At 47.3% G+C, this 54648-nt stretch carries 52 protein-coding genes; 39 read left to right on the plus strand and 13 right to left on the minus strand.

Annotated features, from left to right (window positions below):
* Window positions 1–206 precede the first annotated feature (206 nt).
* The 5 genes from HMPREF3090_RS05165 to HMPREF3090_RS05185 all read left to right on the plus strand — a co-directional run bounded on the left by HMPREF3090_RS05165 (window position 207) and on the right by HMPREF3090_RS05185 (window position 5002).
* Window positions 207–1052: a MetQ/NlpA family ABC transporter substrate-binding protein gene (locus HMPREF3090_RS05165; RefSeq protein ID WP_067972911.1), complete on the plus strand. Its 846-nt coding sequence runs from the start codon at window positions 207–209 to the stop codon at window positions 1050–1052.
* A 439-nt stretch (window positions 1053–1491) separates the two neighbouring features.
* Complete coding sequence (locus tag HMPREF3090_RS05170; protein ID WP_067972908.1) at window positions 1492–2328, plus strand: MetQ/NlpA family ABC transporter substrate-binding protein; 837 nt, start codon at window positions 1492–1494, stop codon at window positions 2326–2328.
* A 27-nt stretch (window positions 2329–2355) separates the two neighbouring features.
* Complete coding sequence (locus HMPREF3090_RS05175; RefSeq protein ID WP_067972905.1) at window positions 2356–3192, plus strand: MetQ/NlpA family ABC transporter substrate-binding protein; 837 nt, start codon at window positions 2356–2358, stop codon at window positions 3190–3192.
* A gap of 16 nt (window positions 3193–3208) precedes the next feature.
* Entirely contained in the window at window positions 3209–4417 is a 1209-nt protein-coding gene (locus tag HMPREF3090_RS05180) for a M20 family metallopeptidase (RefSeq protein ID WP_067972903.1), read from the plus strand.
* A gap of 12 nt (window positions 4418–4429) precedes the next feature.
* Window positions 4430–5002, plus strand: a complete 573-nt coding sequence (locus HMPREF3090_RS05185; protein WP_067972900.1) for a glycosyltransferase — start codon at window positions 4430–4432, stop codon at window positions 5000–5002.
* A 57-nt stretch (window positions 5003–5059) separates the two neighbouring features.
* Here HMPREF3090_RS05185 and HMPREF3090_RS05190 read toward each other — a convergent pair whose 3' ends face one another.
* Both HMPREF3090_RS05190 and nth read right to left on the minus strand, forming a co-directional pair.
* Window positions 5060–6208, minus strand: a complete 1149-nt coding sequence (locus HMPREF3090_RS05190) for a M20 family metallopeptidase (RefSeq protein WP_067972897.1) — start codon at window positions 6206–6208, stop codon at window positions 5060–5062.
* 14 nt (window positions 6209–6222) lie between these two features.
* Window positions 6223–6861 (minus strand): endonuclease III, encoded by a 639-nt coding sequence (gene nth / locus HMPREF3090_RS05195; protein WP_067972892.1) that lies wholly within the window; start codon window positions 6859–6861, stop codon window positions 6223–6225.
* A gap of 115 nt (window positions 6862–6976) precedes the next feature.
* On the opposite strand from nth, the gene HMPREF3090_RS05200 reads away from it, so the two are divergent.
* Window positions 6977–7918, plus strand: coding sequence for a CPBP family intramembrane glutamic endopeptidase (locus tag HMPREF3090_RS05200; RefSeq protein ID WP_067972889.1), 942 nt, complete (start codon window positions 6977–6979; stop codon window positions 7916–7918).
* 9 nt (window positions 7919–7927) lie between these two features.
* Complete coding sequence (locus HMPREF3090_RS05205; RefSeq protein WP_067972885.1) at window positions 7928–8884, plus strand: nucleoside hydrolase; 957 nt, start codon at window positions 7928–7930, stop codon at window positions 8882–8884.
* A gap of 348 nt (window positions 8885–9232) precedes the next feature.
* Here the strand turns inward: HMPREF3090_RS05205 and HMPREF3090_RS05210 are convergent, their stop codons facing one another.
* Window positions 9233–9763 (minus strand): QueT transporter family protein, encoded by a 531-nt coding sequence (locus HMPREF3090_RS05210; RefSeq protein ID WP_070486095.1) that lies wholly within the window; start codon window positions 9761–9763, stop codon window positions 9233–9235.
* Window positions 9764–10043: 280 nt separating this feature from the next.
* Between HMPREF3090_RS05210 and HMPREF3090_RS05215 the strand changes: the two genes are divergently transcribed.
* Both HMPREF3090_RS05215 and gdhA read left to right on the plus strand, forming a co-directional pair.
* Window positions 10044–10652 (plus strand): nitroreductase family protein, encoded by a 609-nt coding sequence (locus HMPREF3090_RS05215; protein WP_067972880.1) that lies wholly within the window; start codon window positions 10044–10046, stop codon window positions 10650–10652.
* Between the two features lie 434 nt (window positions 10653–11086).
* Window positions 11087–12436 carry an NADP-specific glutamate dehydrogenase gene (gdhA, locus tag HMPREF3090_RS05220; protein WP_067972877.1) on the plus strand — a complete coding sequence of 450 codons (1350 nt, stop codon included), beginning with the start codon at window positions 11087–11089 and terminating at the stop codon, window positions 12434–12436.
* Window positions 12437–12543: 107 nt separating this feature from the next.
* Here gdhA and HMPREF3090_RS05225 read toward each other — a convergent pair whose 3' ends face one another.
* On the minus strand, window positions 12544–13266 hold the full coding sequence (locus tag HMPREF3090_RS05225) for an RluA family pseudouridine synthase (RefSeq protein ID WP_067972874.1): 723 nt from the start codon (window positions 13264–13266) through the stop codon (window positions 12544–12546).
* Window positions 13267–13387: 121 nt separating this feature from the next.
* On the opposite strand from HMPREF3090_RS05225, the gene galE reads away from it, so the two are divergent.
* The 9 genes from galE (at window position 13388) to HMPREF3090_RS05265 (ending at window position 20204) form a co-directional block, all read left to right on the plus strand.
* Window positions 13388–14404: a UDP-glucose 4-epimerase GalE gene (galE, locus tag HMPREF3090_RS05230; RefSeq protein WP_070486097.1), complete on the plus strand. Its 1017-nt coding sequence runs from the start codon at window positions 13388–13390 to the stop codon at window positions 14402–14404.
* 33 nt (window positions 14405–14437) lie between these two features.
* Window positions 14438–14806, plus strand: coding sequence for a hypothetical protein (locus tag HMPREF3090_RS05235; protein WP_067972869.1), 369 nt, complete (start codon window positions 14438–14440; stop codon window positions 14804–14806).
* 124 nt (window positions 14807–14930) lie between these two features.
* Window positions 14931–15098, plus strand: coding sequence for a hypothetical protein (locus tag HMPREF3090_RS09840; protein WP_158444732.1), 168 nt, complete (start codon window positions 14931–14933; stop codon window positions 15096–15098).
* 3 nt (window positions 15099–15101) lie between these two features.
* Complete coding sequence (locus HMPREF3090_RS05240) at window positions 15102–15599, plus strand: GNAT family N-acetyltransferase (RefSeq protein ID WP_067972865.1); 498 nt, start codon at window positions 15102–15104, stop codon at window positions 15597–15599.
* Between the two features lie 177 nt (window positions 15600–15776).
* Window positions 15777–16715 (plus strand): metal ABC transporter solute-binding protein, Zn/Mn family, encoded by a 939-nt coding sequence (locus HMPREF3090_RS05245; protein WP_067972861.1) that lies wholly within the window; start codon window positions 15777–15779, stop codon window positions 16713–16715.
* An 87-nt stretch (window positions 16716–16802) separates the two neighbouring features.
* Entirely contained in the window at window positions 16803–17543 is a 741-nt protein-coding gene (locus HMPREF3090_RS05250; protein WP_067972858.1) for a metal ABC transporter ATP-binding protein, read from the plus strand.
* Window positions 17536–18414: a metal ABC transporter permease gene (locus tag HMPREF3090_RS05255; RefSeq protein ID WP_067972855.1), complete on the plus strand. Its 879-nt coding sequence runs from the start codon at window positions 17536–17538 to the stop codon at window positions 18412–18414. Before HMPREF3090_RS05250 ends, HMPREF3090_RS05255 begins: the two co-directional genes overlap by 8 nt.
* Window positions 18414–19505 carry a metal ABC transporter permease gene (locus HMPREF3090_RS05260; protein ID WP_067972851.1) on the plus strand — a complete coding sequence of 364 codons (1092 nt, stop codon included), beginning with the start codon at window positions 18414–18416 and terminating at the stop codon, window positions 19503–19505. Before HMPREF3090_RS05255 ends, HMPREF3090_RS05260 begins: the two co-directional genes overlap by 1 nt.
* Before the next feature lie 102 nt (window positions 19506–19607).
* The gene (locus HMPREF3090_RS05265) at window positions 19608–20204 is read left to right on the plus strand and encodes a DUF4230 domain-containing protein (protein WP_067972848.1); all 597 of its coding nucleotides are present in this window, start codon (window positions 19608–19610) and stop codon (window positions 20202–20204) included.
* A 72-nt stretch (window positions 20205–20276) separates the two neighbouring features.
* Here the strand turns inward: HMPREF3090_RS05265 and gcvPB are convergent, their stop codons facing one another.
* From gcvPB to HMPREF3090_RS05295, 6 genes are all read right to left on the minus strand, one after another.
* Entirely contained in the window at window positions 20277–21767 is a 1491-nt protein-coding gene (gcvPB, locus tag HMPREF3090_RS05270) for an aminomethyl-transferring glycine dehydrogenase subunit GcvPB (protein ID WP_067972845.1), read from the minus strand.
* Window positions 21767–23131, minus strand: a complete 1365-nt coding sequence (gene gcvPA / locus HMPREF3090_RS05275) for an aminomethyl-transferring glycine dehydrogenase subunit GcvPA (protein WP_083272388.1) — start codon at window positions 23129–23131, stop codon at window positions 21767–21769. The genes gcvPB and gcvPA overlap by 1 nt, the downstream gene beginning before the upstream one ends.
* Window positions 23132–23219: 88 nt before the next feature.
* On the minus strand, window positions 23220–23585 hold the full coding sequence (gcvH, locus tag HMPREF3090_RS05280) for a glycine cleavage system protein GcvH (protein WP_067972842.1): 366 nt from the start codon (window positions 23583–23585) through the stop codon (window positions 23220–23222).
* Window positions 23586–23678: 93 nt separating this feature from the next.
* The gene (gcvT, locus tag HMPREF3090_RS05285) at window positions 23679–24791 is read right to left on the minus strand and encodes a glycine cleavage system aminomethyltransferase GcvT (RefSeq protein WP_067972839.1); all 1113 of its coding nucleotides are present in this window, start codon (window positions 24789–24791) and stop codon (window positions 23679–23681) included.
* 248 nt (window positions 24792–25039) lie between these two features.
* Window positions 25040–26332 (minus strand): putative glycoside hydrolase, encoded by a 1293-nt coding sequence (locus HMPREF3090_RS05290; protein ID WP_083272389.1) that lies wholly within the window; start codon window positions 26330–26332, stop codon window positions 25040–25042.
* Entirely contained in the window at window positions 26322–26939 is a 618-nt protein-coding gene (locus HMPREF3090_RS05295) for a YkyA family protein (protein ID WP_067972836.1), read from the minus strand. Before HMPREF3090_RS05295 ends, HMPREF3090_RS05290 begins: the two co-directional genes overlap by 11 nt.
* Before the next feature lie 195 nt (window positions 26940–27134).
* Between HMPREF3090_RS05295 and HMPREF3090_RS05300 the strand changes: the two genes are divergently transcribed.
* From HMPREF3090_RS05300 to HMPREF3090_RS05310, 3 genes are all read left to right on the plus strand, one after another.
* Complete coding sequence (locus HMPREF3090_RS05300; RefSeq protein WP_067972833.1) at window positions 27135–28064, plus strand: alpha/beta hydrolase family protein; 930 nt, start codon at window positions 27135–27137, stop codon at window positions 28062–28064.
* Between the two features lie 63 nt (window positions 28065–28127).
* The gene (locus HMPREF3090_RS05305) at window positions 28128–28823 is read left to right on the plus strand and encodes a zinc metallopeptidase (RefSeq protein WP_067972831.1); all 696 of its coding nucleotides are present in this window, start codon (window positions 28128–28130) and stop codon (window positions 28821–28823) included.
* An 85-nt stretch (window positions 28824–28908) separates the two neighbouring features.
* Window positions 28909–29625, plus strand: a complete 717-nt coding sequence (locus HMPREF3090_RS05310) for a DUF975 family protein (RefSeq protein ID WP_067972828.1) — start codon at window positions 28909–28911, stop codon at window positions 29623–29625.
* Window positions 29626–29714: 89 nt separating this feature from the next.
* On the opposite strand, the gene HMPREF3090_RS05315 is transcribed toward HMPREF3090_RS05310, so the two are convergent.
* Window positions 29715–31058, minus strand: coding sequence for a glutamine synthetase family protein (locus HMPREF3090_RS05315; RefSeq protein ID WP_305781704.1), 1344 nt, complete (start codon window positions 31056–31058; stop codon window positions 29715–29717).
* Between the two features lie 265 nt (window positions 31059–31323).
* On the opposite strand from HMPREF3090_RS05315, the gene HMPREF3090_RS05320 reads away from it, so the two are divergent.
* Entirely contained in the window at window positions 31324–31935 is a 612-nt protein-coding gene (locus HMPREF3090_RS05320) for a cyclodeaminase/cyclohydrolase family protein (RefSeq protein ID WP_067972822.1), read from the plus strand.
* 92 nt (window positions 31936–32027) lie between these two features.
* On the opposite strand, the gene glnA is transcribed toward HMPREF3090_RS05320, so the two are convergent.
* Window positions 32028–33368, minus strand: coding sequence for a type I glutamate--ammonia ligase (gene glnA / locus HMPREF3090_RS05325; protein ID WP_067972819.1), 1341 nt, complete (start codon window positions 33366–33368; stop codon window positions 32028–32030).
* Between the two features lie 228 nt (window positions 33369–33596).
* The gene (locus tag HMPREF3090_RS05330; protein WP_070486099.1) at window positions 33597–34763 is read right to left on the minus strand and encodes a pyridoxal phosphate-dependent aminotransferase; all 1167 of its coding nucleotides are present in this window, start codon (window positions 34761–34763) and stop codon (window positions 33597–33599) included.
* A gap of 423 nt (window positions 34764–35186) precedes the next feature.
* Between HMPREF3090_RS05330 and tyrS the strand changes: the two genes are divergently transcribed.
* From tyrS to secA, 17 genes are all read left to right on the plus strand, one after another.
* Window positions 35187–36449, plus strand: coding sequence for a tyrosine--tRNA ligase (gene tyrS, locus HMPREF3090_RS05335; protein ID WP_067972812.1), 1263 nt, complete (start codon window positions 35187–35189; stop codon window positions 36447–36449).
* Window positions 36450–36619: 170 nt separating this feature from the next.
* Window positions 36620–37159: a C40 family peptidase gene (locus HMPREF3090_RS05340; protein ID WP_067972810.1), complete on the plus strand. Its 540-nt coding sequence runs from the start codon at window positions 36620–36622 to the stop codon at window positions 37157–37159.
* A 230-nt stretch (window positions 37160–37389) separates the two neighbouring features.
* On the plus strand, window positions 37390–39393 hold the full coding sequence (gene metG, locus HMPREF3090_RS05345) for a methionine--tRNA ligase (RefSeq protein WP_067972805.1): 2004 nt from the start codon (window positions 37390–37392) through the stop codon (window positions 39391–39393).
* A 119-nt stretch (window positions 39394–39512) separates the two neighbouring features.
* A complete protein-coding gene (locus HMPREF3090_RS05350; RefSeq protein ID WP_067972803.1) occupies window positions 39513–40322 on the plus strand; it encodes a TatD family hydrolase in 810 nt (269 codons plus the stop codon).
* Window positions 40315–40899: a ribonuclease M5 gene (rnmV, locus tag HMPREF3090_RS05355; RefSeq protein WP_067972800.1), complete on the plus strand. Its 585-nt coding sequence runs from the start codon at window positions 40315–40317 to the stop codon at window positions 40897–40899. The genes HMPREF3090_RS05350 and rnmV overlap by 8 nt, the downstream gene beginning before the upstream one ends.
* Window positions 40896–41780 (plus strand): 16S rRNA (adenine(1518)-N(6)/adenine(1519)-N(6))-dimethyltransferase RsmA, encoded by an 885-nt coding sequence (gene rsmA / locus HMPREF3090_RS05360; protein WP_067972796.1) that lies wholly within the window; start codon window positions 40896–40898, stop codon window positions 41778–41780. The genes rnmV and rsmA overlap by 4 nt, the downstream gene beginning before the upstream one ends.
* Before the next feature lie 100 nt (window positions 41781–41880).
* Entirely contained in the window at window positions 41881–43800 is a 1920-nt protein-coding gene (asnB, locus tag HMPREF3090_RS05365; protein WP_067972793.1) for an asparagine synthase (glutamine-hydrolyzing), read from the plus strand.
* A 13-nt stretch (window positions 43801–43813) separates the two neighbouring features.
* Window positions 43814–45031, plus strand: a complete 1218-nt coding sequence (locus HMPREF3090_RS05370) for a carboxylate--amine ligase (protein ID WP_067972790.1) — start codon at window positions 43814–43816, stop codon at window positions 45029–45031.
* Window positions 45032–45054: 23 nt separating this feature from the next.
* Complete coding sequence (locus HMPREF3090_RS05375) at window positions 45055–45768, plus strand: aspartate/glutamate racemase family protein (protein ID WP_067972788.1); 714 nt, start codon at window positions 45055–45057, stop codon at window positions 45766–45768.
* Window positions 45769–45878: 110 nt separating this feature from the next.
* The gene (locus HMPREF3090_RS05380) at window positions 45879–46115 is read left to right on the plus strand and encodes a Veg family protein (protein ID WP_067972785.1); all 237 of its coding nucleotides are present in this window, start codon (window positions 45879–45881) and stop codon (window positions 46113–46115) included.
* 144 nt (window positions 46116–46259) lie between these two features.
* Window positions 46260–47129: a 4-(cytidine 5'-diphospho)-2-C-methyl-D-erythritol kinase gene (ispE, locus tag HMPREF3090_RS05385; RefSeq protein WP_067972783.1), complete on the plus strand. Its 870-nt coding sequence runs from the start codon at window positions 46260–46262 to the stop codon at window positions 47127–47129.
* Between the two features lie 124 nt (window positions 47130–47253).
* Window positions 47254–48246 carry a metal ABC transporter solute-binding protein, Zn/Mn family gene (locus tag HMPREF3090_RS05390; protein WP_067972781.1) on the plus strand — a complete coding sequence of 331 codons (993 nt, stop codon included), beginning with the start codon at window positions 47254–47256 and terminating at the stop codon, window positions 48244–48246.
* A gap of 11 nt (window positions 48247–48257) precedes the next feature.
* Window positions 48258–48953 carry a metal ABC transporter ATP-binding protein gene (locus HMPREF3090_RS05395; protein WP_067972778.1) on the plus strand — a complete coding sequence of 232 codons (696 nt, stop codon included), beginning with the start codon at window positions 48258–48260 and terminating at the stop codon, window positions 48951–48953.
* Window positions 48911–49708: a metal ABC transporter permease gene (locus tag HMPREF3090_RS05400; RefSeq protein ID WP_067972775.1), complete on the plus strand. Its 798-nt coding sequence runs from the start codon at window positions 48911–48913 to the stop codon at window positions 49706–49708. The genes HMPREF3090_RS05395 and HMPREF3090_RS05400 overlap by 43 nt, the downstream gene beginning before the upstream one ends.
* Before the next feature lie 176 nt (window positions 49709–49884).
* Complete coding sequence (locus HMPREF3090_RS05405) at window positions 49885–50925, plus strand: YeiH family protein (protein ID WP_067972774.1); 1041 nt, start codon at window positions 49885–49887, stop codon at window positions 50923–50925.
* 732 nt (window positions 50926–51657) lie between these two features.
* Window positions 51658–51939, plus strand: coding sequence for a type II toxin-antitoxin system HicB family antitoxin (locus HMPREF3090_RS05410; RefSeq protein ID WP_067972771.1), 282 nt, complete (start codon window positions 51658–51660; stop codon window positions 51937–51939).
* 289 nt (window positions 51940–52228) lie between these two features.
* Entirely contained in the window at window positions 52229–54610 is a 2382-nt protein-coding gene (secA, locus tag HMPREF3090_RS05415; RefSeq protein WP_067972768.1) for a preprotein translocase subunit SecA, read from the plus strand.
* The last annotated feature ends 38 nt before the right edge of the window (window positions 54611–54648 follow it).

A 54648-nucleotide genomic window follows, 5' to 3' on the forward strand; every position in this document is an offset into this window, starting at 1 on the left:
CTAAGGGCCAACTTCAACGCTCCACTCCTGCTCAAAAAATAAATAGTTATTAAGAATTGTATAAGTATTCTTCACTAGTCATGAAGTTAGAGGAATAGTGGGGGTAGGCTATCTTGTTCCCAGGGCCTGGTCGTGCTAAGATATTCCTAGCAAAATGCGCTGTCTAGCCTAAAGAAGGGGCTGGGGAGTTAATGAGGAGGAAGACAATGAAGGGGTATAAAGCACTCTTGATGCTGTTTCTGCTTGCTTTAATCACTTTGACCGGCTGTAGAAGTCTGAACCTGGAAAGCGGGGAGCAGTCGTCCAGCTCTGCTGAGGATGACCAGACAAGGATTCGCCTAGGGATCATGGGGGATGATACCCGCTTGTGGGAGCCCGTCCAAAAGCGTCTCAAGGCGGAAGGGATTGAGCTCGACCTGGTTAAGATAATGACCTATGACCAAGCCAACAAGGACCTATTAGCTGGCCGTATCGATGCGAATGCTAGTCAAACGCTAGCCTATCTGGAAGACTTTAATGGGAACCGCAAGTCCAAACTGGTTCCTATTGCCCATACGATGATCAGCCCCCTTGGCCTCTATTCCCACGAGGTCGACAACTTGGATGATCTCAGGGACAAGGCGCGGATTGTTATTCCCAAGGACCCGACCAATGCCGGGAGGGCTCTGAACTTGTTGGAAGCTGCTGGTTTAATTACCCTCAAGGAGACCGTAGAAACTTATCCTACTTTAAAAGACATCCAGGACAACCCTAAGGCATTCAAGATTGAACAAGTAGAAGCTTCGAAGACACCGCCTAAATTGACCGATGCCGATGCGGTAGTCATTAATACTAACTTCGCCTTGGATGCCAAGATGGACCCAGTTAAAGAGGCCTTGGTCCGTGAAGACCTCGACGAAGAAGAGGCGGCAGCCTATGTCCAGGTCCTCGCCGTCAAGGAGGAAGATGCCGACGATCCAATCTATCAAAAGCTGGTGGACGCCTTCCAAGCCCCTGATATGAAAGCCTTGATTAAAGAGACCAGCAAGGGAGCAAGCCAAGCCGCCTGGTAAATGGACTTAAGACGGGGTGTCCGATCTAGGGGATTACTAACAGCCTGATATCGGAATAAGCGATCACTGCTGATGATATTTTAGTATCGTGGCCGGTCTTGTCCCGACTTAAAAGCTTATGTTAGACTAAGGCTATCATCAATAAAAAGATCTCGTTGATAAGGAGAGTAGATCTTTCGAACTTTGTAGAGAGGCCTTGGGGGTGGAAGGGGCTAAGTGGCGAAAGATTGAAGATGGCCTTGGAGAGAGGAAGTGCAATCGGAGTTCTTCCCGGCTTGGCTCAGTCGTTACTTGGAGCACCATTCACTGATTCGAGTGGCTGGGTTAAGGGAGCTAAGGCTCTGAATTAAAGGTGGTAACACGATACGTCGTCCTTTGTCTGGTGAGAACCGGGCAGGGGACTTTTTTTATTATAAAGACAAGAGAAGGAGCGATTCGCATGAAGAAATGGACAAAAGCACTGGTGATTGGGGCAACTGCCCTCCTCGGACTGACCGCTTGCGGCAACGAAAGCCAAAGCGCGCAGAAGGAAACAGAGACGGTCAAATTAGGCCTGGTCGGCGACGATACCAGAGAGTGGGATGTTGCCAAGGACAAGTTGGCTGACCAAGGGATTAAGCTGGAGTACGTGAAATTCTCAGACTATAACCAACCCAACCAGGCTCTGGCCCAGGGGGAAGTGGACCTCAACGCCTTCCAGACCAAGGTTTACTTGAATAACTTCAATGAGCAATATGGGGCTGACCTAGTTGGAATCGGGAATACGGTGGTCACCCCACTGGCTATCTATTCCGACAAGTATGACAAGGTTGAGGACCTCCCGGATGGGGCCAAGGTGTCGATCCCTAACGATGTGACCATGGGCGGTCGGTCACTCATCCTCCTCGAATCAGCGGGTCTGATCGAAGTGGATGATGCAGCCGGGATTACGCCAACCCTCAGTGACATCACCAAGAATGACAAAAACCTTCAGATCGAAGAGATGGATGCCTCACAGACCCCACGCTCTTTAGGGGATGTGGATATTGCCCTGATTAATTCCAACTATGCCGTCGAAGCAGGGCTCAATCCTAAGATCGACGGGATTTTCACGGAGCCGATCAATGATAAGTCAGAGCCCTATGTCAATGTGGTCGCAGCTCGCAAGGAAGACGCGGATAACACAACCTATGCCAAGGTCGTGGACGCCTACCAAACCGATGAAGTCGCCAAAGTCATCGATGAAATTGGGAAGGGCGTTAATATTGCGGCCTGGAAAGAATTCGGTAGAAAATAAAGGATGAAGAAAAAGGAGTGTTTCGCTATGAAAAAATGGACAAAAACTATCGTTCTGGGCCTAGTTGCCCTCTTAGGCCTGACTGCTTGTGGCAATAACAGCCAAGAGGCAGAGAAGGAGACGCAAACCGTCAAATTAGGAGTGATTGGTGACGATACCAGAGACTGGGACAGTGTGCGCGACCGACTAGAGAATGAAGGCATTAAGTTGGAATACGTCAAGTTCTCCGACTATAACCAACCTAACCAGGCTCTAGCTCAAGGTGAGATTGACCTCAATGCCTTCCAGCACCAAGTCTTCCTCGATAAATTCAATGAACAATTTGGGACCGACCTCGTTTCTATCGGGAATACAGTGGTAGCCCCTCTCGCTATCTATTCCGATAAGATCGATAAGCTAGAGGACTTGCCAGATGGGGCCAAGGTGGCCATCCCTAATGACGTGACTAATGGCGGCCGGGCAATTATTCTCCTCGAATCCGCTGGCTTGATTGAAGTGGATGATGCAGCCGGCATTACCCCAACTCCTAAAGATATCACTAAGAATGACAAGAACTTACAGATCGAAGAAATGGATGCTTCACAGACAGCCCGTGCCCTGGGTGATGTAGACATTGCCCTAGTCAATTCAGGCTTTGCGGTGGACGCTGGTTTAGATCCAAAAACGGATGCGCTTTTCACAGAGCCTGTTGATGAACGGTCCAAACCCTACGTCAATATTGTAGCGGCTCGCAAGGAAGACGAAGATAATCCAGTCTATGCCAAGGTTGTCGATGCCTATCAAACAGATGAAACCAAGCGAATTATTGATGAGAAGAGTAAGGGTGCCAACCAGCCAGCTTGGGAACAATTCGGCAAGAAATAAGAAAGGAGCCTAGCAGATGTCAGTCGAAACATTGAAAGAAGAAATTGTAAATTTTGTTGACCAGAACTTAAGTACTTACCAGGAGAATGCCCTGCGTATCCATAGCCAGCCGGAGACTTCTAACCACGAATACTTTGCCCAGGATGTCTTGACTAAGCAGCTAGAAGCAGAAGGCTTTACGGTGAAGCGGGATGTGGCCGGCCATCCCACCGGTTTCGATGCCCGCTACAAGGCAGACAAGGAAGGCCCCGTTTTGGCTTTCCTTGCCGAATTCGATGCCTTAGAGGGCTTGGGACACGGTTGTGGGCACAATCTTTTTGGCAACTATTCCAGCCTAGCCGCTGCTGCTCTTAAGTCGGTCATTGACCAAGTCGGCGGTGAGATCCGCGTCTATGGGACCCCAGGGGAAGAAGGCGGTGAGAATGGGTCCGCCAAGGAAAGCTTTGTTCGCGAAGGCTTCTTTGACGATGTGGATGCAGCTCTCTGCGCCCACCCAGGATCGGGCAAGCATATCCCTACCAGCCATCTCTTAGCCAACGACCCGGTGGATATTGAGTTCTTCGGCAAGTCTTCCCACGCGACCGCTGCACCGGAAGAGGGGATCTCTGCCCTGACGCCCTTGATCCAGACCTTTGTCGGTATTGATGCCCTCCGCTTCCACCTGCCCAAGGATGTCAGTATCCACGGGGTGATCCTAGATGGTGGCCAGGCGGCTAATGTGGTGCCGGACTATAGCCGGGGTCGCTTTTACATCCGGGCTAAGAACCGGAAGACCCTGGATGAAGTCCGTGAGAAGGTGAAACGGATTGCGGAAGGCGCTGCCCATGGTACAGGAGCCGAGCTCAAGTTCGGCCTCTTCCAGAACAAGGTGGACGATATGATCATCACGGAGAGCTTCGACCAGCTCTTCTTCAAGCAGATTGACTGGGCTGGACTGACAGCAGACGAGATCGGAGAAGCCGACAGCCAGGCTCATGGTTCGTCTGACGTGGGCAATGTCAGCTATGCCGTCCCAACCATCCAACCCTTCCTTGCTATCTCCAAAGAAAACATTCCTGGACATTCCCAAGCTCTGGTGGATGCTGCAGGATCGGAAGAAGGCCTGGACTCCATCCGTATTGCGGCCATCCTCCTCGCCTGCACTGCCCTCGATTTAATCCTTGAACCAGATACCCTAGCCCAAATCCAAGCCGACCACCAGGAAAGCTTGGCACGGGGCAATTAAGACCTGTCATTAGTGGATCAATATGTCGTCCAGGAAATGTGGGACCATCCGATTGATTTAGACCTAGATCGTCCAGACTTTATTCGCCAATTTCATTTTGCAGGCGATGTGAATAAGTTTAGTTTTGCTAAGAATTGGCAAAGTGATCTTCCATTACGGGTCTACTCGAGAGAAGCTGAGACTGCTTTACCAGATCAAGTGATTCCTTGTGGTTTTATGCGAGATACAGAATTAATCGTTAACCTCGCTAAGGGAGGTTTCGGATTAGTTTGGGCAGATGGGGACCAGATTAATGACTATTTCAAATTATGTATTACGCATAAATTGGGGACCTACCTTGCAGCTGGGATTCCTGTAGTGGTCCCTAAACACCTCTCCAATCATAATATTATTGAAGCTAATCACTTAGGCTTTGTGGCAGACTCCCTTGAAGAAGCTCAAGACTATGTCGCAAACATTTCAGCAGAGGACTATGAAGACTTGGTCGATCACGTCGCCCGCTACCGTCCTTTAATTACCCAAGGCTTTTACACCAAACGTGTTCTTACAGAAGCAATTTTCAAGTGTTTGGATGTGAGGAGCTAGTTATATTAGCAAAAAAGCGTTAGCTCCTACAGCTCGTAGGAAAGCTAACGCTTATTTTTATTTGAGATAGCTCCCGATCACCTCCTCAAAGAAGGCGATGGTCTGGTAAAAGTCATCCAGGGCTAGGTGTTCGTCAACCTGGTGCTGGGTCTTGCCGGGGCCAAAGATGACCACTTCTAGGCCGGGATTCTGGCTAGCGATGTCGACACAGTCTGTGCCCCCGAAGAAGGGAGAGAGTTCAGCAGCTTGGCCGAAAGTTTTCTGGTAGGCAGCCTGGCAGGCTTGGATGATTGGGGCTGATTTTGAGGTCTGGAGGGCTGCCATATTGGCAGTGACAGTGAATTGGGCTTTGAATTGGGGGTCTTTGCTGTGGAAGTGCTCGATCATGGTTTGGTAGCTGTTGAGAATGTGTTCATTGTTTTCCTGGGGCAGGGTCCGCCGGTCGACGGTCATCCAAGCGTAGTCAGGGACGAGGTTGGCTTTTTCCCCGGCGTGGAGGCAGGAGATCTGAAGTGAGGGCTGGCCCAGGATGGGATGGGCCAGGTCAGCTGCCTCTGCTTGGAAGTCTTGGCGGATGGCCTGGGCGAGGTCTAACATTTGGTTGAGGGCATTTTGGCTGGGTTGGGCGGTGGCGGCATGTCCAGCTTGGCCGAAGCTTTCGAACTTGAGGGAGAGGCCGCCGCGGTGGCCGGTGCAGACTTTGAGATCGGTGGGCTCGGCGCAGATGAGGGCGTCAAGTTTTGGGATAAGACCAGCCTGGGCCAGGGCTTCGGCTCCCTTGCCGCCCGACTCTTCATCGGCTGTAATGATGAAGTAGAGGCTGCCAGAGGAGAGCGTTTGGGCTTGGATGAGCCGGCTAGCGGCGGCGATGAGGGCAACGAGGCCACCCTTCATGTCGGAGGCGCCCCGCCCATAAATCTGGCCGTCAACGACTTGCCCTTCAAAGGGAGGATAGGTCCAAGTGTCTTCTTGGCCAGTAGGGACCACATCCAAGTGGCCCGTGAGTCCGAGTTGGGGGCCCGACTTGCCTGAGGACCAGGAGGCGATTAATTGGTCGCGACCGGGCGCATAGGAAGTGGTCTGGCAGTCGAAGCCTAGGCCTTCAAGGTAGGGAATAAGAAGCTCTAAGGCTTGGTCTTCCTGACCTTCGACGGTGTTGGTTTGGATCAGTTCTTGGAGAAGTTTAAGGGCGTCTTCAGATGTCATGCTTGCTTTCCTTTCTAATGTGTGGGGATCTGGTCAGCGCAGGCCCAGAGTTCGGGGATGTTTTTACATTTAGGATTTTTAGGGGTACAAATTTCGCGACCGAATGCCCCCATGGCTTGGTGGGCATGGAGCCAGTCGCTCTCGGGGAGGAGTTGGGTGACCCGGTCTTCAATTTCTAGGGTAGAGGCTGTAGGAGCGACAATTTCGTGGCGCTTGCAGATCCGGATGACATGGGTATCCACTGCGAAGGCAGGAATTTGGAAGGCGTTAGAGAGGACAACATTGGCGCATTTACGGCCAATGCCAGGGAGGCTTTCCAATTCTTTTTGCGTCTGGGGCACCTGGCCATCGAAGTCTTTGAGGAGTTTTTGAGCACAAGCAATCATATACTTGGACCGATTATTATAGAGACCCAGACTTTTGATATAGGGAATGACCTCTTCTTGGCTGGCTCGGGCTAGGGCTTGGGTCTCAGGGAAGGCTGCGAAGAGGTCGGGTGTGATGTCATTCACCTTGGCGTCGGTCGTTTGGGCGCTCAGCATGGCGGCGATGAGGAGTTGGTAGGGAGTGTCGAAGTTGAGGGCAGATTGGGTATGGGGGTAGAGTGCCATGATCACATCAATCACTTGGCGGGCACATTGGTCAGATAGCAGGGTAATTTCCTCCTTAAGCTATATCTTCTAAAAAACTTCTATGCTAAAATTATAGCTAAAGTTCACCGCTAAAGCACGGAAATCCCTCGCTTAGGGGGATCAAGGAGGAAAACATTTGAAGGAAAAACACCTTAGCGTCAGAGAAAATATGGTCCGAAGTATCGGTGTCGCCTTTGCTTATTCTGCCATGATGTTTATTGGCGTCTTTATTTATATGATTCTCTATCTCTTGGTCAGAGCCTGGCTGATTGGCGACTTTAGCGTCGACCAAGCCACCACGGATACCATGGAAACAGGCTGGCCCTATCTCATCGCTTGCGGCTTGAGCTTCTTGCTTCTGACTTATCTCCACCGCAAGCAACCCATTGTCTGGAAGCGAGCCGATGCGCCTCAAATGACGGGCAAACGTTTTGGCCAATTGTTGGCTGTCTTTATGATGGGGCAGTTGGTCTTTACGGCCTTGGCTAATCTAGGGGAGTCCCTAGCCAATGTCCTGGGCTATACCATCCTGCCTGAAGTTGAGATGGCATCAGCTGGTAGCCCAAGCCTGTCCATGTTCTTCTATGCGAGTTTCGTTGGTCCTATCTTAGAAGAGATGGCCTTCCGGGGGACCATCATGCCTTATTTGGTCAAGCACGGCCGTCTCTTTGCGATTACAATTTCGGCCTTTTTCTTCGGTTTAATGCACTTGAATATCATCCAGTCTCCTTTCGCCTTCCTCATTGGCCTAGTGCTCGGCTATGTCAGCTTGACTTACGGGCTCTTCTGGGCGGTGGTCCTCCATATCGTGAACAACTTTGTCTTCGGCGACTTACTTTTCCAACTGTTGTCGCCATTCTCGCCAGCTGTCCAAGATGGGGTCAACCAAGCCATTTCGGTGGTTTTCTTCATTCTGGGGGCCTGGGTCCTCTACCAGCACCGGGAGGCGATTAAGGACTACCTGCAGACTTATCGGACAGCTCCTGGGACTTACCGCCGGGCCCTTGACTACTGGCCCTTCATACTCTACACGGCTTTAGCCCTCTTCCAAATGATAACGAGTTTACAGCAAATTTAGGAGGTTACGATGGCAAGAAAGATTATTTTAGACCTTGATCCTGGGATTGATGATAGTCTAGCCTTGATCTATACGGCCCTCAATTCAGACTGTGATATCTTAGGGGTTACGACAGTCTCTGGCAATGTCGACGCCAACCAGGGCGCCCGAAATGCCAGCTATCTCTGTGATTTTCTGGGTATGGACCAGGTGCCTATCTATGAGGGGGCAGGACAGCCGCTCCAACGCCCCTACCGTGATGCCCGGGATACCCATGGTGAGGATGGGCTAGGCGAAGCCGTTTGGGCTAAGGAAAAGCGGGTCCAGGACCAGTCTGCTCTTGACTTCATCCAGGCAGCCCTCGAAAACTATCCAGGAGAGCTTGAGATCCTTGCGCTAGGGCCCTTGACCAACCTGGCCCAAGTGGAAGAGGCCCGGCCCGGTCTTTTAAGCCAAGCTAAGGCCCTGCGCATCATGGGCGGGGCCTACCAGGTCCAAGGTAACTGTTCGCCCTATGCGGAGTATAATTTCTGGTGCGATCCAGAGGCTGCTCGCCTGGTCTTTAATAGTGACTTGCCAGAGACCTACCTCTACCCCCTGGATGTGACCTATCAGATCCTGATGACGCCCAATTGCCGGGAGTTGATCCGGCAATTCGATACGGAAGTCGGGCGCTTGGTCTATGCCATCACCCGTTTCTATGTGGACTTCCACTGGCAGGCCGAGCGGACCCTAGGCTGTGTGATCAATGATCCCCTGGTTCCGGTCGATATGCTGGCCGGGATTTGTGATTTTATCCAAGCAGATATTGAGATTGTGACTAGCGGCGAACGGGATGCCCAGTCTGTTGTTAAAGCCCGTCCAGACGGCAAAGTAGCTGTCGCCCAAGCTGTCGATGCCAAGGCTTTCTTTAAGCTCTTCTTAGGGCAAATCTTCCCCGACCAGAAACAAGAAATCCAACGTGCCCAAGACAAGGGCTGGCTGTAATAGGAATTTAATACAGAAACACAAAAACGCACGCTAAGTAAGTTTGTACAAACTTACTTAGCGTGCGTACTTTATTTAAATATAAATTATTAATTTCTTATTGCTAATAATTAAGTTAATTGTTCAATCATGGTTATTTAATTGTGAGCAGGAGTGAAGCGTTGAAGTTGGCCCTTAGCCATGAAGCAGCAAGTAAAGCGAATTACGGAGCGTAGGCTTTAGCCGTACGGTCCGTTTGAGATTTGCTAGGCGAGAGACCTTGGCTCGAGCCGGTGCCATGGCTGTTGAAGGGCCAAATTCAAAAGCGAAACGGATGCTCCTCATACAAATTGTCGTTGATAAGCTTGATTAGTCATAGAAATTAATCCGCTTGCTGATGGGGTAGATGATAAAGCCACCTACGATCATAGCTAAGGCTTCCGTTCCTGCCATGTTAAGGTAGAGCGGCCAAATTGGACCGTCATAACCTAGGAAGACCACCAAGAAAGTAATTGTGAACATGGATAGGGAGAAGACAATGGTCAAAACGATGTATTTAATAATCATCGGGTCGATCTTGAAATTGCTGTGTTTAACCAGCTGTTCACCGAGCCAGCGCCCAACCCAGAGGAAGATAAAGGTAGAAATACTGCCTACAATCATATCCCAGATCCCATAACTAAAGTAGTTGACAATGAAGACACCTACTGTGATAGCGTAGATATAACGCTTATGGTAGAGGCCTAGAAAGTTGAGCCCCTCCGATAAGCGGATCCCAATTGGCCCAAAAGTTAAGGGTGCGAGTAATAAGGACATGGCCACATAGAGGGCGGCAATGATGGCAGCCTTGGTCAGGTCTAAAGTGCGGGCCGAGGAAGCCCCGTGTGTATTTTTTTGCATGATATCGTCTCCTTTATAGTGGCGGCAAACCGCCCTAGTGATAACTACGACCAAAGGACAAAGAGTAGCTGAATCTACTGAAGAATCGTAGTGTTGGCTTTCCTCAAAGCCAACAGACTTATTCTAGCGAAGATTATTTTAAAAGACAATATAAAAATGCTTTTTATGGGTTAAAAGCAAGAAATTTAATAGCTGAGACTTATTGCTTTACAATGGTAAGTGAACAATTTAAGATGGCATTAAGGAATAAATAATATTAACACTTAAGGAGGACGTTTGTATGCAATCTACATTTAATGATTTAATTCAAAAACGCCGCTCAATTTATGGTCTAGGTAAGGACGTTGAGGCATCGAACGAGGAAATTACAGCCCTCGTTAAAGATATTATCCAACACAGCCCTTCTGCCTTCAATAACCAAACAACCCGCGCGGTCGTTTTATTTGAAGGTTCCCATGATAAATTATGGGAAATTGTTTGGGACCATGTGAAGGACGCTAACCCTAACGCAACAGAAGAAGATGTAGAAAATACCCGCCAAAAGATTGCTTCTTTCCAAGCAGCTTACGGGACCATCTTGTTCTTTGAAGACCAAGAAATTGTGCGTGAGTATGAGGAACAATTCGCACTCTATGCGGACAACTTCCAACCTTGGTCTGAACAAGCCAATGGGGCGGCAACCATGAATGTGTGGACTGCCTTAGCTGAACAAGGGATTGGAGCTTCTCTCCAACATTACAATCCCCTTATTGATGAAGACGTTCGTCAAACTTGGGACTTACCAGAAACCTGGAAGCTGAGAAGCCAAATGCCATTCGGTTCGATTGAAGCAGCTCCTGGCGACAAGGACTTCTATCCAATCGATGCACGGGTACTGGCTTTCAACTAATAGGCAATGAGCAAAGAGACTGGGAGATAACTCCTAGTCTCTTTTTTAGCAGGCTATCCTCATGAGCCTAGCTTCTTCTAAAGACCGAGTTTCGCCCCCCTTTAGTTGGGTTCGCAAGAGCAGCTTTGGCGTGCTTTCGCAAGTTGGAAACGTGCAAGCCTTGCTTGCCCTTATTCCAACTTACTCCAAGCAACCAAAGCTAAGCGCTCTTGCTCTCATCCTTATTAGTCGGGTTCGGTCGCGCAGCTTCCTCTCACCCTTATTCCCTATAATGATTATAGTTAAGAAGTATCGTGCTTGGGTGGAAAACTTATGTGCAATTATGACAAGTTCATGAGAAACTGTTATAATAAAAAGTAGAGAATATTCGTTCAGAAGATAGGGCGAACTAATTACTCAATTGAAAATCATAAACATGAATGGAGTGGAATGTTATGTCAGAATACATTGATCGTGTACTCAAAGAGACAGAAGAGAAAAATAGCCACGAACCAGAATTTATTCAGGCTGTGGAAGAATTACTATCAACAATCGAGCCTGTGATTGAGGCCCATCCTGAATATGAAGCGAATGGTATCCTTGAGCGTATGGTGGAACCAGACCGTGTCATTGAATTCCGTGTTTCTTGGGTAGACGACGAAGGCAAGGTCCAAGTCAACCGGGGTTACCGTGTCCAATTCAACAGTGCGATTGGGCCTTACAAAGGTGGCCTACGCTTCCATCCATCCGTGAACTTATCTGTGGTTAAGTTCTTAGGTTTTGAACAAACCTTCAAGAACTCTCTAACAACCTTAGCCCTAGGTGGGGGTAAGGGGGGATCAGACTTTGACCCACGCGGCAAGTCCGATACCGAAATTATGCGTTTCTGCCAAGCCTTCATGACTGAGTTATACCGTCACATTGGTCCAAACACAGACGTTCCTGCCGGGGATATCGGTGTTGGGGGTCGTGAAATTGGTTACCTCTTTGGCCAATACAAACGCATCGTTGGCGCCTTTGAAAATGGTGTCCTAACAGGCAAAGGCCTGGAATACGGCGGGAGCTTGATCCGTCCTGAAGCAACTGGTTTCGGTGCGGTTTACTTCGCTAATGAAATCTTCAAACACCAAGGCGAAAGCATTGAAGGCAAGACCTTCCTTGTTTCTGGTTTCGGTAACGTGGCTTGGGGGACCTGTACCAAGGTCGCTGAACTCGGCGGTAAGGTTGTGACCCTATCTGGCCCTGATGGCTACATCTACGACGAAGATGGGATCAATACCCAAGAAAAATTAGACTTCATGCTTGAAATGCGTAATAGCGGGAATGACCGTGTCCAAGACTATGCGGATAAGTTCGGTGTACCATTCTACGCTGGTGAAAAACCATGGGGCGTGAAAGCTGACGTTGCCATGCCATGTGCCACTCAAAATGATATTGACCTAGAAGAAGCTAAGCAATTAGCTGAAAACAATGTGAAATATCTGATTGAAGTCGCCAACATGCCATCTACCAAGGCAGCTATTGACTATCTCAAGGAAAATACCGATACCATTATTGCACCATCTAAGGCAGTTAATGCAGGTGGGGTAGCTGTGTCTGGTCTTGAAATGGCTCAAAATAGTGCCAAACGTGCTTGGAAGGCTGAAGAAGTGGATGCGGAATTACACCGTATTATGGAAAATATCCACCATGCGGCAGCAAGCGCAGCTGAAGAAGCAGGCTTAGGCTATGACTTGATTGCTGGGGCTAACATCGCTGGCTTCAAGAAAGTTGCTTCTGCCATGATGCAAGAAGGCGTCTACTAAAAATAAAATATAGTGATTCTAAAAGGCCTCTCTATCGCTTGAATAGGGAGGCCTTTATTAATTTTACTATTGTTAATGTTGGTAACTTAGTTATTGAAGAGTAAATTTTAAATCTTACTGAGGTCAAATTGTGTCCAAATCCCATTTGAAGGTGGGAGGGCTTGGATGCTGAGAGGCTCTTTTTTGACGGGGTGGATGAATTGGACTTGGTAGGCCCAGAGTGCGATCTGTTGGCCCACTTGGTTGACAGCCGCCCCGTATTTTTGGTCACCGTAGAGGGGGTGGCCCAGGTGCTGCATCTGGACGCGGATCTGGTGGGACCGCCCCGTCTGTAGCTGGATGCGTACTAGGCTGAAGTCTCGGCTCTGGTCGAGGACCTGGTAGTTGAGTTGGGCTTTCTTGGCTTGTTTGTGTTGGGGGGAGACGACATAGGATTGGTTCTTCTTCTTATCCTTCCACAAGTAATCGGTCAATTGCCCGGAATCTTTCCTGGGATGGCCATGAACGACAGCGAGGTAAGACCGGTCGATAGCTCGGCGTCTGAGGGCGTCCGATAGTCGACTGGCCGCTTTGGAAGTCTTAGCGAAGATAATCAGTCCTGCTACCGGCCGGTCCAAGCGGTGGACTAAGCCTAGGTAGACGTTGCCCGGTTTCTCATCTCTTTCTTTGATAAATTGTTTGTAGAAGGTCAGTAAGTCGAGGTCTTGGCTGTTATCTGCCTGGACGGGCATATTGGCGGGCTTCTCCACAATGAGTAGGTGGTTATCTTCGTAGTAAATTTTGGCTTGCACACGCGTTCTCCTTTCTTGACATTTATTCCATTGTACCATTAGCTTCCTGTAAAAAGCTAAGGGCAAGTCCTTGATAGGAAATGAAAAGCTTAGGGCTTCTTTAAAGCTGTCATGTGTTATACTTACTAGTAAGAATAAGCGATAAGGAGTGACGAATAAGATGGCAATCTTAGTGACAGGTGGGACAGGCTATATCGGGTCTCACACCAGTATTGAATTGATCCAAGCGGGTTATGAGGTCGTAATTGTTGATGACTATTCCAATTCCAAGCCAACTGTCTTGGACCGGATTGAGGCTTTAGCTGGTCAGCGCCCAAGTTTTTATTGCATTAATGTCTTAGACCAGGAAGCTTTGAATCAGGTTTTTGACCAGCATGAGATTGAGGCAGTGATTCACTTTGCAGCCTTTAAGGCGGTTGGGGAGTCTGTAGCTAAACCACTGGAATACTATGAGAATAACCTGGGTGGCCTGCTATCGGTACTTCAAGTGATGCGCCAACACGATGTGAAGCGGATTGTCTTTTCTTCCAGTGCGACCGTTTACGGGATGACCAATCCTTCGCCTCTAACAGAGGACCTGCCCGTTTCTGCCACTAATCCCTATGGCTATACCAAGGTCATGAATGAGCAAATCTTGAGTGACCTCTATACGTCTGATGCCGAGTGGTCGATCCTCCGCCTGCGCTACTTCAATCCCATCGGTGCCCACGAGTCGGGTATGATTGGGGAAGATCCTCAAGGGGTGCCTAATAATATCATGCCTTATATCACCCAAGTGGCCATTGGAAAATTAGACCAAGTCCATGTCTTCGGTGATGATTATGATACCCCAGATGGGACAGGCGTCCGCGACTATATCCATGTGGTGGACCTGGCTAAGGGACACGTTGCAGCCGTTGCCTATGCCCTGGGCCATACTGGCTTGGAGACCGTCAACTTAGGCCGGGGACAGGGTTATTCCGTGCTGGATTTGATCCATACCTTCAAAGAGGTCAACCAAGTCGATATTCCTTATACGATTGATGAACGCCGCCCTGGCGATGTGGCGACCTGCTACGCTGATGCGAGCTATGCCAAGGAGCTCTTTAATTGGGTAGCAGAGAAGGACTTGGCAGATATGTGTCGGGACTCTTGGCGCTGGCAAGAAAAGAATCCCCAAGGTTTTGGTCAAGATTAAAGCGGAAGTTTGTGATAGAAAGTAGGCCGGCTGATGTCAGAAGAAAATTCCCCTAAAAAGAAGACCTTGCTTTACCTAGGCGGGTCCCTGCTGGCTTTGCTTGGTCTGTATCTTTTCTTCCAAGGGACAACGCCTGACCTGACTTCTGATCCCGGTAACCCCTTGGGCCTGACCAAGGGAGCGGATGCCATTAAGCCTCGGTCAAGTTATTCAGCCGCGCCTATCATCGATCCCTCAGCCCTGACGCCTGAACTCGACCTCAAGCAGTTGGACCCAGACCAGGCGGATCAGCAAGAAGAAGCCGCCATCCCTCCTGAGCTTCCGCCGACGATTGATCAGCTTGATAAGCCTAATTTAGACCAATTAGAAGCAGACTATGAAGCCAAATTTGGTCAGTTTTGATTGAAAACTTGTTAATCCGCTTCCAATGTGGTCAAATCAATCAAATAAGGTATTGTTTTGCCATAAAAATTTTGTCAGTTTGTGATTTTGTTGGTAAAATATAAGTAGAAAAGGAGATGATTAGATGTCAACTGATCAAGAAAAGAAGTATGAAGAAATGCCAATCGAAGAACCGGATAAACAGGAAGGTTTAGAGTGTGGCGTTTGTGCAGATACTAAGTACCAGGCAGTGACGAGTGAGGAAGATTTCCAAGCTTTGCTCAAGGCCTTAAATGTCGATAAGGACGCCTAAGTCATGTCCGACATACAGATCCGTCCAGCTTGCCTAGCAGATTGTGAACGTTTGGCGGCTATCTATCGTCCCTATGTCGAAGAGACGACTATCAGCTTTGAATATGAGGCACCTGATAAGGAAGAAATGATTCGGCGTTATCAGGCCATCAAAGCAGCTGACTATCCTTATTTGGTTGCTGAGTATGAGGGTAAAATTTGGGGCTATGCCTATGCCCACCAGTTAGGAGAGCGTGAGGCTTTCAAGCACAGTGCGGAATTGAGTATTTATGCGGACCGTCAAGCTCCTATTAAAGGGCTTGGCTACCGCTTATATCAGGTGCTTGAAGCGACCCTTAAGGAGAAAGGAATTGTGAGCTTAGTGGCTGTCATTACGGCTTCTAATAAGCGGAGCCTGGCCTTCCATGAACGCCAGGGCTTCCGCCAGGTAGGCCTCTTGCCCAAAGTAGGCTACAAGTTCCAAGAGTGGTTAGATACAGCATATTTATATAAGGAACTCTAAGCTTAGAGTTCAGTGAAACAGGCTCAATAATGGGCCTGTTTTTTTGTCTGATCGGTTGAATCTCTTTTCATGTATTTATCCGCAAAAAGAGCTTGAGAATTAATCTCAATTACATTATAATGTTCCTATAAACTTTATTTTAGATTAACCTAAAAATATAAAAAGGGGGACTTTATTTTGTCTAAATGGTTAAAAACACTGGGGCTCCTAGTGGTCGGTGTCTTTGTCTTAAGCGCTTGCTCCAAGGGCTCAGACCAGCAAAAGAGCCAGGCTGAAGATGGCAAGTTGAATGTTGTCGTCACCACATCTTTCTTAAATGATATGGTCCAGCAATTAGCCGGGGACTATGTGTCGAGCGATATGATTATCCCAGCTGGGGAGGACCCACACTTGTATGAGGCTAAACCGCAAGACTTAGAGAAGCTCAAAGGAGCAGAACTCTTGATCTACCATGGCTTACACTTTGAAGGGAAGATGGTGGATGTCTTAGAGCAACGCGGCAAAGCAGTGACTGCTGACTTCGATGAGAAGGCCTTAGGGAATATGGACCAGGATGGCGAAACCATTGTTGACCCACACTTCTGGTTCGATATTGACCTCTACAAGCAGGCCACAGAGAAATGCTCGGCCTATCTAATCGAAGCCCTACCTGAACATAAGGAAGCCATCGAAAAGAATACCGCGGCTTATCTCAAACAATTGGATGACTTAGATCAAGAAAACAAGGAAAAAATTGCGGGAATTCCAGAATCGCAACGCTATTTAATTACACCGCATGATGCCTTTAACTACTTCTCCCGCCGCTACAATATCCCAGTGAAAGCGCCACAGGGTGTGTCAACGGATACTGAAGTGGCCAATAAGGATATCGAAGATACGGTGAACTTCATTGTGGACCATAAGATTAAGGCTATTTTCTCGGAATCAACGACGGACCCTGCCCGGATGAAGAAACTACAGGAAGCCTGCAAGGCGAAGGGCTTTGATGTGAAGGTAGTCAGCGGCGAAGGCCAAGAGCTCTTCTCTGACTCATTGGCACCAGTCGGTCAGACCGGCGATAACTTCATCGATATGTACCGCCATAATGTCGATTTAATTACTAATAACCTAAAATAAAACCACTAAAGGCTGGAAATAGGAGAATGTTAAGTTTCTCCTCAAACTCCAGCCTTTTTATCCAAGGATATATGAGGAGGAATTTGAATGAGTCAAGCAATTATAAGTGTTAACCACCTAACCATGGCCTACCATGAGAAGCCGGTGCTATGGGATGTCAACCTAGATATTATGGAAAATTCAATTACAGCCATCATTGGGCCGAACGGGGCTGGTAAGTCGACTTTGATTAAAGGTATCTTGGACTTAGAGAAAACCTTGTCAGGTCAGGTGAAGATTATGGGCCAGGACTTCAAGGATGTCCACAAAAAAATCGCTTATATCCCGCAGACCTCTTCCGTCAACTGGGACTTTCCAACAACTGTTGAGGATGTGGTCTTGATGGGGCGCTATGTCCACCTGGGCTGGTTAAAACGGCCAAGCCAAGCGGACCGCAAAAAAGCTGACCAAGCTCTGGCTATGATAGGACTATCAGACTATAAGAAACGGCAGATCTCCCAGTTATCGGGCGGCCAGCGTCAGCGGGTCTTTATCGCCCGGGCCATTGCCCAGGATGCGGATATTTACTTTATGGATGAACCTTTAGCAGGAGTCGACAAGCGGACGGAAAAAATTATTATTGATTTCCTCCGGGATGCCCAGAGCCAAGGTAAGACCAGTATCGTTGTCCACCATGACCTGAATACCATCCGTGACTACTTCGACCACCTGGTTATTTTAAACAAGAAAGTGATTGCCCAAGGGCCAGTTGACAGCAGCTTTACGGCGGAGAACTTAGTCAAGGCAGACATGTTGGCTAGGGAAGTGGCAGGTGTTTACCATGCTTAATTGGGAAATTTTAAGCTCTTATTCTTTCTTGCTAATTGCGACGGGAACTTTCTTGCTAGCTAGTGCCGCTGGTGTTGTCGGCTCCATCTCTGTACTCAAGGGCCAATCCCTGATTGGGGATGCTATTGGCCACGCTGCCTATCCGGGTATTGTCCTCGCCTTTATGATCTTTATGGTGCGCGACCCTCTAATCCTTCTCTTAGGGGCGATGGGGACAGGAATTTTAGCCTTTGTTTTAATCCAATTGGTTAACCGCCAGTCCAAATTGCGTCTGGATGCCGCCCTGGCCGTCACCTTGTCCTCTTTCTTTGGCTTGGGCATGGTCTTAAAGAGTTATATCCAAGGTCATCCCGAGTATGCCTCGGCTTCCCAGGCGGGCTTGAAGAATTATATCTTCGGCCAGGCCGCCTATATCATGGAAGATGACATCAAGTTGATCTTGGTGATTGCCATTTTATCTCTCCTCCTTTTTGCCCTCTTTTATAAGGAAATCAAAGTCTTTATTTTTGATGAGGTCTATGCTAAGACGATCGGCTACCGGACTTCGCTTATGTATGGGGTGATTATGGTGATGACTATGTCGATTATTGGGGTAGGGCTCAAGTTAGTGGGGACGATTCTGATTGCCTCTCTCTTAATTATTCCGACCATTACCGCCACCATGTGGTCTGACCGCTTCCATGTTGTCCTCCTTTTAGCGGGTTTCTTTGGGGGCTTGTCGGCTGTGGTGGGGACCTATTTCTCAACCCTCTACAACGGATTGTCGACCGGTCCAACCATCATTGTGGTCATGACCTTATTTTCCATGTTCTCGATGGTTTTTGGCCGGAAGGGAATGCTACGTCAAGCCATTGAAAGGAGTAAATATTAATGTCCAGTCTTGAAAACTTTATCTCCCTATTGCTGGCTAATCAGGCCAGTCTCTGGGTTCTAATTGTTACAGCAGTGGCCTGTGCCTTGATTGGTGCTTTCCTCGTTTTAAGACAGTTATCCATGGTCTCAGACGCCATTTCCCACTCGGTGCTCTTAGGGATTGTCTTGGCCTTCTTTATTACCGGAGATCTCCGGTCCCCACTCTTAATTGTAGGAGCGGCTAGCTTCGGCCTCCTCATGGTCTGGTTAACGGAGCTCTTGGCCCAGTCACCCTACATCAAGGGGGATGATGCGGTAGGGATCATCTATCCTTTCTTCTTCGCACTCGCTGTTATTTTGATCACTCGTTATGCGGGCAATGTCCACTTGGATACCGATATGGTCTTGATGGGTGAGGTGATCCTAGCCCCCCTCAATACCATTTCAGTTTTTAATTTCGAAATGCCCAAAGCCTTGTTCGAAATGGGCATCCTTATCGTCCTCAACCTGGCCTTTATTGTCATCTTCTTCAAGGAGTTAAAAATCACGACTTTCGACAAGCAGTTTGCCCATATTGCAGGTTTTTCAGCGGGTATACTGTCTTATAGTCTCATGGCCCTGTGCTCCTTGACAACAGTTGTGGCCTTTGACGCAGTAGGGGCTATCCTAGTGGTTTCCTTCCTGATTGCACCTGGTGCTTCGGCCTATCTGATTGCTAAGGATCTCAAGGTGATGCTAGCCCTGTCAGCAGGCTATGGGGTTATGAACGCTGTCTTGGGTTATGTCCTATCGCTCTACTTCAATGTCTCTATGTCTGGGATGACGGCGACTGTTGCCGGCTTAACCTTCCTCCTGACCTTCTTACTGAATCGAAAGGGTCTGATCACCTCTTTGGTCTTAGCTTACAGCCAACGAAAGGAAATCAAGCGGGCCATCCTCTTACAGGGGGTCAAGAGCTCTCAGTCCATTAATCCCGCCTTGCCGACTGAACAAGTGGATTACCTGGTTCAAGCCGGTTATATCACTGCAGAAGCGGGTGGTAAGTATCGGCTTAAAGGCCAAGGACGGGACTATCTGGCTGACTTAGAAAGAAAATATGGAATCAGCTAGGTCCTAGGACTGATTTTTACTGGAATGAGGATTTTTTGCTTGGGCCAGCTCTAAAAAGAGTGATAGAATGAATGCAAAACTATCAAGCAAAAGAGGTGGCATATGCGCTTAAGCAAAAAAACGATAGGAGCTTCCCTCCTTGCGGTGCTTGTCTTGCTAGGGCTAGCTTTTGGCCTAGGTCGGCACTTTAGTGTAGCCGGGGATGAAGATATTACGTCTGAACTTGTCGGCAACCGCTTAGAGGAAGCCAAAGAGCTAACGACTAGTAAATATTTCTATACCAATACGGGTGCTTATGAGAATGACCGTGAATTTTACGGCCTAAAACTTCCTTTTACCAATAAGAAATTTATTGTTTCTTATGATGGGATTATCCATGCTGGGGTGGACTTAGCGGAAGCGGATATTTCTATCAATGGAGATAAAATTCAAGTCAAACTGCCCAAGGCTAAAATCCTGTCTCATGAAATTGACTCGGATTCGGTCAAGGTCTTTGACGAGGAAGCGAGCATCTTCAACCAAGTTAAGGTCGAAGACTACAGCAAGTTCTCCAATGAACAAAAGAAAACAGCCGAGAAAAAGGCTGTTGACAAGGGCTTACTTGAGGAAGCAGAAAAGCAGGCTCAACAGGCCGTTGAAGACTTGCTCAATATGGATCCTGAAATTCATGAAAATTACCAAGTAGAAGTTCGCTTTTAAAATGAAAAGTCAATAAAAAGGAGCCTGGCCTAAGCCAAGCTCCTTTTTTCGATGGTCATTTGCTCATCGTCTTTATTTATCTTCTGTTTCTAATTGGTCGAAATCGTAAGTCACGACAATCTTCCGGGCTGCCAGCGCTTCGTCTAAACGGGCAACAGGGGTATTGTGTGGGGCAGTGTTTACAATTTCAGCGTCTTCTTCAACTTCCTTAGCAATCTTAATCATGACGTCGCAGAAGTGATCGAGTGATTCCTTGTGTTCGGTTTCGGTTGGTTCGATCATTAAGCACTCATGAACGATTAATGGGAAGTAAGTCGTTGGGGCGTGGATGTTGTGGTCTAAGAGACGTTTGGCAACATCTTTCGCATTGGCGCCCAATTTCTTCTGAGGTGTACAGTCAATAACGAATTCGTGCTTACAATGCTGTTTGAAAGGTACATAGTAGTAATCTTCCAGACGGGCTTTCAGATAGTTGGCGTTGAGCACCGCATCTTCCGAAACTTGGGTTAAGCCCTCGCCGCCGTAAGATAGGATATAGGCCCAAGCCTTCAAGTTAACACCGAAGTTACCGAAGTAGGCTTTCAAGCGGCCATAGGAATCTGGACAGTTACTGTTAAGCACATATTGGTCGCCTTCTTTTTCGATCCGAGGAACGGGCAGGAAGGGAGCCAATTCTTTCTTAACCCCGATTGGGCCAGAACCTGGACCACCGCCCCCGTGAGGACCTGAGAAGGTCTTGTGGAGGTTTAAGTGGACAATATCGAAGTTCATATCTCCTGGACGGGTATGGCCTAAGATGGCGTTAGAGTTGGCGCCATCATAATAGAGTAGGCCGCCAGCTTCATGGATAATTTCTGCGATTTCAAGAATATCGTGTTCAAATAAACCAGCGGTACTTGGGTTAGTAATCATCATCCCAGCGGTATCTGGTCCCACTGCAGCTCGTACAGCATCGACGTCAATGGTCCCTTCAGGATTTGATTTAACTTCAATCACGTTGAAGCCGCCAATCGCAGCTGTAGCAGGGTTGGTCCCGTGGGCAGAGTCAGGGATTAAGATATTGCGGCGCTGCTCCAATTCGCCATTATGGTCATGATAGGCCTTGATGGTTAACATCCCAGCCCATTCGCCGTGGGCACCGGCACAAGGTTGCATGGTCACTTCATCCATACCAGTGATGAGCTTGATCATTTCTTGGAGTTGATAAAGGACTTCAAGAGAACCTTGGGCAGTTTCACTTGGCTGGAGTGGGTGGACTTGTGCAAAACCTGGTAAAGCGGCAAGAACTTCATTAATCTTGGGGTTGTATTTCATAGTACAAGAGCCCAGTGGATAGAAACCAGTTTCCAGACCAAAGTTACGGTTAGAAAGTAGGGTGTAGTGTCGTAATAATTGGAGTTCTGAAACTTCAGGTAAGCGTGCTGCTTCTTTACGGACGAGATGGTCAGGAATATCCTGGCTTAAATCATAGTCCTCAACGTCATTTTTAGGGAGGCTGATGGCCCGACGTCCTGGACGAGAAATTTCAAAAATAGTTTGATTGTATTCAGTAGATGCAGTCATTATTTCGTCACCTCCACGAGAGCTTCAACAAAAGCATCGATCTCTTCTTTTGTTCTCTTTTCAGTAGCGCATAGAAGGACGGTATTATCTTGGCCGTAAACGTCAGAGACGTCATAGCCCCCAACAAAACCTTTGTCTAGGAGGGCCTTATTGACTTCTGCAACGGGTTGTTTTAAGTCAACAATGAACTCATTAAAGAATGCGCTTTCATTTAAAACGTCAAAACCCTTTTCTTTGAGTGCTTTAGCCAGATAGTGAGCTTTGTTGATATTACGTTTGGCCATTTCGATAATGCCTTCCTTACCGACAGCTGACATGAAGACTGCTGAAGTGAGGGCCATAAGACCTTGGTTAGAAGACATGTTAGAAGTAGCTTTTTCACGGCGGATATGTTGCTCGCGTGTCTGCATGGTCATGGCATAACCGCGTTGACCATTGGCATCAACTGTTTGACCAATGATCCGGCTTGGCAATTTACGCATGTATTTTTTAGTAGTTGCAATGTAACCGGCATGGGGACCACCAAAGGACATTGGAATCCCGAATGGTTGGGTATCTCCAACTACGATGTCTGCTCCAAGAGCGCCTGGGCTTTCTAATACACCTAGAGCTAAGGGATTAGCAGAAACAATCAAGAGGGCTTTAGAACCTTCCATAAGATCTTTAATGGCTTTAAGGTCTTCGATTGAGCCGAGGAAGTTTGGATATTGGACAACAATAGCACCCACTTCGTCAGCAGAGAAGGCTTCTTTTAACTTATCGAAGTCAGTCACATCGCCCTTAAGCGGGATGTCTTCAACTTCGTAATCCATACCGTAGCCGTATGTGTGAAGGACTTCACGACCTTGGGGGTGGACGCCCATGGAAAGTAAGACTTTATTGCGCTTAGATTGTTTGGTTGCTAAGTTACAAGCTTCACCTAAGGAAACAAAGCCATCATAGGTAGAGTCATTGGTGACATACATTCCGGTAAGTTCAGCCAGCATGGTTTGGTATTCAAAGAGCGCTTGGAGCTCCCCTTGACTAGCTTCTGGTTGGTAGGGAGTGTAGGCGGTTAAGAATTCTTGGCGCTGTGTAATCGAGCTAACAACAGCAGGAATGAAATGGTCATAAACGCCTGCACCGAGGAAGTAAGCATAGTCATCAGCGTTCACATTTTTAGCGGCAATTTCTACTGCGTGTTTCTTTAATTCACTTTCAGTGAGCGCTTCTGGTAATTGCTTAAAAGCTTCTTTGACAGAATCTCTAACGGAGGCTGGAATATCGTCAAAAAGCTCATCAACGCTCTGAACGCCGATGGTTTCAAGCATTTCTTTCCGGTCCTCTTCGGTAACCGGTAAGTAGCGGTGTTTGTAATCTGACACTAGATTCACATCCTTTGTTTATAAATTATAGCTTTTTATTTAAGAAAACGGGCTCAGAAACGCTGAACCCGTTAGCTTTTAAAGGGGCTTATTCAGCAGAAAATTCTTTATAGGCTGCTTCATCCATGAAGTCAGAAGGATCAATTTCTTCTTCTGTTTCAATAACAGCAATCCAAGCATCTGCTGGTGATTCATTCATAAATTCAGGTTCATCTTCTAAGCGTTCATTCACTTCGACGATTTTACCATCTGCAGGAGCATAAACTTCTGAGGTTGATTTAACAGATTCTACAGATGAGAAGTCTTCTTCAGCTTCAACTTCATCATCAACATCAGGAAGTTCCACGTAAACAATTTCCCCTAATTGTTCAACAGCATAGTCGGTTAAACCAATGCGAACTTTCTTACCATCAACTTCAATCCATTCGTGTTCTTCAGTGAAATATTTAGCCATTTTCCTTGCCTCTTTCTATAATTTATTTGTCACAAATTAGGTGACATTTATATTGTATAATAAAATTCTAATCTTCTCAATAAAACGCTTTAATTAGCGACGTAACCAGTCTTTCTTGCAGACAAGAGCAGGGACTTGCTTCTTACGCACTTGGATGAGTACTTCGTCTCCGAATTCAGTGGCGCCTTTGTCGACAATCATATAGCCGATAGCCTTGCCGAAAGTAGGTGACTTGGTACCAGATGTCACAAAGCCAATTTCTTCGCCGTCTTTGTTATATACTTTGTAGCCTTCACGGGCAATCCCTTTACCTGTTAATTCGAAGCCGCGTGATTGACGTTTTTGTTCGCCTTCTTTTTGGGCTTTCAGGTAGTCTTGACCGATGAAGGGAACTTCTTTATCTACTTTAACAGCGAAGCCGATACCACCTTCAAGAGGGTTGATATCTTCTGTTAGGTCTTGGCCATACAAGCACATGCCACCTTCTAAGCGAAGGGTATCCCGGGCACCGAGGCCGCATTCTTGAATGCCATATTCTTCACCGGCTTCAAGTAAGGCCTTCCAGAGGTCAGCTGTGTCTTCCCATTTGAGGTAAAGTTCAAAACCGTCTTCCCCTGTATAACCTGTTCGTGAAATCATGACATGGTCAATTCCAGCAACTGTTTGATCATCTAAGAAGTGGAAAGGTTTAATGCTATCGAGGTCTGTATCAGTTAGTTTTTCTAATACAGCTTGCGCTTTTGGACCTTGGATAGGAATCAAACCGACTTGATCAGAAATATCAGTGATTTCAACTTGACCGTCATTGTGTTCGTTTAACCAAGCTAGGATTTTTTCCTTGTTGGCACCGTTAGGAGTGACCATGAATTCATCTTCAGCTTTACGATAGTTAATGAGGTCGTCTAGGGTGCCCCCATCTTCCTTAACCACAGCTGTATATTGGGCTTGGTTTACCGCACACTTGCTGATATCATTTGTGATCAGGGAATTGAGGAAGTTTTCTGCTTCTTCACCCTTGACGATGATTTCTCCCATGTGTGAGGTTTCAAATAAGCCAACCTTATTCCGTACAGCGTGGTGTTCATCGATTTGGGAGGTAAATTGGATAGGCAAAGCCCAACCCCCAAAATCGGTGAGGTTTAACCCTTTTTCCACATAATAATCGAAGAGTGGACTATGTTTAAGTCCTTCTAAATTAACGCTCACTATACGTTTCCCTCCTTAAATTTATTAACCAATTAAAAGTTACAAGCTAATACTATCATAAAATAAAACGCTTTCAAAGCTTTTTGTCCTGAAAGATGAGAAAGTAATTAATAGCAAATGTGAGAAAAGACTGAGCCTACAAGCTTTTCCCTTTCAAATTTATTTGAAAAAAGAAATGAAAATACTCCAGTCATTCTTGGAAAAGAAGTTTGACTGGAGCATTTTCATTGTTTCGATTTCTTAGTTGCCTATTTATAATCGACATTAGGATTATATTCGTTAGCAGCATTCCAGAAGAGGTATTCATTGACCCCGTGTTTGGCAAGGGCGTCGATTTGGTCTTGGTAAGCTTGAGCGTCGTATTCTTTATAATTGCCTGAACCTAGGTAGGAAGCGGTAAAGGCTTGCAGCCATGGACGGACAATTGGTTTATCTTGGACAGCTTCCAATTGGTCCAATTCTGCTTGGGTATAGATGTCTACGACCTTATAGGGTTCTAAGTCAGGAGCAGCTAGACCGAAGTCGCCATTGTTCCAGTGGCTGGGATAAATCATAGCCGAGATTGCATCGACTTGTTCGGCAATATCGTGGTAGTTTTGACCGATACCTGGGGCACTCCCAGTGGTTGTTACATAGCCAAAGATATCAGCTGATACATTGACGCCATAAGGTTGGAGGGCGTCATGAGCATAGGCTAGGAAGTCTGTGATGGCCTTTTGCCGGGCTTCAATACTGTCCTTGCCGTATTCCGCATAGTCCCCCATATCGTATTCTAATGAGGTGCCAAATGTTTCAAAGCCTTTAGGGAAGCGAACATAGTCGAATTGGATGTCCTTGAAGCCAGCCTTGGCTGCGGCCTGAGCGACATCCACAATGTAGTCCCAGGTTTCCTTATTGTAAGGGTTCAGGAAGGTTTGCCCGCTGGCGTCCTTCCAAATCTCACCGTTAGATCGTTTGAAACTCCATTCAGGGTGTTCTTCAGCTGCAAAGGTGTCCTTGAAGGTGGTGATCCGAGCAATGGGATAGATTTGCTTCTCTTCAAAAATTTTCATCATTTCTTTGACATCGAAGGTTTGGTCAAGGAATTTACCAATCAAAGGATTATCGGATTCCAGAGGGGTTGTGATTGAGCCCCAGTCTGATTTGACATCAATAACGACGGAATTTAAACCGCTATTGTCGATTAAGTTAATATTGTCTTGGAGGAGCTGGGGCGTCCCCATGCCAGTTGCTGACAGGTAGATCCCTTTCACCCCTTCTTTAGGATAGGCAATGTCAACGCCACTATCCACATAGAAACGGGAGGGGAGGGTAGCTGGACGTCCAATCAGCTTTTGGTCATAAATTTCTAGATCAGTTGTGCTGACATCTGCCTTCTGATAGTCGGTGTTACCAGCAGAGGAGAAGACATTGCGGAAGAAAAAGATCCCTAAGAGGGCGACGACAACCAGTCCTAAAAGACCAGCTGTGATGATCTTCCAGGTGCTGCTTTTGCTTTTTCTGACTTGTTTTTTCTTATTTTGTGGGCCTCTATTTGCCATTGTCGGCCTCCTTTCTTTGTTCGCTTAATTGGTTGAGGGCTTCTAAGGCATCTTCGCTAGCCCTTAGCTTGTCTTGGGCCTGGCTGTGGAATTGATTAATTTCCTTCATTCCGCCCTGGAAGGTCTCAAAATTGGCGTCTTCAGATTTTAGCGACTGGTAATAGTCCGTCTCCTTATCGAGCATCTGCCGGTAGCTGTCGAGATAGGCGGATAGGTTGTCAATGACAGTCTGGGCAGGTTCGGCCACATCGGTATGGGCATAGGCCGCCTCATCAGATGAATTCTTGCCTTCTTCTAAGGCCTGCATGCTTTGGCTAAAATCATCGAAGGCTGCTTTCAATTGCTCATAGTTTTTCTCCCGATAGGCTAGGTTTTGTTGAGTCTCACTTCCACGCTGGCTTAGTGTTTTTAGACTTTCATCAGCTGCAATATCATGGTCGAAGGCTTCCTGCAACTTGTCTTCACCTACTTGGAGATGGTTAAGCGAGCTAGTCATTTCACCTGCTGAATCGTACAGTTTTTCAACGCTTGCTTCTGGGCTGTTGGAGCAAGCACCTAAGAAGAAGAGGCTAGAAGCTGCTAGCACCCATTTCAATCGTTTCTTCAAAATCTTCACCTCATTAAAATTTTATAAAAATGCATATCAGTTATTAAGTATATAAGAAATTCCAGTCATTTAAAAGTGAAAAGTGTATTCTGCTAGCTTTCTCCTGTTCGATACTCAAAAATCCGTCTTAGGACGGTAGAAGGTGATAGAAAAGATCCTTATAATTGAGTCAAAATATGCAAAGGAGTTAAAATTATGGGAAAACAGTCAGCCAATCAAAAACGTTTGTGGCGTCTGGCCTATGCCGCAGCTTTGGCGGGCCTCGGTTATGCCTACCATGCTCTGAGTCAAGGGCGGAGTGTGCGCAGTAAATTGCTGCATGATGGCCATAAGCTTGCCCAGCTTAAAGATTATTGGCAGGATGGCGACCAAATTAAAGAAGAGCTCATCCGAGAGGCTAAGGCCTTAGGGGCTGGCCTGCTAAGTTCAGACCAAGCGGCGCGTTACAATATGGACCTGAAGCAGACGTCGGCTGGGGCTTATTATGAAATGATTAGTCCAGCTAGGCAAAAGGGCCCTGCCCTTATCTATTGGCACGGTGGAAAGCGGGTCCAGGCTGTTTCTGATCGGGAGTGGTATTTCTTAAAGCAGCTGGTTGATCGCTTGCAAGTGCCCTGCTATATTCCAGTCATCCAGCCTCTGACACTAAGCACATTGGACGAAGAGGCAGACCGCTTGGCGGACCTCGTCCAGGAAATCTTAGTGAACGAAGACTTGCCCTCTTTTAACTTTCTTGCCAGCGATTCTGGTGCCCTTTTCTCGCTAGCTCTGGCTCCACGCTTTAGGGGCTCCTTACAAGGTCAGGTCCTCTTGTCTCCTTGGCTAGCGGGTCCCAGTGAGAGCCCAGAAGAAAGTCTAGAGAACCAGGCAATCAAATCCCTCTTCGAAACACAAGCAGCGAGTCTTCTCCTTGACCAGACCGATTTCAGCCAAGTCGCACCAACGCGTTTTATTGTAGGCACAGCGGATAGTGAGCAAGCGAGCAGTCTGAAGACCTACCAGCGTTTGCGGGCTAAAGCTGTGCCAAGTCAGTTCTACCGTTTTGACTTGATGGCGGCCGATTTCTATCTTTATCCCATGCCTGAACAGGAGGAAGTCATGGAATTGCTAGAAGAGAGTTTGTAAGAGTCGTTATATGGCTCAAAATTCGTTATACTAGTAGAGAGATTGATGAAGGAGTGATTGCGGATGTTTTTTCCATTTTTTGACCGAACGATTATTCTTGTCCTGATTGGGATGGGGATTGCAGCTTTAGCCAGCGCTAATGTGAATCGGACTTTTCGTAAGTACAGCAAGTATCAGAATGAACGGGGCTTTACAGGACGTGAAGTTGCAGAGTATATTCTCCAAGAGTCAGGGATCCAGGATGTCCAAGTCGAAGGGGTGGCTGGAGAACTGACAGACCACTATGATCCGAGAGGCAAGGTGCTTCGCTTGTCAGAACCGGTCTATAATCAAAGCTCGGTGACGGCTATCGGGGTTGCCGCCCATGAATGTGGCCATGCTGTCCAGGACGCCAAGGATTATGGCTTCATGCGTTTTAGGGAGCGCTTAGTCCCAGTGGTTAATTTTGGTTCGAGCGCTTCCTTTCCCATTCTGATGTTAGGTGTCCTATTTGGGATGAATGGCTTTTTGATTAAATTAGGGATAGCGCTCTTTGCTTTGACCTTGGTCTTCCACCTGGTGACCCTACCTGTTGAGTTCAATGCCTCTAACCGGGCTTTGACTATCTTAGAGGAGGGGCAGATTCTGTCGTCAGCTGAGTTGCCTTATGTGAAGAAGACCCTTCGTGCCGCAGCTTATACCTATGTAGCTGCGACCCTGGCCAGTGCCCTCTCCCTCTTACGGGTGGTTCTCTTATTCGGGGGCAGCCGCGATGATTAGGAATGTTTAGTCTTAGAAATAAGCCTTAAGGCGGAAGCCATCAGGGGGTGAATTTGCTATAGTAAGTTAAAAAGGAGGTTCTAGAGTGGAAACAGCTGATATTAAAGACCAGGCTAAAGCGATTATGCAGGCGGACTGGCCGCGTTATGTCATGATTACCATCGCCTATATGCTCTTGACAACTTTTTTAAGTTCAGCCCCTGCTATTTTTTGGCCCTTTGGCTTAATTTTTTCATTTTTCTTATACTTGCTGGTTCAAGCATCTTCCATCGTCTACCGGCAGATTTTTTTAAATGATTGGCGAGATGAGGAGATTAAGCTAGGGCAGACCCTATTGAATCCCTTGATTCAGAATTTTTGGCGGTACGGGATGACCAAACTCTTACAGTATATGTATATCTTTTTCTGGTCTTGCTTACTGGTCTTGCCTGGGATTTACAAGGCCCTTTCTTACAGTATGGTGACCTTTGTTTTGACGGACCAGGCTGATCTCGCTTATAATGATGCCATTCGCGAAAGTGAGCGGCTGATGCAAGGGCATAAGTGGGCTTATCTATGCCTGAATTTGCGCTTTTTAGGCTGGGATGTGGCTAACCTTCTCTGTGCGGGTTTGCTGACGGTTTATGTGCTGCCTTATCGCAGCTTGGCCCAGAGCCAATTCTATTTGACTTTAGTTGAAGTTAAGGGGCGGACGGGGCAAGCAGATCGTGCGCAATTTGCTAAGGCAGCTGATCCAGATTCAGGCCCTAGCTTTCGCTCGAGAGCTAACAGGGTGCACGAAGAGGACTGGGACGATTTTTAAAAACTAAAAGAGTACAATGAAAAGCCATCAACACTGGGGAACAGTCCCTTTTGTTGATGGCTTTTTACGAGTTTTAAAATTTCTGAGCTCTAATAGGCTTGGAAGTAGTGGTCCAATTCCCACTGCGAAACTTGCATGGCATATTCGTTACATTCCAAGCGTTTGCTAGAAATAAAATTATCGGTAATGTGCTGGCCAAGTGAAGCCTTAACCACGTCATCGATTTCCAGTTCATCAAGGGCATAGTCGAGGGTCATCGGTAGTTGCTCGATACCTGCTTCAGCTAGTTCGCTCTCGGTCATGCTGTAGATGTTGCGGTCGGTTGGAGCGTCAGGTTGGAGTTCGCGGTCAATTCCGTCCAGTCCTGCCCCAATTAAGCTGGCCATGATTAAGTAAGGGTTGGCTGAGGGGTCAACTGACCGTAATTCAATCCGGGTAGAATTTCCACGAGCGGATGGGATGCGGACTAGGGGGGAGCGATTTTGCTGGGACCAAGCGATGTAGACAGGCGCTTCATAGCCAGGAACCAAGCGTTTATAGGAGTTAACGATAGGGTTGCCTACCGCCGTAATGGCTTTGGCGTGGTCGAGGATACCGGCCATAAATTGGTAGGCCGTCTCTGAAAGACCAAGTTCATCGTTGGCATCATAGAAGGCATTGCCCTGGTCGTTAAAAAGAGACATGTTGCAGTGCATACCTGACCCCGCGATGTTAGCAACTGGTTTAGGCATAAAAGTTGCATGCATATTGTGTTTGCGAGCGATACTCTTAACGATTAGTTTGAACATTTGGATCCGGTCACAGGCTGTTACCACGCTGTCGTACATAAAGTCGATTTCATGTTGACCGATCGCTCCTTCATGGTGGGAGGCTTCTACTTCAAAGCCCATTTCTTCAAGGGTTAGAACAATATCGCGCCGGCAATTCTCGCCAAGGTCGACGGGAGCTAGGTCGAAGTAGCCGCCATGGTCGTTGACCTGGGTAATCGGTAGGCCGTTTTCGTCGCGCTTAAAGAGGAAAAACTCAGCTTCTGGGCCCAGGTTGAAGTCGGTAAAGCCCTTAGCGTTCATCTTAGCTACCATGCGTTTTAAGTTGCCGCGTGGATCACCGGGGAAGGGGCTGCCATCGGGGAGGAAGATGTCACAGATTAAGATGCCGATGTGCTTACCCGATTCGGTGGTCCAAGGAAAGATCATCCAGGTATCCAGGTCAGGAATCAGGTACATGTCGGACTCCTCGATACGGACAAAACCCTCAATGGAAGACCCATCGAACATCATCTTGTTACTCAAGACCTTCTCTAACTGGCTGATTGGGACTTCAACGTTTTTTAAGACGCCGTTGACATCGGAGAAGGCGAGGCGGAGGAAGTGCACATCTTTTGCTTCGGCTTCTTCACGAATTTGGTCAGCTGTAATCTTTGCCATAAAAATACTCCTATCTCTTGTTTGTTCCTTTTTACCACTAACAATAAACTCATTATGAAAGATAAGAGAAAAGAATGCAATGGATAATTTACATATTTTGTTAGGAAATATTACATGCGAGGAGTACTAAAATAACTTTTAATTTATAAATCTTTTTTGGCAAACTTAAATGCATTAAATGTAATATAAAGTAACAAATAATTAGAGTTGTAAGAAAGCGCTTTTATGGTAAAATGAGTGTAAGTTGATTATAAGAAAGGGGTTCGTTTTTATGGATTTAAATACTTATATTGCTGATGTGGCTTCATCCAAGTCTGCGCCTGGAGGAGGCTCTGTCATTCCCTTGACGGGGGCTTTAGGAACCGCTTTGGGGTGTATGGTCCTCGAAATTACAAAAGAAAAGGTAAAAGATGCGGATCTTGACCGGATAGATCAAATCTTAAGTCAAGGCCATGCCTACATTGACCAGTTGAAGGACTTGAGCCAAAAAGACGCTGAAGTTTCTGGTAAGATGTTTGCCCAATATGCCTTGCCCCGGGAGACAGAAGAGGAGAAAGCAAGGCGGACAGCTGCCATCCAAGAGGCGCTGCTGGGAGCAACTGAAGTTCCTTTGCAAGTGATGGAAACTAGCCTCAAAGCCATGCGCTTGCTTGAGGAAATTGCGGAAATTGGTCGGAAATCAGTCCTAGCTGACGTCGAGGTTGGGGTCCAGCACCTCTATACAGCCTTGCAGTGTGCCAAATACAATGTTCTTGAGAATGTCAAGCTGATTAAGGATGAAGAAAAAGCCCAGGCCTACCAGGACCGGGCAGATCAAGCGCTCCGAGGGTCGGAAGAGGTTAAAACTGCTGTATTAGCTGCTGTCGATAACCGTCGTAGCTAGAATTGAGATGAGTCGCCTAACCTGTTAGCAAATCAAAAGAAAAGCTCCGAATGAGTCATCAGACTCATTCGGAGCTTTCTTAATGCTACTTGTTAATAGCTTCTAAAATAATGGTCGAGTTCCCACTGGGAGATCTGTAAGGCGTACTCATTACATTCCAAACGCTTGCTAGAGATGAAGTTTTCTGTAATATGGTGACCAAGCGCTTCTTGGATTTTACTATCTTGTTCAAATTCATCTAGAGCATGGTCGAGTGAATTTGGTAATTGTTCAATACCCGCTTGGCGCAGTTCATTTTCTGTCATGCTGTAGATGTTGCGGTCGGTCGCCTTAGCTGGTTGGAGTTCTTTTTCAATGCCTTCCAGGCCAGCGCCAATCAAGGCCGCCATAATAAGATAAGGATTAGCAGAGGGGTCTACTGACCGCAGCTCAATCCGGGTCGAGTTCCCACGGGCAGAGGGGATCCGAATGAGAGGTGAGCGGTTTTGGGCTGACCAAGCGATATAGACAGGCGCTTCATAGCCGGGTACGAGACGCTTGTAAGAGTTAACCAGGGGATTACCGATGGCGGTAAGGGCCTTGGCGTGTTTGAGAATGCCGGCCATGAATTGATAGGCAGTCGTTGAAAGACCAGTCGGACTATCAGCTTCATAGAAGGCATTGCCTTCTGCGGTGAAGAGGGACATGTTGCAGTGCATGCCAGAGCCTGCGATATTGGCAACGGGTTTAGGCATGAAGGTGGCGTGGAGATTGTGCTTGCGGGCGATACTCTTAACGATCAGTTTGAACATTTGGATGCGGTCACAGGCGGTTACCACGTCATCATATTTGAAGTCGATCTCATGTTGGCCGATCGCACATTCATGGTGGGAGGCTTCCACTTCAAAGCCTAACTTTTCAAGGGTTAAGACGATGTCGCGTCGGCAGTTTTCTCCCAGGTCGACGGGGGCTAAGTCGAAGTAGCCCCCATGGTCGTTAACTTGAGTTGTTGGCTGGCCGTTCTCGTCGCGCTTGAAAAGGAAGAATTCAGCTTCGGGTCCAAGGTTGAAGGCGGTAAAGCCTTTAGCATTCATCTTGGCTACCATGCGTTTCAAGTTACCGCGGGGATCTCCAGGGAAGGGGTCGCCATTAGGTAAGAAAATATCACAAATTAAGATGGCAATGCGCTTGCCTTCGTCCGCAGTCCAAGGAAAAATCATCCAGGTATCGAGATCAGGGACCAGGTACATATCGGACTCTTCAATGCGGACAAAACCTTCAATAGAAGAGCCATCGAACATCATTTTATTGTCGAGCACCTTATCGAGCTGACTGATAGGGACCTCAACGTTTTTTAGGATGCCGTTGACATCAGAGAAGGCTAGGCGTAAGAAGTGGACATCTTTATCGACAACCTCTTGGCGAATGAATTCAGCGGTTATTTGATTAGCCATGTGTGGTTCCTCTTTCTAATTCCGAGTCATTTGATGTTTTCATTATGACTTAAGGCAAAGATAAAAACAAAAAAATCTTCACGCAAGGTGTCATATTATATAACTTACATAATAGCGCTTACATTGCCTTTTGATTAAGCTTCCATTCAAAAAGAGCAAAAATAAGCAAAGAAAAATCGTCATTTTAATCCAAAATGACGATAATATTTGAAACCTATGTCAATAAATCTAACTCATATGCCGTTTGGAAAAGGATCGAAGACCGGTTAGAAGTTTTTCTAATTTAGTCTGGCTGGCAGCGAAGGAGATGCGGATAAAACCCTCTCCGGCTGATCCAAAACTTGAACCAGGAATGACGGCCAAGCCCTCTTCGGCAATGAGCTGGGTGACGAATTCCCAGGATGTGAAAGGAAATTCAGAGACGTCAGCAAAGGCATAGAAGGCGCCCTGGGTGTCGGCGCAATGGATGCCCTTGATTTGGTTGAGCTGGGGGATCAGATACTGGCGTCTCTGATCATAGGCCTGGCGCATGTCTTCAGTGACGGCTTGGCCTTCCTCGAGGGCGGCCTGACAAGCGTCTTGGATAAATTGAGGAACAGCAAAGCCGATGCCTTCCTTGAATTCAGCCATTACCTGGGCCATTGCGGGATCGGGGCAGAGGGCAAAACCGCAGCGGTAGCCCGTCATGGAGAAAGACTTGGAGAAACTATCGACGACGATGGTTTGGTCTGCGTTGGGCAAGTCAGGGTTGGCGAAACTGCTATGGGCGGCTTGAGGATAGGTAAGGGTGTGGTAAACTTCATCAGCTAGGATGAAGAGGTCGTGGTCGAGGGCGACTTGACTGATGGCTTGAACCTTGTCTGCATCGATGACTGTGCCCAAGGGATTATTCGGGGTGTTTACAATAATAAGTTTTGTCCGCTCGGTGATCGCCGCTTCCAAGGCTTCGATTTGAGGCTGGAAGTGGTAACGGGCTTCTAAGGGAACGAGGACCGTCTTAGCCCGCATAGCTTCCACTTGGCCCAGGTAATTGGGGTAGTGGGGAGTGAAGATAATGACTTCATCTCCGGGATTGAGAGTCGCCATGATGGTCAGTAGGCAGGCCTCTGTTGCACCAAAGGAGACCACAACTTGCTCGGCCTGGTAGTGGCTGTGGTAGTGATGGTTATAATAGCTAGCGATAGCTTCCTGGAGGCCGGGCTCGCCGATATTGGGGCCGTAGTAGGTCCGGTTGGCGTCAATTTGTTTCTTAGCGGTTTCTTTAACCAAGTGGGGGGAAGGGAAGTCTGGCTCGCCCATGGTGAAATAGTCAACATCTGGGAATTGTTGAGCATAGCGAGCTAGCTTCCGAATCGTTGATGCGGGGTAATTTTGTGCAAGATATGATAGGTCCATGGAATCCTCCTTTTTCTTCAAGCTTACTACAGGGTCCGGCTTTTGACAAAGGCTTTTAAAGCAGGAGCTAAAATATTTTTATTTGGTTTGACTTTTCCGACTTGGTCGCTTATACTAGGCCCACATAGATAAAATATCGAATTGCAGTAGCCTTGACAGACGCGATAGTAGAGAGCTAGTGGTTGGTGAAAATTAGCCCGTTGTCAAGTGTGAATTACGGTTCCTCAGTCTAAGATATTAGGTTCATGCCCTTTAACGCATGTCGAGTGGCTAGTGTTCTAGCAAACTGGGTGGTAACACGGCAAGGTCGTCCCTAGGCTTCACAAGGAGTGAGGCTTAGGGGCTTTTTTGTTACTTTAGGGTCTTAGGCGGGGCTAATCGATGAATATTGCCTGCATATGAATCAACTTAAGGAGGTTTATCATGAATATTATTGATGAATTGGAATGGCGGGGAGCTATTAACCAGCAGACGGATGAAGAGGGCTTAAGAGATTATGTTGAAAACCATAAGATCAGTCTCTATTGTGGGGTCGATCCAACGGGGGACTCCTTGCATATTGGCCACTTAATTCCTTTTATTATGCTGAAACGTTTCCAACTGGCTGGGCATCGACCAGTGATCTTGATTGGTGGGGCGACCGGGACAATTGGGGATCCTTCAGGTAAGTCTGAAGAACGTCAGCTCCAATCTCTTGACAAAGTAAATGAAAATGCGCGTAAGTTGAGCGAACAGATGAAGAAGCTCTTCCTCAAGGACCCAGATGCTGATTTCCGCATGGTCAATAACTATGACTGGACCAAGGACATTAGCTTACTTGACTTCTTGCGGACGGCCGGCAAGCGCTTCAATGTCAATACCATGTTGGCTAAGGATATCGTTGCTTCTCGCCTAGAAGTTGGGATTTCCTTTACTGAATTTGCCTACCAAATTCTTCAATCCATGGACTTCCTCCATCTCTACCAAGAAGAGGACGTTCGCCTGCAAATTGGTGGGGCCGACCAATGGGGGAATATTACCTCAGGCTTGGACTACATCCGCAAGGTGGAAGGACCGGAAGCCCAAGCCTTTGGACTAACCATTCCTTTAATGCTGAAAGCTGACGGCACCAAATTCGGTAAGACTGCTGGTGGGGCTGTTTGGTTAGATCCTGAGAAAACCTCGCCATATGAATTCTACCAATTCTGGGTCAACCAACAAGATGCCGACGTCATTAAATACCTCAAATACTTCACTTTCTTGACTCAAGAAGAGATCGCAGACTATGCTGAAAAAGTTGCTAATGAACCTGAAAAGCGTGAAGCTCAGAAGGCCTTAGCAGAGGAAATGACCCGCTTCGTCCATGGCGAAGAAGGCTTGCAAGATGCTTTAGCCATTACGGACGCCTTATTCAAAGGCGATATCAAACAGCTGACTGCCCAACAAATCGAGCAGGGCTTTGGCAAGATGCCAGGTAAAACCATGCCTAAGGAAGCTGCTAACCTAGCCGTTTGGTTGGTGGATGCGGAGGTTGAGAAGTCTCGCCGCCAATCCCGCGAAGATATCCAAAATGGCGCAATTTATATTAACGGTGAACGGGTTCAAGATTTGGATTATGAAATTTCTGAAGCCGATGCCATTGAAGGTCGTTATATTGTCGTGCGCCGGGGCAAGAAGAAATATTTCTTGATTACATTGGCCGACTAGTCATTCAAATATCTAGGAGAAAAGTTCCCAGTCATGACACCACGCTTATGACTGGGGACTTTTAATTATAGGCAAAATATTCTTTACAAGACTTTTACAGGAATTTAATATGCTTGTGTTAAACTGAATATGGTTCAGGGTGGAATACTTAAGAAGTGAGGATTTCATCCATGAAGAAAATAATTAGTGTTGTTTTTGTTGCGTTAACGATCTTTTTCTACCAAAGCCAGACCGTTCATGCGGGGCAGCTTCCGGCAAAGGCAGTGGGCCAGGATTTTGAACCCTGTCCTCGACCTTGTTGCCAACTAGGGGATCCGATCAATTGGGAGAATGATCTGAGCCGAGACTTACCGACTTCCGAGCTCGGCGCGGAAATTATTGCTTCAGCTGAGGCCTATTTAGGCGTGCCCTATGTTTGGGGAGGGGCGACACCGGCAGGCTTTGATTGTTCTGGCTTGGTCCACCAGGTTTACTTGGAGAACGGTCTCCAGATTGGCCGGACGACTTATGCCCAGGAATTAATTGGCCCGCACGAAGCAGTTGAAGCGGCAAGACCTGGTGGCCTTTATTTTTGGGAGGGAGCCGGTGGGGCTTACCATGTAGCGATTGCTTTGGGGGATGGGACTTATATCCATGCCCCTCAGCCCGGTCAGACGGTGACTTACGGCCATGTGGACCACTTCCGTCCTTCCTTTGTGATTAACCTATAGCTATTGGTATGATTTAGAGGTTAGGGATTTTCCCTAGCCTTTTTCTGCATCCGCCTTTCAAATTATCGTTTACTTTGGATTCGGGTTCACTCAGGCCCGGTTTTTATGTTTCTTCGGTGTTTGTCCAGGTCGAACAGGGGCGATCATTTATCCAGTCACTTACTTTAAAGTCAGGGCTTATCTATGCTATACTATTAAGGAAAATCAATTAAATTAGGAGGCACTCATTCGTGGCTGAAGAAAAGAAAACATTTTATTTAACAACTCCCATCTACTATCCAAGTGGGAAATTACATATCGGCAATTCCTATTCAACCATCGTGGCGGATACACTGGCCCGTTATAAGCGTTTGATGGGATTTGACGTTTTCTTCCTGACAGGGTCTGATGAGCACGGCTTAAAGATCCAACAAAAGGCGGAAGAAGAAGGGATTAGTCCCCAAGCCTATGTGGACCGGATGGCCCAAGGTATGCAAGATTTATGGAAGCGTCTGGATATTTCTAATGATAAGTTTATCCGTACAACAGATGACTACCATGAAAAAGCCATCCAAAAAATCTTCGAGCGCTTACTTGAACAAGGCGATATCTACCTAGGTGAATATGAAGGTTGGTATTCGGTTTCTGACGAAGAGTACTTTACCGAAACGCAATTGGCTGAAGTTTATCGCGATGATGAAGGCAAGGTAATCGGCGGTAAGGCTCCTTCAGGCCATGAAGTCGAATTGGTTAAGGAAGAATCTTACTTCTTCAAGATGAGCAAGTATGCGGACCGTCTACTCCAATACTATGAAGACCACCCAGACTTCATCCAACCGGAGTCACGGAAGAATGAAATGATTAATAACTTCATCAAACCAGGTCTAGAAGACTTGGCGGTGACACGGACCTCCTTTGACTGGGGGATTGAAGTCCCTTCCAATCCTAAGCACGTGGTCTATGTTTGGATCGATGCGCTAGCCAACTACATTACAGCTCTGGGTTATGGGACAGATGATGATGGCAACTTCCAGAAGTATTGGCCTGCTGACATCCATATCGTAGGTAAGGAAATTGTTCGTTTCCACACGATTTATTGGCCAATTATGTTGATGGCTTTGGACCTGCCACTGCCTAAGAAGGTCTTCGGCCACGGCTGGCTCTTGATGCAAGACGGGAAGATGTCTAAGTCCAAGGGTAATGTGGTTTATCCCGATATGTTAGTAGACCGCTATGGCCTCGATGCCCTGCGCTATTACCTCATGCGCGAAGTTCATTTTGGCTCAGATGGGGTCTTCACACCAGAAAACTTCATCAATCGGATTAATTATGACTTAGCCAATGACTTAGGTAATCTTTTGAACCGGACAATTTCTATGGTTAATAAATACTTGGATGGCCAAGTCGGTTCTTATCCAGGCCACGTGACGGTTTACGATGAAGCCCTTGAAGAAACCATCAAGAAGGGGATCGCCAGCTACCACGACAATATGGACCATTTGAAATTTAGCGTTGCTTTAGATAATGTCTGGGAAATCATCTCCCGTACCAATAAGTACATTGATGAAACCATGCCATGGCTCCTCGCTAAAGAAGAAGCTAAGGCAGATGAGCTCCAATCGGTGATGTACCACTTGGTGGATACCCTGCGGATGATCGCGATCCTGATTCAACCAGTGATGACACGGACGCCTGCTAAGATCTTTGACCAATTAGGTATCTCTGAGGAAAACCACCAGTATGATGCGCTAGAAATTGGTGGCTATCCTGAAACCGCCCGCGTTGTGGCTAAGGGTGAACCTATCTTCCCACGCTTGGATAAAGATGAAGAAGTGGCTTATATCCAGTCGCAAATGTCGACGACCGGTTCAGATGAAGAAGAGGATTGGGATCCTGAAGAAGTGACCTTGACGTCAGCCAAGGATAAGGCCATTAAATTTGACCAGTTTGACCGGGTGGAATTAAAGGTAGCTGAAGTCATTGCTTGCGACTTTGTTGAAGGGGCCGATAAGTTACTCAAGTTCCGTCTGGATGCTGGCGATGAAGGCCACCGGCAAATCCTATCGGGTATCCGGGAATTCTATCCTGATCCCCAAGCCTTAGTCGGTAAAAAAGTCATCATTGTGGCTAACTTGAAGGCTCGTAAGATGCGCGGTGAGATTTCGCAAGGTATGATTCTTTCGGCCGAACACGATGGCGACTTGTCCCTTGTTTTTGTGTCTGATCATATCCCAAATGGCAGTTTAATTGGCTAGTTCCCAGGCTGCGTAATGATTGAGAAAAAATAAAGGTTGGGCTTTGGTCTCCAACCTTTATTTATTACTTGGACGGGAAAGGCGTATTTTTGTAAGCTTGAGAGAAAGAAGGAAAAGAGATGCTATTTGATTCGCATACCCACTTGAATGCGAGTGAATTTGATGAGGACCGCGACCAGGCCTTAGCTAAGGCTAGAGCGGCAGGTGTCAAGGGGATGACCTTGATTGGCTCGGACAGGGAAAGTATTGACCGGGCGAATGAGATGCTGGTCCAAAACGATGACCTATTGGCAGTCTTTGGCTGGCACCCTGTGGATGCGATTGACTTTGGCCCAGAGGAGGAAGCCCTCCTGCGCCAACAGTTGACCCATCCCAAGGCAGTCGGTGTGGGCGAAATTGGCCTGGACTTTCATTGGGACAAGAGCCCTCGAAAGGTCCAAGAGCGTGTCCTCCGCCAGCAATTAGCCATAGCCCGTGAATATGAACTGCCAGTAGTTATCCATTCGCGCGATGCCCAGGAAGCCACTTACCAAATTCTTAAAGAAGAAAAGATTGGTGAAATTGGTGGGGTCATCCATAACTTTGGAGATGGCCCAGACCTGGCTCAGGCTTACCTAGACCTAGGCATGTACCTTTCTTTCAGTGGCGTTTCGACCTTCAAGAAGTCGAAAGAAGTGCGAGAAGCGGTGCGCCTCTGCCCTAAAGAGCGCATCCTAATTGAAACGGATTCGCCCTATCTAACGCCTGAACCTAAGCGCGGGCAAAAGAATGGCAGTCACTTGGTGCGCTATGTCTGCAACCGGCTAGCTGATGAATTAGATATGTCTTATGAAGACTTTGCTCAGTTGACCTTTGACAATGCTTGCCGCTTCTTTAATCGGACTTATGATGGCCAAACTTTCCAGAAGAAAGGGCAAGCAGATGGCTAAGGACAAGATAAAAGAAGTGATCGTGGTCGAGGGCCGCGATGATACGCGGCGGCTCCAAGAAATTTTTGATGTCTATACGATTGAGACAGGAGGCTCGGCCCTCAATGAGACCATCCTCGATCAGATCCGCCAGGCTCAAGCGGTCAAGGGGGTTATTGTCTTTACAGACCCGGATATTTCGGGAACGAAAATCCGTCAGGCCATTCAGACGGCTGTGCCGGGCGTCCAACATGCCTTTATTTCAAGAGAAGATGCTCGGTCGTCATCGCTTCGGGCCAGCCTGGGGGTTGAGCATGCTTCTGAAGCAGCCATCCGCCAGGCCCTAGACCGGGTTTACACGGTGGTGGACCAAGACGCAGGCGTCCAGGCGGTTGACCGCTCAGCCCTCCTTGACCTGGGTCTGTTAGGAGGGAAGGACGCCCAGCAGCGCCGGGACTATCTGGCCGAACAACTCTATATCGGCCACAGCAATGGTAAACAATTAGCCAAACGCTTGCAGATGTTCCAGATTCCCATTGAACGTGTCAAAGAAGTCATGGCCGACTATGAAGCGGACCAAGCTGAGGAGGACCTATGAAAAAGAAATTAATCGCAACACCTTCGCGTACTAATGAAATACTCAAACGCTACCACTTGGAAGCCAAGAAGAGCCTGGGGCAAAACTTCCTAATGGAGCCCCAAGTCTTAGCGGATATGGTAGCCACAGGAGAAATTGACAAAGCAACGAATGTGATCGAGATCGGTCCCGGTATCGGGGCTTTAACAGAGGTCCTGGCCCAGGAAGGCAAAGAAGTTCTGGCCTTCGAATTGGACCAACGCTTGCTGCCGGTTTTGGCTAATGAGCTGAGCGACTATGACAATATCCATGTCCTTCACGCTGATATCTTGGAAGTGGATATTGCAGAGACGGTCAGTCAGTATTTCTCAGCAGATGACCGCTTGCTAGTAGTGGCCAACCTGCCTTACTACATCACGACGCCAATTATCTTTAAGCTCTTAGAATCCGGCCTGCGTTTTGACGGATTTGTCCTTATGATGCAAAAAGAAGTAGCGGAACGATTGACCGCTGCCCCGCATTCCAAGGCTTACGGGTCCTTAACGATCGCTATCGATTATTACTGCGAGGCTGAGATTGCCTTCACAGTGCCCCGTACGGTCTTTAAACCGCGTCCGAATGTGGACTCGGCCATTCTCTACCTGAAGCGCCGTCCTCAAGCCAAGGTCTCTGTCCAAGATGAAGACTTCTTCTTCCGCCTGGTGCGGGCCAGCTTCAAGCAGCGGCGTAAGACCTTGTGGAATAATCTTCGTCAATTCTTTGGCAAGGATCCTCAAGTCTTGGGCCGGGTAGAGGAAGCCTTGGCACAGGCTGAAATTGATCCCAAGCGCCGGGCTGAGACTCTGAGTATTGAAGAGTTTGCTCGCTTGAGTGATGCTTTGAATGAAGCGGGATGTTCTTAATTTTTACAAATCTTTTAGACTTAAAGGACCGAGCATTCGTTATAATAAAGAGATAGAAGATAGAGAAATGCGAAAAAATTAAAAAAATGAGGTAATAATTATGTGTGGTTTTGTCGGATATATCTATGGTGCCGACCGTAAACTTGAAAATGATAAAGAAATACTAGATGCCATGATGGAACGAATTGTCCACCGGGGGCCTAATAGTGCAGGTGTCTACACAGATGATGATATCTCCCTAGGCTTTCGTCGCTTGTCGATTATTGACCTGAGCGATTGTGGGAACCAACCTTTCTACAGCAGAGATGGCCGTTACGTCATGGTCTTTAATGGTGAAATCTATAACTACAAGACCTTGCGCAAGGACCTTAAGGCAAAAGGTTATGAATTTATTTCAGAGACAGATAGTGAAGTCATTATCCGTGGTTTTGAAGAATACGGCGAAGATATTGTGGGTAAATTACGGGGGATGTTCGCCTTCTGTATCTGGGATACCCAAGAAAAACGTGCCCTCTTAGCCCGTGACGGTTTTGGGATTAAGCCCCTCTACTATACGGACTATACAACAGATGGCAGCTTGCTCTTCGGCTCCGAAATCAAGAGCTTCCTCGACCATCCGAACTTCATCAAGGCCTTGAATAAGGAAGCCATCCAACCTTTCTTGACCTTCCAGTACAATCCTTTAGATGAAACTTTCTTTAAGGGGGTCTACAAGTTAGAACCCGCCCACTATATGCTCTACCAAAATGGCAAAATGAAGACTGTGAAATATTGGGACAAGGCCTTCCATGATGAAACGAGTGAGCCTGCCCAAGAAGATATCGATTACTATGTGGAAAAAATCAAGGCATCGATCGATGAATCAGTGGAACTCCATGCTATGTCCGATGTTAAAGTGGGCTCCTTCCTATCCGGTGGGGTAGACTCAAGCTTGGTTACCGCCTTACTTGAGCCCCAACAGTCCTTCTCAGTGGGCTTTAAAGAATATGAAGATATGTTTAATGAAACCGTCCATGCCCAAAAATTATCAGAACAACTCGGAATCGAAAACAAGAGCCGCTATATCTCAGGACAACAAGCCTTCGACAACTTGGAAGATATCATCTACTACTTGGATGAACCAGATGCCAACTACTCTATTGTTCCCCTCTACTTCCTCAATCAATTAGCTGCTGAAAATGTGACCGTTGTCCTATCTGGTGAGGGAGCCGATGAACTCTTTGGGGGCTATGAATGGTACCAACCTTCCCATATTGAGAAGGATTACTACAACAAACTGCCTCTAGGCATGCGCCGCTTCATCAACCGCCTCCTACCATCGGGGCAAAAACCTTCCCGTCTCAAACAATTGGCGGAACGGTCAGTGACTCCAGTGGAAGAGAAATTTATCGGCCAGGCCCTGGTCTTCCCAGATGCCCAAGCCCATGCTATCCTCAATGAAAAATACCGGTCCAATCAGACCTCGACGGACATCTGTGCCCCTTACTATGCCCAAGTGGCGGGCCAAAGTGACCTACAAAAGATGCAGTATCTGGACTTGAATGTTTGGATGCCAGGCGATATCTTGCTCAAGGCAGACAAGATGAGTATGGCCCATTCCCTCGAACTCCGCGTGCCTTTCTTGGATAAGGAAGTCATGGAGATGGCTAAGGGAATTCCAGACGAATACCGGACAACGGCTAAGCAAACCAAGGTCGCCCTTCGTAAAGCAGCTGAAGATGTCTTGCCTGAAGAATGGGCCAAACGGAAGAAACTCGGCTTCCCAACCCCTATCCGTCACTGGTTACGGGAAGAACCTTTCTATTCCAATATTAAGGCTATGTTTGAAAGTGACTTAGCGGCTGAATTCTTTGACCAAGAAACCCTCCTCCAATTACTCGAGGACCACCGCCAAGAGAAGGCTGACTTAGGCCACCAAATTTATGCGGTCTATGTCTTCCTCTTATGGTATACCATCTACTTCATCAAAGATCAGGGGGCTTGCAAGACCCTGGCCCCTGAAACAGCCGATATCGCGTAAAAGGAGCCAAGCTATGTCCAATTTACCAGCATTTGTTCCTGTTCTCTTCTTGGGGAATAAGGGAGCCTATAGCATTGCACGGGCCTTCCATGAGCAGTACGGGATCAAAACAGAATTGAATGTGACCATGGATGCCGGCCCCGTTGCCCATTCCAAAATTGTCAACAAGCATATTTATCCTGATTTAACCGATAATTTGCGCGAGCATTTCATTGAAATTAGAGACCGGGTAGACCGGGACTATCCAGAAGCGGCTAAGATTGTTCTGGCTTCTGAAGATACCTTCACGGAGCATTTGATTAGCCACCGCGATATTTTTGAGGAAGCCGGCTGGACCGTTCCTTATGTCGACCTGGCAACCCTGGAAGAAGCAACTGATAAAGCCAAATTCTATGCCAAGTGTGAGGAAGTAGGAGTCCCTTACCCCCATACTTGGCAAGTTGCTGACGACCAAGTGCCGGCTGCAGCGAGTGGGAAGTTAGTGGTTAAACCAGCAATCACTCCAAGCTACCAGGTCCTGCATTTTGAAGGGAAGCGGAAGATTTATTTCTGCGATAATCCCGAGGAAGCCCAGACAGCCATCCAGCTCATGCGCCAGGGAGGCTATCCAGACCCTATCATTGTCCAAGACTTCATCGAAGGGGCAGATACCGATCAAGCTGTGGTGACCGCCTACCGCTCACCTCATGATAAGCAGATTAAGCTGACAGCTTTTGGACGGGTCATGGTTGAAGACCGGTCGGCCAGCGCAGCGGGGAACCACCTGGCTATTCTGAGTGAGAATGGACATGAGGAGGTTTACCGCCATGTGGAGGCCTTAATGACAGCCTATGATTTTACAGGTTATGCTAATTTCGACTTAATCTACGATCATGACCGGGAGGCTTTTGTCTTCTTTGAATTGAATCCACGCTTGGGCCTGTCCAATTATTATGTGACGGCAGGTGGGCAAAACCCTGTCTACTATTACATTGAAGACTATCTCTTTGGGCGACCAGTGCCTGATAGTTTCGAGGCGACACCGGCCTTATTTACGGTCCTGCCTCGGGGCTTGGTTAAGCGCCGCCTCTTAGGCACAGCATATGCTGACCAGGTGAAGGGCCTCTACCAAGAGAGACAGGTCTTTAATCCCCTAGCTTATCCTTATGACAACCACTGGCGGCGCAAGCTCTATGTGAAAGCATCGGAGCTCAATTACTACCGCAAATTTAAAGAAACAGGCCAGCTTTAACCGGCTCTGTAGAGGGAGGTACTATGAAACATTTCTTTGGCATTATAGGAGGGATGGGGACTGTTGCGACCACGAACTTTTTAGAAGAAATGAATAAGCTATATCGTCCAGAAAGCGACCAGGCTTATTTGAACTATATCCTCTTTAACCATGCAACGGTTCCCGATCGGACCGCCTATATCTTAGACCACGACCAGGCGAGCCCTGTTGAGCCTCTAATAGAAGATATTAAACAAATCGAAAGTTTAGGGCCAGATTTCTTGGCTATCCCTTGTAATACGGCCCATTATTTCTTCGATGACCTGCAGGCAGCAACAGAACTGCCTATTATAAATATGTTGACACTCGTTGAAGAAGCTTTGGCTGACCACCAAGGGGAGAAAATTGGTATCTGTGCGACCAAGGGGACGAGCCAGAGCGGACTCTACCACCGGACCATTGAGCGAGCAGGTTGCCAGCCCTTGGCCCCAGACGAAGCCCTGCAAGAGAAGATCATGACCTTGATTTATGACCAGGTCAAGAACCAAGCGCTTGCTGACCTTAGTCTCTATGAGGAAATTCTTTCTGATTTTATGGACCAGGGCGCATCAGCCGTAATCCTGGGTTGTACGGAAGTTTCCTATGTCAATAGTCATGATCCGAAGAAGGCTTTTCCCATCATTGATGCGGAGAAATTATTAGTGGCTGAAGTCGTCCGCCAGGGTATTCAAAGTCAGGGGAAAGAAGTTAATAGCTAAGTAAAAAATAGCTAAGAAAATAAGGTCAAGTCTTGACTCTATCGCTCATTTGTGCTATTGCATAAAGTCAACGTATGTGTTATAATAGTTAACATTAGAGGAGTGATAGAATGTCAGGGAACTTAGCAGCGATCAAAGCAGCTTTGGATGAGAAGCTTGGGCGCCGTATCCAGGTCACTCAACAAACTGGACGTAAACGGATTACCGTTCGCGAAGGGATTTTGAGTGACACTTTTCCAGCTGTTTTTGTTGTTGAACTTGACCAGGATCAAAATCAATTTGAACGTGTCTGTTACAGTTACACGGATGTCTTAACAGAAAGCGTTGAAATTGAATTTAATAATTAGAGAAGTTGAGGCTAGGCATGGTGTCCTAGCCTTTTTCTCATTGGAGGATTAAAGGTCTTGGAGAAAAGCGGCTTTGCTTTATTTAAAGGGCAGGTCATGCTAAAATTCAAGATAATAAGTAAACTATAATGAGGGGGTGGCAGTGTGTCGATTATTGAGAAAGCAGCAGCCAAGATTAACCTATCCCAGGACTTGATCTACCAGGCGGATAAGGGGCAGTGGCACTATGACATGGTGATGGCCTCGGTTGATCTTTCGGACCGTCTGACCATCCAAGAACGCTCCGACCAAGAAATTGTGGTGCGGACTAGCCGGAGCTTCCTCCCTAATGATGCCAGGAACCATGCTTATCGTGCGGCGGACTTGATTAAGGAAGCTAGCCAAGTAGACCGTGGCTTAGATATTATTATTGAGAAACGGATTCCCGTCTCTGCTGGCCTGGGCGGAGGAAGTTCCGATGCAGCAGCTGTTTTGCGGGCTGTTAATAAACTCTGGGACTTGCATTATTCGACAGATGAGCTCTTGCAATTGGCTTTGCAGATTGATGCGGATGCACCTTATTGTTTGCTCGGCGGCATCCAACATGTGACAGGGCAGGGAGATCAGCTCCAGGCCCTTCCAGCTCTTCCAGCTTCTTGGTTAGTCCTAGCCAAGCCACCGCTTTCTGTATCAACAGATAAGATCTTACAAGACCTGGATCCTAATGACTTGCCGGATCAAGGAAATACACCGGCAGTCCTTCAAGCCATTCATAAGCAATCTTACCAAGACTTAGTCCAAGCGACAGGAAATATGCTCGAAGATTTGGTCTTTTGGAATTATCCGATTTTGAATAAGTTAAAGGCCAAGATGCAGAAATTTGGGGCGGAGGGCGTGACCATGACCGGAACAGGCTCGACGGTGATTGGTTTTGCCCCAACATCGAACCGGGCTAAACATGTGTATAATGCCTTGCGTGGCTTCTGCAAAGAAGTCTATGTGGTCCCTGTCTTGCAGCAGGGGACCGGGCTTTAAGGCTTGGAGAAAGGAAAAGTTGAGGAAACTCAACTTTTTTTATTGCAGCGACTTAAGTTTTGTGCTATCTTATAATGTATTAAATCGTAACAATTCCGACTAACCTTGATGAAAGGAGTCAGCTATGAAGAAAAAATATATTTACCTCTTGCTTTTGCCCCTGGCCTTCCTGGTCTCTGCCTGCCAATCGCCCCAGCAAAGTGCCGGGTCGGGGGATAAGTTGCAAGTAATGACGAGTTTTTACCCCATCCAGGCCTTGACCCAGGAGGTGGCGGGGGACCATGCAGACGTTCAGGTCATGATTGCTAATGGTCAAGAAGTCCATGACTACGAGCCTAGCGCTAAAAATTTAGCCGATTTAGAGCAAGCGGACCTCTTTGTCTATAACAGTAAGGAGATGGAGACCTGGGTTCCTGCCATGCTCGATAGCCTCAACCAAGACCAGGTTGCAGTCCATGAGGCGGCGGGTCAGCTGGATCTGATGGACGGTCAGGTGACAACCATCGATGGGGTCCACCACCAAGGCCATGACCACGACCATGAGGAAGAAGGGGAAGATGCCCACGACCACGCAGAGGGCGACCTCCATGTCCATGCCAAGGATCCACATACTTGGTTGGACCCAGTCCTCGCCCAGCAAGAAGTTCAGGGCATTGCCGATGCCCTGTCAGACCGTGACCCGGACCACCGAGCAGACTACCAGGCCAATGCCAAGGCTTTTATCGAAGAATTGGACCAGTTGGACCAGGACTTTAACCAGGCCTTAGCTGATAAAAAAGACCGGCACTTTGTGGTTGACCACGCGGCCTTTAATTACCTGGCTTCCCGCTATGACTTGGAGCAGATTGCCTTGACCAGTGTCGATTCAACAGCTAGCCTGTCTCCTGCGAAATTAGCTCAATTGGAAGACTTCATCCGCCAGCGTGGCATCGAAGTGATCTTCTTCCAGCAGGGCGGCTCTTCTAAATTAGCCGATACCATTGCCCACGATACAGGCATTGAAACCAGCAGCCTGACTTCGATGGAGTCTCCTGATGCGTCAGTAGAAGCTAATGGCAAAGGCTATCTCAGCTTGATGCGGCAGAATTTAAGCAATCTTGAGGCCGGACTGAAGTAAAGGAGTGGATTATGCATTATATTGAAGTAGATGACTTGCGCTTCTCTTACAATGAGGAGCCAGTCTTAAATAATATTAGTTTTACCGTGGATCCCGGCGAATTTGTCATTTTAACTGGGGAAAATGGGGCGGCTAAGACCACCTTGTTGAAGAATATCCTGGGCCTACTCGAACCCGAAAAAGGCCATTGCCGGATTGCCAAGACGAATTTTCAAGGCAAAAAATTACAAGTCGGCTATGTGCCCCAAAGTATTTCTTCCTTCAATGCGGGCTTTCCGTCGACGGTCTATGAATTTGTACAGTCCGGGCGCTACCAACAGAATCGTTGGTTTAAGCGCCTCGACCAGGAGGATGAAGACCATATCCGCCGCGCCTTTGACTCCGTTGGCATGTGGGAACAGCGCAATGAGCGGATCGGCGACTTGTCAGGCGGGCAGAAGCAGCGAATCTGCCTGGCCCGGGTTTTTGCAACGGATCCCGATCTCTTCATCCTGGATGAACCGACAACAGGGATGGATATTGAGTCGCGCAAGAATTTCTATGACTTGCTCCGCCACAATACCCGCAACCACGCTAAGGCAATCCTTATGGTAACCCATGAGGACCTATCCCTAAAAGATTACTTCGACAAACAGATTCACTTAGTCAGAGAGGAGGGCACCCCATGGAGATGCTTCAGTATGACTTCATGCAAAGAGCCGTCATAGCCTGTCTAGCTATGGCACTCTTCACGCCAATTTTAGGGCTCTTCTTAATCCTCCGTAAGCAGTCTCTAATGGCGGATACCTTGGCCCATATTTCCCTAGCTGGCGTGGCCTTGGGTTATTTGCTTGGCTTGGAACCGACTTTGACCACGATTGCTTTGGTTATCCTGGCTGCCTTGTTGTTAGAATACCTCAGACGGGTCTACAGTAATTATTCAGATATCTCGATCGCTATGCTGATGTCAGGCGGTATGGCCTTGGCCCTACTCCTTTTGTCCCGGGTCGATTCGGCAGCCAGTATCGAATCCTATCTCTTCGGTTCAATTGTTGCTATCTCCCCCTTGCAGATTGGCTTATTGATTGGCCTAGCTGTTATTGTTGGTCTGGCCTACCTGGTCAACCAGCGGATCTTGTATGTCCTATCTTTTGATGAGGACACCGCCTATACGGCAGGCCTGCCTACCCGCTTAATTTCTGTTCTTTTCTCTGTGGTGACAGGGATAGCCATTTCCATTATGATGCCGATTGCGGGCTCCCTCTTGGTTTCTGCTATTATCATCATGCCAGCAGCGATTGCTATGCGGATAGCCCGCCACTTCAACCAGGTGATTTACCTGGCGGTTATCCTGTCCCTCATTGGCATGCTGGGTGGGTTGACGGTATCCTATTACTTCGACACCCCACCTGGCGCTACAATTGCCGCTTTATTCATTGTGATCTTCATGGCCCAAAGCCTTTACCTCAAGCTTAAAGATTAGACCAAGCGAGCCCTCCTTCGACAGAAGAGGGCTTTTTATATGACTTGGCGGATAAAATAAGTACTAGTGATCATTAGGAAAATAAAATTGATTGGAAAAAAGGGCCGTCCTGTGATTTAATGAGAAAAAAGTGACGGTTTTAGACCGTCCTTTATGATTTAGAAAGAAGGCATCTTATGAAAATTAATCGTCAATTGTTGCCAGGGCTGATTTTATCTTTAGCTATTGCAGTCCCAGCACATTTTTTGGGACAGGCTTTTCCTATCATTGGGGGACCTGTTTTTGCTATTTTAATGGGAATGATTATAGCTCTATTTTGGACTGCTGGAGCAGCTTTTCAACCAGGAATTCGTTTTTCGAGTAAGGTCTTATTACAAGCTGCTGTTGTCTTACTAGGTTTTGGCCTTAATCTTTCGGTGGTGATTGAAACCGGCTTGAGCTCCTTACCCATTATTCTCTCAACAATTTCAATTGCCCTCTTGGTAGCCTTTATTTTTAGCTGTTATTTGAATATTGATACGAAGACGGCTACCTTGGTTGGGGTAGGGTCGTCTATTTGTGGCGGGTCAGCCATAGCTGCAACCGCACCTGTCATCGAAGCCGAAGAAGAGGAAGTCGCCCAGGCGATTTCCGTGATTTTCTTCTTCAACGTCCTAGCAGCCTTGATTTTTCCAAGTCTAGGTCAATGGCTGGGCTTCGATACCACGACTGGGGAAGCCTTTGGTATCTTTGCAGGGACAGCGGTCAATGATACCTCATCTGTGACAGCGGCGGCTTCCACCTGGGATAGCCTCTTTAACTTAGGGACCGAAACCCTAGACAAGGCTATTACTGTGAAATTGACTCGGACCCTGGCCATTATTCCAATCACGCTCGGTCTGAGTTTCTGGCGCAGCCGTCACGGGGAAGAAACGCCTACTAACTTGACCTGGGGCCAAAAAATTAAAGCCAGCCTCCCTCAATTTATTATTTATTTCGTTCTGGCTTCGCTCCTCACAACCATCTGCCTGGCTATCGGCTTACCAGAAAGTCTTTTCGCTCCCTTCAAATGGGCCAGTAAGTTTCTGATCGTTTGGGCCATGGCAGCCATTGGTTTGAATACCGACTTGGTCAAGCTCTTACGCTCGGGTGCTAGTGCCCTGGGTTTAGGGGCCGCTTGTTGGATTGCTATTACTCTGGTGAGCTTAGGGCTCCAATATGTGCTAGGCTTCTGGTAGGATGGTGGAGGAATACTGCTATCGAGCAGGGGGATTGCTTGTCGACTAGCTTGTGGTAAGTGAGGCTGGTATCTACATGCCCTGTCCCAATACTGTTTAAAAAATCAAAAAAGCATTTGCCTTTTTCTGTGGACTGGGCAGATGCTTTTTTATATTAGAAATTCTTGGCCGACTCCAATGGCCATATTGTACCAGATCGAGTATTTTCAGTTCTTAGAGTGGAGGAACGACTTATGCAATACGGGTTTGAATAAGCTGAGGTGCCCGTCGATTCAAGCTAAAGATTAAGAGTGTCCATTAGTAACTTTTCGTCTCCACCTATGTTTTCAATTCTATTGCTGTCGAAAAAGGAGACAGCTACTGTTAAATGTTGGCCTGTATTTCTACTTATGTTATCATTAGATTGCGTTATACGAAGTTATCCTTTCATTACTTGGGCTAAGTAAATGATATTATGAAACTTACATGGCATTATTTTTGCCTATCTAGGTGCCTAGCTTAATTCTAAAATGTACTGTATCAAAAATATGGGGGCTTATACTATGTCAGCAACTACATGTGTCTTGTTAATCTTATTGACTGTAACTACCATTGTCGGTTTAGGCTTGACGGTCTACACAACGGTAAAAGATGAACAAAAATATGGGAAGAAATAAAACTTTCGCATCTTCTCACGATAGAAAAGCTGGTTTTTGCTAGTCCAGCACATTTAGAGAGAAAGGACATGTACGGATGTATTTGTACTATGCTATTTTTACTCCATCAGCTGGCCAGTTTGCTATTGAATTTCCTGACTTGGAGGGTGCCTTTTCGTGCGGCGAGGATATGGACGAGGCCTTATATATGGCTAAAGATCTCCTCGAAGGCTGGTTAATTACCGCTGAAGAAGAAGGAGACCCTATCCCCGCACCCTCCTTGCCTGATGATTTATTAGTTCCTGAAGATGCCCTACTTCTTCCGATTGAAGTCGACCTCGACCAGGCCAAAGAGAAGCATTTTCTATCAGGCGAGTGAGTTTGACTCTTTCTTGAACAGGACAAGTACATACTTAGCATTTAACCAACAGTGACTCTTCCAAGTAAGAGTCATTTTTTAATTTTTCCCTATTTTAACAGGGCATTTTTCACTATCTTCCATTTAAGGCGCTAACTGTGTTAAAATAGAAATAAGTGTGCCTTTGCCCTTTATAAGCGGGCTCTAAGGTTCAATTTTAGGATAAAGCATGATAAAATAATGAGATATATGAAGATAATCAATTGGGTTAACAAGCGATAGCCGCAATTGACCAGATAAGGAGAATAGAATGGCTAGCTTTTTGAAATCAATATTTGAAAATGACCGGAAAGAATTGCGTCGCTTCAACAAACAAGCGAAGAAAGTTGAGGCCTTAGGGGATAAGTTCGCTGAGTATTCAGATGACCAGCTCCGGGCAAAGACGGAATCCTTTAAGGAACGTTTGCAGAACGGTGAGACCGAGGAAGATGTGCTGGTTGAAGCCTTCGCAACCGTCCGCGAAGGGGCGCGTCGGGTGCTCGGACTCTACCCTTTCCATGTCCAAATTATGGGCGGGCTTGCCCTACACTATGGGAACATTGCCGAAATGAAGACTGGGGAAGGTAAGACCTTGACGGAAACCATGCCTGTCTATCTGAATGCCTTATCAGGCAAGGGCGTCCATGTGGTAACGGTTAATGATTATTTGGCGCGCCGGGACTCAGTTGAGATGGGTGAGCTTTACGAATTCTTAGGGCTAACAGTTGGTTTGAATACCAATGACATGTCTTCCGACCAAAAACGTGAAGCCTATAACTGTGACATTACCTATTCGACCAATAATGAATTGGGCTTTGACTACCTCCGCGATAACATGGTGGTCTACAAGAGTCAAATGGTCCAACGTCCGCTCCACTACGCGGTTGTCGATGAGGTAGACTCCATCTTGATCGATGAGGCGCGGACACCTTTGATTATTTCTGGCCAAGCTGAACAGTCTACGGCGCTCTACCAACGGGCGGACTACTTTGTGAAGAGCCTGCAAGAAGATGAAGACTATGTGATCGATGTCAGTTCCAAGACGATCAGCCTGACTGAAGAGGGGATTGAGAAGGCAGAAGATGTCTTCCACTTGGATAATCTCTATGATGTGGAGAATGGGCGTTTGATCCACCATATCGATACGGCCTTACGTGCTAACTATATTATGCTTCTGGATATTGACTATGTGGTCCAAGAGGGTGAAGTTAAGATCGTTGACGGCTTTACCGGTCGGATTATGGATGGCCGTCGTTATTCGGATGGTCTCCACCAAGCCATTGAAGCTAAAGAAAATGTCGAAATTCAAAACGAATCGAAGACTATGGCAACGATCACCTTCCAGAATTATTTCCGGATGTACGATAAATTAGCGGGGATGACCGGTACTGCTAAGACGGAGGAAGAAGAATTCCGTGAAATCTACAATATGAACGTGATTCAGATTCCAACCAACCGCCCTGTGCAACGGATCGATGCCCCAGATATTATTTACCCTAACTTGGAATCTAAGTTTGAAGCGGTTGCCGATGAAATCCAAGAACGCTACCAAGATGGCCAACCTGTCCTGGTCGGGACGGTAGCGGTCGAAACCTCGGAATTACTCTCCAATCTTCTCAGCAAACGTGGGGTGCCACACAATATCTTGAATGCGAAGAACCACGCTAAAGAAGCTGAAATCGTCGCCCAAGCCGGCCAAAAAGGGGCCGTAACGATCGCAACCAATATGGCCGGCCGGGGGACTGACATTAAGTTGGGGCCCGGGGTTAAGGAAGCTGGCGGCTTAGCGGTTATCGGGACCGAACGCCATGAATCGCGGCGGATCGATGACCAGTTGCGTGGACGGTCAGGCCGTCAAGGGGACCCTGGTTATTCACGATTCTACCTGTCCCTAGAGGATGACCTCATGCGCCGCTTCGGTTCAGACCGGGTTAAAGCGGTTTGGGAAAGTTTAAATATTGATGGCGACGGCGAAGATGATGTTGCCATTGAAAGCCGGATGATCTCCAAACAAGTGGAATCTGCCCAAAAACGTGTGGAAGGGAACAACTACGATACCCGGAAGAACGTACTGGAATACGATGAAGTGATGCGTGAACAACGGGAGATTATCTATGACCAGCGTCAACAAATTATCGAGGAAGAAGATTCCCTCGATGACATTATGTGGCAAATGATTGACCGAACCATTGACCGTGTCGTTGACCAATATACAGCTGGCGATGAATCGGATTGGAATTACGAAGCCCTAACCGACTTCGTTCAAACCGTTCTCTTGACAGAAAATGACATGTCCCAACGTGACTTGGAAGACTTGGACCCTGATGAGATGAAAGAAGAACTCAAAGACCGGGCCCAGGACCGCTTCCAAAGTAAGTTAAACGACATCTCAAACCCAGACCTGATCTTGGAATTTGAGAAAGTGGTTATTCTACGCGCTGTTGACAGCCGCTGGACCGACCATATCGATGCCATGGACCAATTGCGCCAAGGGGTAGGTTTACGTGCATATGCTCAAAACAACCCACTCGTCGAATACCAAACAGAAGGCTTTGAACGCTTCAACGAAATGGTAGCAGGCATCGAATACGACGCCAGCCTCCTCTTCATGAACTCACAAATCCGCCAAAACCTCCAACGCCAACAAGTATAATAAGGGTGTGAGACTTGGCGCTTAGACTCGGATGATTG

The sequence above is a fragment of the Aerococcus sp. HMSC23C02 genome (assembly GCF_001806805.1).
Lineage (GTDB): Bacteria > Bacillota > Bacilli > Lactobacillales > Aerococcaceae > Aerococcus > Aerococcus sanguinicola.

What these genes read in the sequence shown, in the direction of transcription:
- HMPREF3090_RS05165 (WP_067972911.1), top strand. Translation starts at nt 207, where the DNA reads ATGAAGGGGTATAAAGCACTCTTGATGCTGTTTCTGCTTGCTTTAATC.
- HMPREF3090_RS05170 (WP_067972908.1), top strand. Translation starts at nt 1,492, where the DNA reads ATGAAGAAATGGACAAAAGCACTGGTGATTGGGGCAACTGCCCTCCTC.
- HMPREF3090_RS05175 (WP_067972905.1), top strand. Translation starts at nt 2,356, where the DNA reads ATGAAAAAATGGACAAAAACTATCGTTCTGGGCCTAGTTGCCCTCTTA.
- HMPREF3090_RS05180 (WP_067972903.1), top strand. Translation starts at nt 3,209, where the DNA reads ATGTCAGTCGAAACATTGAAAGAAGAAATTGTAAATTTTGTTGACCAG.
- HMPREF3090_RS05190 (WP_067972897.1), bottom strand. Translation starts at nt 6,208, where the DNA reads ATGACATCTGAAGACGCCCTTAAACTTCTCCAAGAACTGATCCAAACC.
- HMPREF3090_RS05205 (WP_067972885.1), top strand. Translation starts at nt 7,928, where the DNA reads ATGGCAAGAAAGATTATTTTAGACCTTGATCCTGGGATTGATGATAGT.
- HMPREF3090_RS05210 (WP_070486095.1), bottom strand. Translation starts at nt 9,763, where the DNA reads ATGCAAAAAAATACACACGGGGCTTCCTCGGCCCGCACTTTAGACCTG.
- HMPREF3090_RS05215 (WP_067972880.1), top strand. Translation starts at nt 10,044, where the DNA reads ATGCAATCTACATTTAATGATTTAATTCAAAAACGCCGCTCAATTTAT.
- gdhA (WP_067972877.1), top strand. Translation starts at nt 11,087, where the DNA reads ATGTCAGAATACATTGATCGTGTACTCAAAGAGACAGAAGAGAAAAAT.
- HMPREF3090_RS05225 (WP_067972874.1), bottom strand. Translation starts at nt 13,266, where the DNA reads ATGGTACAATGGAATAAATGTCAAGAAAGGAGAACGCGTGTGCAAGCC.
- galE (WP_070486097.1), top strand. Translation starts at nt 13,388, where the DNA reads ATGGCAATCTTAGTGACAGGTGGGACAGGCTATATCGGGTCTCACACC.
- HMPREF3090_RS05235 (WP_067972869.1), top strand. Translation starts at nt 14,438, where the DNA reads ATGTCAGAAGAAAATTCCCCTAAAAAGAAGACCTTGCTTTACCTAGGC.
- HMPREF3090_RS09840 (WP_158444732.1), top strand. Translation starts at nt 14,931, where the DNA reads ATGTCAACTGATCAAGAAAAGAAGTATGAAGAAATGCCAATCGAAGAA.
- HMPREF3090_RS05240 (WP_067972865.1), top strand. Translation starts at nt 15,102, where the DNA reads ATGTCCGACATACAGATCCGTCCAGCTTGCCTAGCAGATTGTGAACGT.
- HMPREF3090_RS05250 (WP_067972858.1), top strand. Translation starts at nt 16,803, where the DNA reads ATGAGTCAAGCAATTATAAGTGTTAACCACCTAACCATGGCCTACCAT.
- HMPREF3090_RS05255 (WP_067972855.1), top strand. Translation starts at nt 17,536, where the DNA reads ATGCTTAATTGGGAAATTTTAAGCTCTTATTCTTTCTTGCTAATTGCG.
- HMPREF3090_RS05260 (WP_067972851.1), top strand. Translation starts at nt 18,414, where the DNA reads ATGTCCAGTCTTGAAAACTTTATCTCCCTATTGCTGGCTAATCAGGCC.
- HMPREF3090_RS05265 (WP_067972848.1), top strand. Translation starts at nt 19,608, where the DNA reads ATGCGCTTAAGCAAAAAAACGATAGGAGCTTCCCTCCTTGCGGTGCTT.
- gcvPB (WP_067972845.1), bottom strand. Translation starts at nt 21,767, where the DNA reads ATGACTGCATCTACTGAATACAATCAAACTATTTTTGAAATTTCTCGT.
- gcvH (WP_067972842.1), bottom strand. Translation starts at nt 23,585, where the DNA reads ATGGCTAAATATTTCACTGAAGAACACGAATGGATTGAAGTTGATGGT.
- HMPREF3090_RS05290 (WP_083272389.1), bottom strand. Translation starts at nt 26,332, where the DNA reads ATGGCAAATAGAGGCCCACAAAATAAGAAAAAACAAGTCAGAAAAAGC.
- HMPREF3090_RS05300 (WP_067972833.1), top strand. Translation starts at nt 27,135, where the DNA reads ATGGGAAAACAGTCAGCCAATCAAAAACGTTTGTGGCGTCTGGCCTAT.
- HMPREF3090_RS05305 (WP_067972831.1), top strand. Translation starts at nt 28,128, where the DNA reads ATGTTTTTTCCATTTTTTGACCGAACGATTATTCTTGTCCTGATTGGG.
- HMPREF3090_RS05320 (WP_067972822.1), top strand. Translation starts at nt 31,324, where the DNA reads ATGGATTTAAATACTTATATTGCTGATGTGGCTTCATCCAAGTCTGCG.
- glnA (WP_067972819.1), bottom strand. Translation starts at nt 33,368, where the DNA reads ATGGCTAATCAAATAACCGCTGAATTCATTCGCCAAGAGGTTGTCGAT.
- HMPREF3090_RS05330 (WP_070486099.1), bottom strand. Translation starts at nt 34,763, where the DNA reads ATGGACCTATCATATCTTGCACAAAATTACCCCGCATCAACGATTCGG.
- tyrS (WP_067972812.1), top strand. Translation starts at nt 35,187, where the DNA reads ATGAATATTATTGATGAATTGGAATGGCGGGGAGCTATTAACCAGCAG.
- HMPREF3090_RS05340 (WP_067972810.1), top strand. Translation starts at nt 36,620, where the DNA reads ATGAAGAAAATAATTAGTGTTGTTTTTGTTGCGTTAACGATCTTTTTC.
- HMPREF3090_RS05350 (WP_067972803.1), top strand. Translation starts at nt 39,513, where the DNA reads ATGCTATTTGATTCGCATACCCACTTGAATGCGAGTGAATTTGATGAG.
- rnmV (WP_067972800.1), top strand. Translation starts at nt 40,315, where the DNA reads ATGGCTAAGGACAAGATAAAAGAAGTGATCGTGGTCGAGGGCCGCGAT.
- rsmA (WP_067972796.1), top strand. Translation starts at nt 40,896, where the DNA reads ATGAAAAAGAAATTAATCGCAACACCTTCGCGTACTAATGAAATACTC.
- asnB (WP_067972793.1), top strand. Translation starts at nt 41,881, where the DNA reads ATGTGTGGTTTTGTCGGATATATCTATGGTGCCGACCGTAAACTTGAA.
- HMPREF3090_RS05370 (WP_067972790.1), top strand. Translation starts at nt 43,814, where the DNA reads ATGTCCAATTTACCAGCATTTGTTCCTGTTCTCTTCTTGGGGAATAAG.
- HMPREF3090_RS05375 (WP_067972788.1), top strand. Translation starts at nt 45,055, where the DNA reads ATGAAACATTTCTTTGGCATTATAGGAGGGATGGGGACTGTTGCGACC.
- HMPREF3090_RS05380 (WP_067972785.1), top strand. Translation starts at nt 45,879, where the DNA reads ATGTCAGGGAACTTAGCAGCGATCAAAGCAGCTTTGGATGAGAAGCTT.
- HMPREF3090_RS05390 (WP_067972781.1), top strand. Translation starts at nt 47,254, where the DNA reads ATGAAGAAAAAATATATTTACCTCTTGCTTTTGCCCCTGGCCTTCCTG.
- HMPREF3090_RS05395 (WP_067972778.1), top strand. Translation starts at nt 48,258, where the DNA reads ATGCATTATATTGAAGTAGATGACTTGCGCTTCTCTTACAATGAGGAG.
- HMPREF3090_RS05400 (WP_067972775.1), top strand. Translation starts at nt 48,911, where the DNA reads ATGGAGATGCTTCAGTATGACTTCATGCAAAGAGCCGTCATAGCCTGT.
- HMPREF3090_RS05405 (WP_067972774.1), top strand. Translation starts at nt 49,885, where the DNA reads ATGAAAATTAATCGTCAATTGTTGCCAGGGCTGATTTTATCTTTAGCT.
- HMPREF3090_RS05410 (WP_067972771.1), top strand. Translation starts at nt 51,658, where the DNA reads ATGTATTTGTACTATGCTATTTTTACTCCATCAGCTGGCCAGTTTGCT.
- secA (WP_067972768.1), top strand. Translation starts at nt 52,229, where the DNA reads ATGGCTAGCTTTTTGAAATCAATATTTGAAAATGACCGGAAAGAATTG.